At 70.5% G+C, this 57,671-nt stretch carries 50 protein-coding genes, 2 tRNA genes and 1 pseudogene (2 of these 53 cut by a window edge); 36 read left to right on the top strand and 17 right to left on the bottom strand.

Annotated features, from left to right (window positions below):
* The 4 genes from G412_RS0101065 to nudC form a co-directional block, all read left to right on the top strand.
* Positions 1-685, top strand: partial view of an NADH:flavin oxidoreductase/NADH oxidase gene (locus G412_RS0101065; RefSeq protein ID WP_028810442.1) — the 3' portion only. 410 nt of this gene lie to the left of the window's left edge; the window shows 685 of its 1,095 coding nt (coding positions 411-1,095); its start codon lies off the left edge, out of view; it ends in the stop codon at positions 683-685.
* Positions 686-803: 118 nt separating this feature from the next.
* Entirely contained in the window at positions 804-1,421 is a 618-nt protein-coding gene (locus G412_RS37575; RefSeq protein ID WP_078606744.1) for a methylglyoxal synthase, read from the top strand.
* 3 nt (positions 1,422-1,424) lie between these two features.
* On the top strand, positions 1,425-2,135 hold the full coding sequence (locus tag G412_RS0101055; RefSeq protein ID WP_028810441.1) for a type 1 glutamine amidotransferase domain-containing protein: 711 nt from the start codon (positions 1,425-1,427) through the stop codon (positions 2,133-2,135).
* Complete coding sequence (gene nudC / locus G412_RS0101050; protein ID WP_028810440.1) at positions 2,135-3,064, top strand: NAD(+) diphosphatase; 930 nt, start codon at positions 2,135-2,137, stop codon at positions 3,062-3,064. Before G412_RS0101055 ends, nudC begins: the two co-directional genes overlap by 1 nt.
* A 74-nt stretch (positions 3,065-3,138) precedes the next feature.
* Here the strand turns inward: nudC and G412_RS32790 are convergent, their stop codons facing one another.
* Positions 3,139-3,999, bottom strand: coding sequence for a helix-turn-helix transcriptional regulator (locus G412_RS32790; RefSeq protein ID WP_078606706.1), 861 nt, complete (start codon positions 3,997-3,999; stop codon positions 3,139-3,141).
* Positions 4,000-4,105: 106 nt separating this feature from the next.
* On the opposite strand from G412_RS32790, the pseudogene G412_RS40670 reads away from it, so the two are divergent.
* A pseudogene (locus G412_RS40670) lies at positions 4,106-4,577 on the top strand (transposase family protein); the annotation flags it as partial.
* Between the two features lie 258 nt (positions 4,578-4,835).
* On the opposite strand, the gene G412_RS0101040 reads toward G412_RS40670, so the two are convergent.
* Positions 4,836-4,909 (bottom strand) — tRNA-Pro (locus G412_RS0101040).
* A gap of 126 nt (positions 4,910-5,035) precedes the next feature.
* Entirely contained in the window at positions 5,036-5,986 is a 951-nt protein-coding gene (locus G412_RS0101035; RefSeq protein ID WP_028810439.1) for a metallophosphoesterase, read from the bottom strand.
* 76 nt (positions 5,987-6,062) lie between these two features.
* Between G412_RS0101035 and G412_RS0101030 the strand changes: the two genes are divergently transcribed.
* Positions 6,063-6,527 (top strand): GatB/YqeY domain-containing protein, encoded by a 465-nt coding sequence (locus tag G412_RS0101030; RefSeq protein ID WP_028810438.1) that lies wholly within the window; start codon positions 6,063-6,065, stop codon positions 6,525-6,527.
* Between the two features lie 86 nt (positions 6,528-6,613).
* Here the strand turns inward: G412_RS0101030 and G412_RS0101025 are convergent, their stop codons facing one another.
* Entirely contained in the window at positions 6,614-8,890 is a 2,277-nt protein-coding gene (locus G412_RS0101025; protein ID WP_028810437.1) for a transglycosylase domain-containing protein, read from the bottom strand.
* A 407-nt stretch (positions 8,891-9,297) separates the two neighbouring features.
* On the opposite strand from G412_RS0101025, the gene G412_RS0101020 reads away from it, so the two are divergent.
* Complete coding sequence (locus tag G412_RS0101020) at positions 9,298-9,639, top strand: WhiB family transcriptional regulator (RefSeq protein WP_028810436.1); 342 nt, start codon at positions 9,298-9,300, stop codon at positions 9,637-9,639.
* On the opposite strand, the gene bagB is transcribed toward G412_RS0101020, so the two are convergent.
* Together bagB and bagA are read right to left on the bottom strand one after the other, a co-directional pair.
* Positions 9,636-10,976, bottom strand: coding sequence for an ATPase BagB (gene bagB, locus G412_RS32785; RefSeq protein ID WP_051338033.1), 1,341 nt, complete (start codon positions 10,974-10,976; stop codon positions 9,636-9,638). The two genes, G412_RS0101020 and bagB, sit on opposite strands and share 4 nt — an antisense overlap.
* Positions 10,973-11,962, bottom strand: coding sequence for an ATPase BagA (gene bagA, locus G412_RS0101010; protein ID WP_028810435.1), 990 nt, complete (start codon positions 11,960-11,962; stop codon positions 10,973-10,975). The genes bagB and bagA overlap by 4 nt, the downstream gene beginning before the upstream one ends.
* A gap of 70 nt (positions 11,963-12,032) precedes the next feature.
* Between bagA and sp36 the strand changes: the two genes are divergently transcribed.
* The 4 genes from sp36 (at position 12,033) to G412_RS0100990 (ending at position 14,558) form a co-directional block, all read left to right on the top strand.
* Positions 12,033-12,194, top strand: a complete 162-nt coding sequence (sp36, locus tag G412_RS38880) for a Sp36 family protein (RefSeq protein WP_019355547.1) — start codon at positions 12,033-12,035, stop codon at positions 12,192-12,194.
* Positions 12,191-12,661 carry a RidA family protein gene (locus tag G412_RS0101000; protein ID WP_028810434.1) on the top strand — a complete coding sequence of 157 codons (471 nt, stop codon included), beginning with the start codon at positions 12,191-12,193 and terminating at the stop codon, positions 12,659-12,661. The genes sp36 and G412_RS0101000 overlap by 4 nt, the downstream gene beginning before the upstream one ends.
* 110 nt (positions 12,662-12,771) lie before the next feature.
* Positions 12,772-13,731: an NUDIX hydrolase gene (locus G412_RS32780; protein WP_157839041.1), complete on the top strand. Its 960-nt coding sequence runs from the start codon at positions 12,772-12,774 to the stop codon at positions 13,729-13,731.
* Positions 13,728-14,558 (top strand): MBL fold metallo-hydrolase, encoded by an 831-nt coding sequence (locus G412_RS0100990; RefSeq protein ID WP_028810433.1) that lies wholly within the window; start codon positions 13,728-13,730, stop codon positions 14,556-14,558. Before G412_RS32780 ends, G412_RS0100990 begins: the two co-directional genes overlap by 4 nt.
* An 84-nt stretch (positions 14,559-14,642) precedes the next feature.
* On the opposite strand, the gene G412_RS0100985 is transcribed toward G412_RS0100990, so the two are convergent.
* Positions 14,643-15,317 (bottom strand): Crp/Fnr family transcriptional regulator, encoded by a 675-nt coding sequence (locus G412_RS0100985; protein ID WP_014046869.1) that lies wholly within the window; start codon positions 15,315-15,317, stop codon positions 14,643-14,645.
* Between the two features lie 395 nt (positions 15,318-15,712).
* Between G412_RS0100985 and nth the strand changes: the two genes are divergently transcribed.
* The 4 genes from nth to G412_RS0100965 all read left to right on the top strand — a co-directional run bounded on the left by nth (position 15,713) and on the right by G412_RS0100965 (position 19,961).
* Positions 15,713-16,546 carry an endonuclease III gene (nth, locus tag G412_RS0100980; protein ID WP_244282824.1) on the top strand — a complete coding sequence of 278 codons (834 nt, stop codon included), beginning with the start codon at positions 15,713-15,715 and terminating at the stop codon, positions 16,544-16,546.
* A 64-nt stretch (positions 16,547-16,610) separates the two neighbouring features.
* Entirely contained in the window at positions 16,611-17,351 is a 741-nt protein-coding gene (locus tag G412_RS0100975) for an NUDIX hydrolase (RefSeq protein WP_028810431.1), read from the top strand.
* Between the two features lie 12 nt (positions 17,352-17,363).
* Positions 17,364-18,563: a MarP family serine protease gene (locus G412_RS0100970; protein ID WP_028810430.1), complete on the top strand. Its 1,200-nt coding sequence runs from the start codon at positions 17,364-17,366 to the stop codon at positions 18,561-18,563.
* Positions 18,564-18,596: 33 nt separating this feature from the next.
* Positions 18,597-19,961, top strand: a complete 1,365-nt coding sequence (locus G412_RS0100965) for a 6-phospho-beta-glucosidase (RefSeq protein WP_028810429.1) — start codon at positions 18,597-18,599, stop codon at positions 19,959-19,961.
* A gap of 10 nt (positions 19,962-19,971) precedes the next feature.
* Here the strand turns inward: G412_RS0100965 and G412_RS40665 are convergent, their stop codons facing one another.
* The 6 genes from G412_RS40665 to G412_RS32775 form a co-directional block, all read right to left on the bottom strand.
* The gene (locus G412_RS40665; protein ID WP_078606705.1) at positions 19,972-20,160 is read right to left on the bottom strand and encodes a hypothetical protein; all 189 of its coding nucleotides are present in this window, start codon (positions 20,158-20,160) and stop codon (positions 19,972-19,974) included.
* 117 nt (positions 20,161-20,277) lie between these two features.
* Entirely contained in the window at positions 20,278-21,264 is a 987-nt protein-coding gene (locus G412_RS0100960; RefSeq protein WP_028810428.1) for an alpha/beta fold hydrolase, read from the bottom strand.
* Positions 21,261-21,725: a phage holin family protein gene (locus G412_RS0100955; RefSeq protein ID WP_028810427.1), complete on the bottom strand. Its 465-nt coding sequence runs from the start codon at positions 21,723-21,725 to the stop codon at positions 21,261-21,263. The genes G412_RS0100960 and G412_RS0100955 overlap by 4 nt, the downstream gene beginning before the upstream one ends.
* A 45-nt stretch (positions 21,726-21,770) precedes the next feature.
* Positions 21,771-23,210 carry a Na+/H+ antiporter NhaA gene (nhaA, locus tag G412_RS0100950; RefSeq protein WP_051338032.1) on the bottom strand — a complete coding sequence of 480 codons (1,440 nt, stop codon included), beginning with the start codon at positions 23,208-23,210 and terminating at the stop codon, positions 21,771-21,773.
* A 215-nt stretch (positions 23,211-23,425) separates the two neighbouring features.
* Entirely contained in the window at positions 23,426-25,417 is a 1,992-nt protein-coding gene (acs, locus tag G412_RS0100945; RefSeq protein ID WP_037647388.1) for an acetate--CoA ligase, read from the bottom strand.
* 225 nt (positions 25,418-25,642) lie between these two features.
* The gene (locus G412_RS32775; RefSeq protein ID WP_051338031.1) at positions 25,643-28,219 is read right to left on the bottom strand and encodes a SulP family inorganic anion transporter; all 2,577 of its coding nucleotides are present in this window, start codon (positions 28,217-28,219) and stop codon (positions 25,643-25,645) included.
* A gap of 278 nt (positions 28,220-28,497) precedes the next feature.
* Here G412_RS32775 and G412_RS0100935 point away from each other — a divergent pair, with 278 nt between their 5' ends.
* A complete protein-coding gene (locus tag G412_RS0100935) occupies positions 28,498-29,847 on the top strand; it encodes a polysaccharide deacetylase family protein (RefSeq protein ID WP_028810424.1) in 1,350 nt (449 codons plus the stop codon).
* Here G412_RS0100935 and G412_RS0100930 read toward each other — a convergent pair.
* Positions 29,825-30,826 (bottom strand): ATP-binding protein, encoded by a 1,002-nt coding sequence (locus G412_RS0100930; RefSeq protein ID WP_037647384.1) that lies wholly within the window; start codon positions 30,824-30,826, stop codon positions 29,825-29,827. The genes G412_RS0100935 and G412_RS0100930 overlap by 23 nt on opposite strands.
* 96 nt (positions 30,827-30,922) lie before the next feature.
* Between G412_RS0100930 and G412_RS0100925 the strand changes: the two genes are divergently transcribed.
* Complete coding sequence (locus G412_RS0100925) at positions 30,923-31,747, top strand: Fic family protein (RefSeq protein ID WP_028810422.1); 825 nt, start codon at positions 30,923-30,925, stop codon at positions 31,745-31,747.
* A gap of 347 nt (positions 31,748-32,094) precedes the next feature.
* On the opposite strand, the gene G412_RS32770 is transcribed toward G412_RS0100925, so the two are convergent.
* The gene (locus tag G412_RS32770; protein WP_037647250.1) at positions 32,095-32,970 is read right to left on the bottom strand and encodes an HAD family hydrolase; all 876 of its coding nucleotides are present in this window, start codon (positions 32,968-32,970) and stop codon (positions 32,095-32,097) included.
* Positions 32,971-33,400: 430 nt separating this feature from the next.
* Between G412_RS32770 and ssd the strand changes: the two genes are divergently transcribed.
* The 7 genes from ssd to G412_RS37560 are packed head-to-tail and all read left to right on the top strand — an operon-like array spanning position 33,401 to position 38,395.
* The gene (ssd, locus tag G412_RS0100915) at positions 33,401-34,522 is read left to right on the top strand and encodes a septum site-determining protein Ssd (RefSeq protein WP_028810421.1); all 1,122 of its coding nucleotides are present in this window, start codon (positions 33,401-33,403) and stop codon (positions 34,520-34,522) included.
* Entirely contained in the window at positions 34,519-35,667 is a 1,149-nt protein-coding gene (locus G412_RS0100910; RefSeq protein ID WP_028810420.1) for a TadA family conjugal transfer-associated ATPase, read from the top strand. The genes ssd and G412_RS0100910 overlap by 4 nt, the downstream gene beginning before the upstream one ends.
* On the top strand, positions 35,664-36,527 hold the full coding sequence (locus G412_RS0100905; protein WP_244282814.1) for a type II secretion system F family protein: 864 nt from the start codon (positions 35,664-35,666) through the stop codon (positions 36,525-36,527). Before G412_RS0100910 ends, G412_RS0100905 begins: the two co-directional genes overlap by 4 nt.
* Positions 36,524-37,303 (top strand): type II secretion system F family protein, encoded by a 780-nt coding sequence (locus G412_RS0100900; RefSeq protein ID WP_028810418.1) that lies wholly within the window; start codon positions 36,524-36,526, stop codon positions 37,301-37,303. Before G412_RS0100905 ends, G412_RS0100900 begins: the two co-directional genes overlap by 4 nt.
* Positions 37,304-37,333: 30 nt before the next feature.
* Positions 37,334-37,537, top strand: coding sequence for a DUF4244 domain-containing protein (locus tag G412_RS38875; RefSeq protein WP_028810417.1), 204 nt, complete (start codon positions 37,334-37,336; stop codon positions 37,535-37,537).
* The gene (locus G412_RS0100890) at positions 37,524-37,895 is read left to right on the top strand and encodes a TadE family type IV pilus minor pilin (protein ID WP_028810416.1); all 372 of its coding nucleotides are present in this window, start codon (positions 37,524-37,526) and stop codon (positions 37,893-37,895) included. Before G412_RS38875 ends, G412_RS0100890 begins: the two co-directional genes overlap by 14 nt.
* Entirely contained in the window at positions 37,892-38,395 is a 504-nt protein-coding gene (locus G412_RS37560; protein WP_341860512.1) for an Rv3654c family TadE-like protein, read from the top strand. Before G412_RS0100890 ends, G412_RS37560 begins: the two co-directional genes overlap by 4 nt.
* Here the strand turns inward: G412_RS37560 and G412_RS0100885 are convergent.
* Positions 38,334-40,898: a DEAD/DEAH box helicase gene (locus tag G412_RS0100885; RefSeq protein WP_028810415.1), complete on the bottom strand. Its 2,565-nt coding sequence runs from the start codon at positions 40,896-40,898 to the stop codon at positions 38,334-38,336. The genes G412_RS37560 and G412_RS0100885 overlap by 62 nt on opposite strands.
* Positions 40,899-40,979: 81 nt before the next feature.
* Between G412_RS0100885 and G412_RS0100880 the strand changes: the two genes are divergently transcribed.
* The 12 genes from G412_RS0100880 (at position 40,980) to G412_RS0100820 (ending at position 57,499) form a co-directional block, all read left to right on the top strand.
* Positions 40,980-41,333: an STAS domain-containing protein gene (locus tag G412_RS0100880; RefSeq protein ID WP_028810414.1), complete on the top strand. Its 354-nt coding sequence runs from the start codon at positions 40,980-40,982 to the stop codon at positions 41,331-41,333.
* A 95-nt stretch (positions 41,334-41,428) separates the two neighbouring features.
* On the top strand, positions 41,429-41,920 hold the full coding sequence (locus tag G412_RS0100875; RefSeq protein WP_028810413.1) for an ATP-binding protein: 492 nt from the start codon (positions 41,429-41,431) through the stop codon (positions 41,918-41,920).
* Positions 41,921-42,182: 262 nt separating this feature from the next.
* Complete coding sequence (locus G412_RS0100870; protein WP_028810412.1) at positions 42,183-44,600, top strand: sodium-translocating pyrophosphatase; 2,418 nt, start codon at positions 42,183-42,185, stop codon at positions 44,598-44,600.
* A 208-nt stretch (positions 44,601-44,808) separates the two neighbouring features.
* Complete coding sequence (locus G412_RS32765; RefSeq protein ID WP_037647381.1) at positions 44,809-45,390, top strand: hypothetical protein; 582 nt, start codon at positions 44,809-44,811, stop codon at positions 45,388-45,390.
* A 124-nt stretch (positions 45,391-45,514) separates the two neighbouring features.
* A complete protein-coding gene (locus G412_RS0100860; protein ID WP_028810411.1) occupies positions 45,515-47,047 on the top strand; it encodes a DUF7059 domain-containing protein in 1,533 nt (510 codons plus the stop codon).
* A gap of 207 nt (positions 47,048-47,254) precedes the next feature.
* A complete protein-coding gene (locus tag G412_RS0100855) occupies positions 47,255-47,452 on the top strand; it encodes a hypothetical protein (protein ID WP_028810410.1) in 198 nt (65 codons plus the stop codon).
* Positions 47,453-47,664: 212 nt separating this feature from the next.
* On the top strand, positions 47,665-50,547 hold the full coding sequence (topA, locus tag G412_RS0100850; RefSeq protein ID WP_028810409.1) for a type I DNA topoisomerase: 2,883 nt from the start codon (positions 47,665-47,667) through the stop codon (positions 50,545-50,547).
* 16 nt (positions 50,548-50,563) lie between these two features.
* Complete coding sequence (locus G412_RS0100845; protein WP_028810408.1) at positions 50,564-50,827, top strand: type II toxin-antitoxin system RelE family toxin; 264 nt, start codon at positions 50,564-50,566, stop codon at positions 50,825-50,827.
* Between the two features lie 74 nt (positions 50,828-50,901).
* Positions 50,902-54,195: a dTMP kinase gene (gene tmk / locus G412_RS32760; RefSeq protein WP_051338030.1), complete on the top strand. Its 3,294-nt coding sequence runs from the start codon at positions 50,902-50,904 to the stop codon at positions 54,193-54,195.
* 260 nt (positions 54,196-54,455) lie between these two features.
* A complete protein-coding gene (locus G412_RS0100830) occupies positions 54,456-55,670 on the top strand; it encodes a DNA polymerase III subunit delta' (protein WP_028810407.1) in 1,215 nt (404 codons plus the stop codon).
* A gap of 109 nt (positions 55,671-55,779) precedes the next feature.
* A complete protein-coding gene (locus tag G412_RS0100825; protein ID WP_028810406.1) occupies positions 55,780-57,315 on the top strand; it encodes an alpha/beta hydrolase in 1,536 nt (511 codons plus the stop codon).
* Between the two features lie 110 nt (positions 57,316-57,425).
* A tRNA-Thr gene (locus G412_RS0100820) sits at positions 57,426-57,499 on the top strand.
* A 47-nt stretch (positions 57,500-57,546) separates the two neighbouring features.
* Here G412_RS0100820 and G412_RS0100815 read toward each other — a convergent pair.
* On the bottom strand, positions 57,547-57,671 hold the 3' portion of the coding sequence (locus G412_RS0100815; protein ID WP_028810405.1) for a tyrosine-type recombinase/integrase. The gene runs 1,267 nt beyond the window's last position; the window shows 125 of its 1,392 coding nt (coding positions 1,268-1,392); its start codon lies beyond the right edge, outside the window; its stop codon occupies positions 57,547-57,549.

Below are 57,671 nucleotides of genomic sequence, written 5' to 3'. Positions count from 1 at the left end.
CACGGTACCGTTCGGCGACTATCCGACGCCGACCGAGCTGACGGTTCGTGAGATCGGTGGAATTGTCAAGGACTTCGCAGGCGCCGCCAGGCGGGCGCTGCGGGCTGGTTTCCAGGCCGTCGAGGTACACGGGGCACACGGCTTCCTGATCAACTCGTTCCTCTCTCCGTACAGCAACAAGCGGACGGACGCTTACGGCGGTTCCTTCGAGAACCGCATCCGGCTGGCTCTGGAGATCGTGGACGCGGTGGGCGAGGTCTGGCCGGATGACCTCCCAATGTTCTTCCGCACGTCGGCCACAGACTGGCTGAGCGAGGACACCCGGGACGACCGTGAGGGCTGGACCGGAGAGGACACCGTGCGGCTGGCGAGGAAGCTGATGGAGCACGGCATCGACCTGCTCGACGTGTCCAGCGGGGGCATCGCCCCAGACGCCCGGATCCCGGTGGGCCCCGGCTACCAGGTCCCGTTGGCGGAGCAGGTGCGCGACAAGACCTCAATGCCGGTCGGCGCGGTCGGCAAGATCACCGAGCCGTGGCAGGCCGAGGAGATCCTGGAGCAGGGCAGGGCCGACGTCGTGCTGCTCGGCCGCGAACTGCTGCGCAACCCGTACTGGCCGCAGTACGCCGCGGCCAAGCTCGGCGGCGAGCCGCACTGGCCCAACCCGTACGGCTACGCGGTGTAGGCGGTGGGCGCCGCAGCAGACGGAGTACCGATGACCACGGCGATTACTCGTCGGGGCTGTGACGACAACGGACACGGTCGCGGCGCACAGCGCCGACTTCACAACGGGGGTAAGTGACATGCGCATCGCACTGATAGCCCATGACGGCATGAAGACGGTGATGGTCGACTGGGTCGGCCGTCAGTACCGCGAACTCGCCCAGCACGAGCTGGTGGCGACCGAGTCCACCGGCGCCTTGCTGGCAGAGCGGTTCGGGCTGGCCGTCCAACAGGTGGCCAGCGGTCCGCTCGGCGGGGACCAACAGATCGGCGCCATGATCGTCGATCAACGGGTGGACCTGATGATCTTCTTCTGGGACCCGATGGGGCTACACCCGCACAGCCCCGATGTGCAGGCGCTCATGCGGCTGGCGGTCCTGCAGGACATCCCGATGGCACTGAACCCGGCCAGCGCGGACCGCGTCCTGCGGTCACCGGACGCGAACGGCCGACCGGAGGGCTCCGTTGCCACTGCCGGTCGCCGGCGGACGCCGTCGGTGCGGTCCGATGCCATCCGTCGGCGGACGCCGGCGGGGAGCCCCGCTGCCTCCTCGCGGTCCTCGGCTGCACCGACGACCTCGCGGCGGTCCCCGGCCTCCCGGTGGGCCGACACGTCCTCGCCTCCTTCGGCTCCACGGCGTGGCCCATGGGGCGCACAGCGCTCCGGCCGCACCCCCACCGTCCCCTCCGAGAGGTAGGCCATGTCCACGTCTTCTTCCACTCCCGCTTCCGCGAAGGTCCTTCTCGCGCTCACCAGCCATGGTGAGCTGGGAGACACGGGCCGCAGCACCGGGTTCTACGTGCCTGAGGCGGCGCACCCCTACGAGGTGTTCACGAAGGCCGGGTACCAGGTCGGCTTCGTCTCCGTGCGCGGCGGTTCGCCGCCGTTGGACGGTGTCGCACCCGATGATGAGGACTCGGCCCGGTTCCTTGCCGATCCGGCGGTGGCCGCGAAGCTCGCCGACACGCCCACTGCGGACCGGCTCGATCCTGCGGACTACGCCGCTGTGTACTTCGTCGGCGGACACGGGACCATGTGGGACTTCCCGGATGCCACCGAGCTGACCGCCTTCGCGGCAGCGGTGTACGAGCGGGGCGGTGTGGTGGCGGCGGTCTGCCACGGCCTGTCGGCGCTGGTGAACCTGCGGCTGTCCGACGGGACGTATCTGGTCGACGGCAAGGAGGTCGCGGTCTTCACCAACGACGAGGAGGAGTCCATGGAGCTGGCCGAGGTGGTTCCGTTCCTCCTGCAGACGCGGCTGACGGAGCGTGGGGCCAAGGTCCGCACCGGTCCGATGTGGGCCGAGCACACCGTGGCGGACAGCCGCCTGGTGACCGGTCAGAACCCTGCCTCCGCGGCACGGGTGGCTGAACTCACGGTGGGGGTACTTGCTTCGGGGACCGAGTCCTAGTGCGGACCGCAGCCGCCGAAATGCCGGAGTCGGCCCTGTCCCGGGCCGCGGTGGACCGCGCCGGGGAGCACCGGACGGACGAGACCTGGCTGAGTGCGGCCTGGCTCCGGGAGAGTACCCGGGCGGTACTGGTGGCTCAGGACCGCACCCTGGTGGCCGCAGATGGAACCGGGCAGGTCGGGATCGTCCTGCTGCCGGCCTCGTCGGCACCCGACGGGATGCGGTACTTCCTCGGCTCGGACACCGCGGGGGTGGACTACTTCGCCGTCTCGGTGCCCGACCTGCAGCCCTACCGGACCCCCGGAGCACGCGAGTCCGGGCTCCGCGAGATCGGGACGCTTCTGACGGCCCGAGACGTCGGGCTGCTGGTCCACGCCGTGGCTCTGGACGCCTGGCACCGGACCCACCCCTTCTGCCCTCGTTGCGCGAATCCCACCGAAGTCGCCTTCGGCGGGCATATGAGGCGCTGTCTCTCCTGCCGGACGGAGCACTTCCCGCGTACGGATCCGGCGGTGATCATGCTGGTCACCGATACCGAGGACCGCTGCCTGCTGGCCCGGAACACGGCGTGGGAGGTGGGCCGTTGGTCCGTGCTGGCGGGGTTCGTGGACCCCGGTGAGTCACTGGAGCAGGCAGTCCGCCGAGAGGTGCTGGAGGAGGTGGGCGTCCGGGCGGACTCGGTCGAGTACACCGGCAGCCAGGCGTGGCCGTTCCCCGCCAGTCTGATGCTCGGCTTCTTCGCGCGGACCACGAATCCAGGGATCACGGTAGACGGCAAGGAGATCGCCCAGGCGCGCTGGTTCTCCCGGGCCCAGCTGCGGGAGGCGATGGTCGAGGGAGTGGTGGCGTTGCCGTCCGGTGTGTCGATCGCCCGCACGATGATCGAACGCTGGTACGGAGAACCACTCCCGGAGACCCCCTCCTGGTGAATCCGGAAGGTGCTGCCCCGTCGACCGGCGTTGCCCCGGCCGTCGCCTGGGGCAACGCCAGTCGATGCCGTCTGCTACCCGGATCCCTCCGGCGGCTGCACTGGGATGAGCGAGACCAGCCGCAGCTCCCCGTTGCTCAGCGGGGAGGTCATGACGATCTCGATGGTCGTCGGCGTCTCCTGGCCCGCCAGGAGCACACCGCGCCGGTTCCCGTGGGCATGCTCGACGACCCGGTGCTCGCGCCACAGCCGGCGTGCACATGCGCTGCTTCCGAGGATCTCCTCGACAACCGTGCTCAGGCGGGTGTTCTCGGGGTGGCGGGCCTGCGCCATCCGCATCTGGGCCAGCATCGGGCCGGCCCAGTCCTGCTCCCAGTTGTGAAGGCGGATCCGTCTGTCGGCGTCGTGGGCGAACACCTCCTTGACGATGTTCTGACCGGCGACCCCGCAGGGGAACCATTCGCTGAAGGCTCGGTTCTGGTAAATGACGTCCCATGCAGTGTCGGATGCGTAGGCGGGCCACGGCTGGAGTTCAAGCAGTTGTCGGACTCCGTCGGTGATGCCGCTGTCCTGGCAATTCGCCGGGCTCGTCGGCTCCCAGCCGACCGCGTGAAGGAACAGCAGCTTTCTTTCGGCCTCGTCGAGTCTCAGAGCACAGGAGACCCGGTTCAGAAAGTCCTCCGAATACTGCGCCGCTCCGCCCCGCTCGAACTTCCCGTACCAGACGCTACTGACACCGGTCAGCTGAGCCATATCCTCCTGGCTGACCAGCTTTGATCTCCCCTGACGGCTCTGCCTCAATTCCGGGATCTGATCCCGTGTGAGGCGTCTGCGCCAGCCCTTCACCAGTGTGGAGAGATGGTCCAGCGAGCTCGGTTCATTTGTCACAGATATTTCCCCGTTGGCCTTGCTTGAACAGTCAAGGGTAACAATCATCAAGTTCTCGGTGATTCACTGGAATGTTTCAGCCTGGTCACTGATCGGGAGACGGCGGTAGTGCCCGCAGCGCACAAGGTTCCCGTGCCGTGGAGAAGGTGTTTGCCGCCGCTGCAAACTCCCGCCGCACCAGCCGTGCCCTGGTCGGACTTTTGTGCCTGCGCCGGCACGACACCCTCGCCCAGATCGATGCTGGCTTGGCATCGCCGTCGGCACCGCCCACGCCTACACGGCTGCGGTGGTGGAGCTCACCCACTGCCCGGCCGCGCCCAGGACGTCACCGCGACCCGCACCCACCACGTCCCCTGGATCTGCGAGCGTCAGGGCATCCCCGTCCTCGCCGACCGCGCCTACCTGGACGCTGGTCCATGGGTGATTACGCCGGCCGAACGCCCGCCCGACGGCACCTTGTCGTGGACTCAACGCACAGTCAGCCGCGCAATCTCGGCAGCGCGGACTCCGGTAGAGCGGGGTGCGGCCCGCCTAAGTCTTGGTGCCTCTTCCGCGGAGTTCGGTGCAGACCGAATCGAGGGTCGTCTATCACCGCGGCCGTACTCACCCCGGAGTGGCAACACTGACAGGGAGGGGCTCAAGATCATCCCGTGCCCCTGTTGGGCTCATCTCGGCACCCCGCAGATGGCAGCCGATGAGCCCAGACTCGAATTTGCGGGCGCGCAGCAGTGTGGCGCCAGGGTCTGGCGCACCTCGCACGGTCGTCGCCCCGGCCGGGAGAAGCCAACCAAGATCTTCTCCCACATTTCTCCCAAACGATCCTCGGCGCAAGTCAGGGGCCTGACCCGCAATGCGGATCAGGCCCCTGACCTGGTACTTCACTGTCGGGGTGGCGGGATTTGAACCCACGACCTCTTCGTCCCGAACGAAGCGCGCTGCCAAGCTGCGCTACACCCCGATTGTCGCGCGCGTCGCGGCGACATCGATTACTTTAGCGGACTCACGGCCGGAGGCGAAATCCGGTTTTCGCGGGCCCGCAGGTCGGCGGGGTCGGCGGGGTCGGCGGGGCGGGCGCGGGGCGCCGTCAGCGGTCGCGGGGCACCAGGGTCAGCAGCGTCGCCTCTGGTGGGCAGGCGAAGCGGACCGGGGTGTAGCGGTTGGTGCCGCAGCCTGCTGAGACGTGGAGGTACGAGCGGCGGCCGTCCGCGGAGTGGGTGGACAGGCCCTTGGCCCGGTCCGTGTCGATGTCGCAGTTGGTGACCAGCGCCCCGTAGAAGGGGACGCACAGCTGGCCGCCGTGCGTGTGGCCGGCCAGGACCAGCGGGTAGCCGTCCGAGGTGAAGGCGTCGAGCGTACGCAGGTACGGGGCGTGGACGACGCCGATGGAGAAGTCGGCCGAGGGGTCCGGGCCGCCCGTGACCTCGGCGTACCTGTCCCGCTTGATGTGCGGGTCGTCGAGGCCGGTGAAGGCGATCTCCATGCCGTCGAGTCCGCCGAGCTTGAGCCGGCCCCGGGTGTTGGTGAGGTTCACCCAGCCCGCCGCGTCGAAGCCGTCACGCAGCCGCTCCCACGGGTTGTGTACGACGCCGACGGCCGGCGGGTTGCCGTTCAGGCCGTGCTTGCCCTGCGCCTTCTCCAGGAGGTAGCGGGCGGGGTTGCGGAGCTTGGGGCCGTAGTAGTCGTTCGAGCCGAAGACGTACACGCCCGGGAACTCCATCAGCGGGCCGAGCGCGTCCAGCACCTCCGGCACACCGTCCGGGTCGGAGAGGTTGTCGCCCGTGTTGACGACGAAGTCGGGGCGCAGGCCGGCCAGCGACTGCAGCCAGCGCTGCTTCTTGCGCTGCCCGCAGACCATGTGGATGTCCGAGACCTGGAGTACGCGCAGGGGGCGTGCCCCCTGTGGCAGTACGGGCACGCTCACGCGCCGGAGCCGGAAGGACCGCGCCTCGAAGCCGGCGGCATAGGCGAGGCCGGCCACGCCAACAGCCGTGATTCCTGCGGTGACTTTCAGGGGTACCCCGTAACGTGCGCGCATGCGCCCATCGTCGCAGACAGCGACGGCGCACGAAATCGGCGGGCGTCCGTGGGTGCGTACCTGCCACACTTGCCCCATGACCACGCTCAAGTCCAAGCTCAAGGAAGACCTCACCGCCGCCATCAGGGCGCGTGACGAGCTGACCTCGTCCACGCTCCGGCTGACCCTCACCGCGATCACCAAGGAGGAGGTCGGCGGCACGACGGCGCGCGAGCTCTCCGACGACGAGGTGCAGAAGGTGATCGCCAAGGAGGCGAAGAAGCGCCGCGAGGCGGCGGAGGCCTTCGCTCAGGGCGGCCGGACCGAGTCGGCCGAGCGGGAGAAGGCGGAGGGCGCGATTCTCGACGCGTACCTGCCGCAGCAGCTGAGCGACGACGAGCTGAACGCGATCGTCGGGCAGGCCGTCGAAGAGGCGAAGGCCGCGGGCGCCGAGGGACCGCGCGCGATGGGCGCCGTCATGAAGATCGTCAACCCGAAGGTGGCGGGCCGCGCCGAGGGCGGCCGCGTGGCCGCCACGGTGAAGAAGCTCCTGGCGGGCTGAGGGGTACGTACGCCGTAGACGGCTGAGGGGCGCCCGGTGGGAAAACCACCGGGCGCCCCTCAGCCGTAACAGAGCGGGCAACGCGCCTACGGCCCGTTCCTTCCGCGGCCACCGCCGTTGCCGTTGCCGTTCCCGTTGCCGCCGCCGATCAGGTCCGGCGGGATGGAGATGTCCGGCCACGGGTCGGCGCCGCCGTCGCCACCGCCTCCGCCGTCGCCGGGCTTGCCGTCGTCGTGGGCGCCGCCCCCGTCGCTGTCCCCGTCTGCGTCGCGCTTGTCGCGGTCGCGCTTGCCCTTGTCCTTGTTGTGCTCCGGGATGTGCACGGTGTTGAAGCCGGGCGCCGGCTTGCCGTCCAGCGCGCCACTCATCGCGTCCTTCCAGATGGGACCCGGGACCTCACCGCCGAAGACCTTGTCGTGGTAGACGCCGCCGATGGTGATGTCCACCATCGGGATCTGCTTGGCGCCGGCCGCGCCGACCCAGACGGCGCCGGCCAGGTTCGGCGTGTACCCGACGAACCAGGCGTTGTGGCGGCCGTCCGTCGTACCCGTCTTGCCCGCGTTGTCGCGGCTCGTGAGCCCCGCCCGTTGACCCGTACCGGAGTCGACCACGCCCTTGAGCAGCGTGTTGATCGTGTCGGCGGTCTTCTCGGACATCGCCCGCGAGCAGCTCGACTTGGGCACCGGCAGGCTCTTGCCCTGCGCGGTGGTGACCGACTCGATGAAGACCGGCGAGCAGTACGTGCCGCGGTTGGCGAAGGTCGCGTACGCGTTCGCCATCGTCAGCGGCGACATGCCCTCCGTACCCAGCGAGATCGCGGGCACTTCCTTCAGCTTCTGTCCGTCGGCCTGGATCACGCCGAGCTTGCCGGCCATCCGCGTCACCGGGCAGATGCCGATATCGGAGATCATCTGGACGAAGTAGGTGTTGACCGACTTCGCCATGGCCTCCTTCAGGGCGTACGGCCCGACCTCCTGCTCGTTCTCGTTCTCGACCGTGTCGCCCATGTTGACCCAGGGCTTTCCGCACGTCTGCACGGGGCTCGGGTACGGCATGTCGTACGGCGCCGAGTACGTCTTCGTCGCCGGAATGCCCTGCTCTATGGCCGCGGCCGCCACGAACGGCTTGAAGGTCGAACCGGTCGGGAAGCCGTACGCCGATCCGCCCATCTTCTTGTCGGCGGAGAAGTTGATCGTCGTCTCGTCGCTCTTGAAGCCGTACGGCCTGGACTGGCCCATCGCGAGGACCTTGCCGGTGCCGGGCTCGACCAGCGTCACCGCCGTGGCGACCTTGTCGGACTGGTAGACGTGGTCCTTGATCGACGCCTGCACGGACTCCTGTGCCTGCGGGTCCAGCGTCGTACGGATCTTCAGGCCGCCCCGGTTCCAGACCTTGGCCCGCTCCTCCTTCGTCTTCCCGAAGACGGGGTCGGACAGGAAGACCTCGCGCACGTAGTCGCAGAAGAAGCCCGCACCGGTGACGGCCGTGATGCAGCCGTTCTTCGGACTGCTGACGTTCAGCTTGATCGGGGTGGCCTTCGCCCGGTTCGCCTCCGCCTGCGACACGTCGCGGACGTCGGCCATGCGCTGGAGCACGATGTTGCGCCGCTTGGTCGCCTCTTCGGCGTCGTTGACGGGGTCGTAGCGGCTCGGCGACTGCACGATGCCGGCCAGCAGCGCGGCCTCCTCCAGCTCGAGGTCCTTGGCGGACTTGCTGAAGTAGCGCTTGGAGGCGGACTCGATGCCGTACGCCTGCTGCCCGAAGAAAGTGATGTTGAGGTAGTTCTCCAGGATCTTCTTCTTGCCCAGCTCCTCCTCGACCTGGATCGCGTACTTCAGTTCGCGGACCTTGCGGCCGAGCGTCTGCTGGGTGGCCTGGGCGACCTTGGCGGGGTCGTCGCCGGCCTCCTCGACGAAGACGTTCTTGACGTACTGCTGCGTGAGGGTCGACGCGCCTTGCGTCACGCCGCCCGTCTGGGCGTTGCGGTTGACCGCGCGCAGCACACCCTTGAGGTCGATCGCCCCGTGGTCGTAGAAGCGCGCGTCCTCGATCGCGACGATCGCCTTCTGCATGTACGGGGAGATGTCCTTCAGCTCCACGACGGTGCGGTCACGCGAGTAGACCGTGGCGATGGGATCGCTCTGCGCGTCGAGGATGGTGGTGCGCTGGCTGAGCGGCGGCGTCTTGAGGTTCGCGGGGATCTCGTCGAATCCCTCGACCGTTCCCTTGGCCGCGAGGCCCAGCGCTCCGGCTGCCGGCAGTGCGATGCCCGCCAGCACAGCTCCGGAGAGCGCGGCGACACCGAGGAATTTGGCGGCCTGCTGGGCCTTGGTGAGACCCCCGCCCGAGCGCGTCTTTGGCATGGGGGCAGCCTACGTTCTCATTCGCCGGACACGCGTATATGCCTTGGCCTAAGCTGCTCTCAACTGTCACAGCAGGGCCGTTTCGCATCAAGTCCTCCGACACCCCCCGCGTCAAATCCCCCCGCCTTGAAGATCTGGCAGAGGCATGTCCGAATGCGCCTCATGCGTCACCGGGTTTCCGTTGTGACCTGGCCGAACTGCCCTGCTTTGCCGGGTTGGTTACGTATGCCCCTGCCTCACTCCGTCGGGTGATCTGTCGCTTACGCATAGTCCGTTCGGGCCATTCAAGATTGGGCCCGAAGGGGGTGTTGCGCTGTGCCCACCTTCCGTAACGTCCTCAACTGGCAGCGGTGAATATGCCGCTGCCGCCGTGGGGGAGCCTCGATTCGGGAGAGGACGGCGCCGGTATGGGCTGGGTAACCGACTGGAGTGCGCAGGCAGCCTGTCGCACTACCGATCCGGATGAACTGTTCGTACAAGGAGCAGCGCAGAACAGGGCGAAGGCGGTGTGCACCGGATGTCCGGTGCGGACCGAGTGCCTGGCCGACGCGCTGGACAACCGCGTCGAGTTCGGCGTGTGGGGCGGCATGACGGAGCGGGAGCGGCGCGCACTTCTGCGCCGGCGCCCCACCGTCACCTCCTGGCGCAGGCTCCTTGAGACCGCCCGTACTGAGTACGAGCGCAGCACGGGCATTTTGCCCGAGGACGACGAGACCGGGGCGTACATCGAGTACGCCGCTGTGGGCTAGCCGACGGGCTGGTCCGACCGGGCGAACTCATCGGGCGTGGCGCCGGGCTCGACGGCGTCACTCGCGGCGAGCCGGTCAGCGATGGCCCGAAGCCCTGCGAGGTCGTGCACATCGCCCGGCAGGGCGGCGACTTCGGCCACCGCCACCTCGGGGTGGAGTGCGGTGAAGCGGTCGCGCGTTCGCTGTTCACGCGCGAGTACGTGCATGCGTTCGGCGTGCAGGCGCAGCAGGCCCGCGGTCAACTGCTCGACGGAGTGAGCGGCGCGGGTGCCGCTCTCGCCCTCTGATGTGTCGTCCGGTGCGGGGTCACTTTCGGGAGAGGTGGCCGAGGAGTCACGAACTCCAGCATGCCCGGCCCCCTGATCCACAATGCCGGCCTCGTCAAGATTTTCTGCGGCGGCAAGGGCCCGCTCGGCCGAGAGTTGAGGGGCGCCACTGCCGTGGACCCGGTTGAGTACGAGCCCGGCGAACGGCATCTCCTCCGCCGCCAGCCGCTCGACGAAGTACGCGGCCTCGCGCAGGGCGTCCCGCTCCGGTGCGGCGACCACCAGGAACGCCGTACCGGGCGCCTGGAGCAGCCGGTACGTCGCGTCCGCCCGCGTGCGGAAGCCGCCGAACATGGTGTCCATCGCGGCTACGAACGTCTGTACGTCCCGCAGCAGCTGGCCTCCCATCAGCTTGCTCAGGGTGCCCGTCATCATCGACATACCGACATTGAGGAACTTCATCCCGGCCCGGCCGCCCACCTTCGCGGGCGCCATCAGTACCCGGATGAACTTGCCGTCCAGGAAGGACCCGAGCCGCTTCGGCGCGTCGAGGAAGTCCAGCGCGGACCGGCTCGGCGGGGTGTCGACGACGATCAGGTCCCACTCGTCGCGGGCCCGAAGCTGGCCCAGCTTCTCCATCGCCATGTACTCCTGCGTGCCCGCGAAACCGGCCGACAGGGACTGGTAGAAGGGGTTCTCCAGGATCGCGCGGGCCCGCTCGCCGTCCGCGTGCGCCTCCACGATCTCGTCGAAGGTCCGCTTCATGTCGAGCATCATCGCGGACAGCTCACCGCCGGCCGACTCGTCTATGCCCTTCACCCGGCGCGGGGTGTTGTCGAGTTCGTCGATCCCCATGGACTGCGCCAGCCTGCGGGCCGGGTCGATGGTCAGGACGACGACCTTGCGGCCGCGCTCGGCCGCCCGTACACCCAGGGCCGCCGCGGTCGTCGTCTTGCCGACACCGCCCGCTCCGCAGCACACGATGATGCGAGTGGCCGGGTCGTCGAGCAGTGGGTCGATGTCCAGGGTGGGTGTCGCGTCCATGCTGCTGTCCGTGGCACTCACGCTCATGCAGTCCCCCCAGGGGCGATACGGGTCCTCAGTTCCTTCGCCAGCCGGTAGAGCCCCGCGAGGTCCATGCCCTCGCCGAGCAGCGGCAGTTCGTACGTCGCCAGGTCCAGCCGGGCCAGTACGGCGCGCTGCTCGCGCTCCAGCTCGACGCGCTCCGCGTGCTCCGCGGCCTGTTCGAGGAGCGGGTCCACGAGGCGCTCGGCGAGGCCGCCGCGGCGCGCGCCGCCCAGACCGGCCAGGGAGAGCGCCTTGGCGACGGCGGCGCGCCGCTCGCCGGCCGCGGTGCGCAGGGCGTCCTCGTCGAGGAGGTGCGGGCGGACCATGTTCACGATGACGTTGCCGACGGGCAGCTCGGCGGCGTGCAGCTCGGCGATGCCGTCGGCGGTCTCCTGGACCGGCATCTCCTCCAGGAGTGTCACCAAGTGGACGGCCGTCTCGGGCGACTTGAGTACGCGCATGACGGCCTGGGCCTGGTTGTGTATCGGGCCGAACCTGGCCAGGCCCGCCACCTCGTCGTTCACGTTCAAAAAGCGCGTGATCCGGCCGGTGGGCGGCGCGTCCATCACGACGTAGTCGTACGCGTAACGGTTCTGCTTGTCCCGCCGGCGGACCGCCTCGCACGCCTTGCCGGTCAGCAGCACGTCTCTGAGACCCGGCGCGATGGTGGTCGCGAAGTCGATCGCGCCGAGCTTCTTGAGCGCCCGTCCGGCTCCTCCGAGCTTGTAGAACATCTGGAGGTAGTCGAGAAGGGCGCGTTCGGCGTCTATCGCGAGGGCGTACACCTCCCCGCCGCCCGGTGCGACAGCGATCTTCCGCTCCTCGTACGGAAGTGCTTCCGTCTCGAAGAGCTGCGCGATCCCCTGCCTGCCCTCGACCTCCACGAGGAGGGCGCGTTTGCCCTCCGTCGCGAGGGCGAGCGCGAGTGCTGCGGCCACCGTGGTCTTTCCGGTACCGCCCTTGCCGCTGACGACCTGGAGCCTGCTCACGTCTTTGAGCCTAACCAGTCGATGCCCGGGCTACGCAGGAGGTGTCTGTGGCAGGCACTACAGTCGCCGTATGACCAAGTGGGAATACTCGACCGTGCCCCTTCTCGTGCACGCGACCAAGCAGATTCTGGACACCTGGGGCGAGGACGGCTGGGAGCTCGTCCAGGTCGTCCCCGGACCGAACAACCCCGAGCAGTTGGTGGCCTACCTGAAGCGGGAGAAGCAAGCATGACCGGTGTGGTCGAGGCGAAGCTCGCCGAGCTCGGCCTGACGCTTCCGGAGGTCGTACCTCCGATCGCCGCGTACCAGCCGGCCGTGCAGTCGGGTGTGTACGTCTACACCGCGGGCCAGCTCCCGATGGTGGAGGGCAAGCTTCCGTGCACCGGCAAGGTCGGTGCGGAGGTCACGCCGGAAGAGGCGAAGAATTTGGCGCGTACGTGTGCGCTGAACGCCCTGGCCGCCGTCAAGTCAGTCACCGGCGACCTGGACCGCATCGCGCGTGTCGTGAAGGTTGTCGGCTTCGTCGCCTCCGCCTCCGACTTCACCGGCCAGCCGGCCGTGATCAACGGCGCGAGCGAGCTGCTGGGCGCGGTGCTCGGTGACAAGGGCGTGCACGCGCGCAGCGCGGTGGGCGTGACGGTGCTGCCGCTCGACGCGCCGGTCGAAATCGAGATCCAGGTCGAGCTGACGTCTGCCTGATGTCTGCCTGATGTCTGCCGACGTCTGCCTGATGTCTGGCTGACGGCCGGTGTTCCGCCGGGGCAGCCGGTCCCCTCGAACATCCAACCGGGAGCGGATAGCCTCCGGCCATGTCCAATGGTCAGTGGTACCCGCCCGAGTGGCCGGACCGGATCCGCGCCCTCGCGCGTGGTGAACTCACGGTGGCGTCCCCCAAGCGGGCCGCCACCGTCATGCTCCTGCGGGACACGGCCGGCGGTCCCGCCGTGCACATGCTGCGCAGACGCGCCTCCATGGCCTTCGCCGGAGGCGCGTACGCGTATCCGGGCGGCGGAGTGGACCCGCGCGACGACGACCACCAGGTGGGGTGGGCGGGACCGTCCCTCGGCGACTGGGCCCGGCGCCTGGGTGTGGATCCCGCGTCGGCGCAGGCCATCGTGTGCGCGGCGGTGCGCGAGACGTACGAGGAGGCCGGCGTGCTGCTCGCGGGCCCGACGGCCGGCACCGTGGTCGGTGACACCACGGGGGACGACTGGGAGGCGGACCGGCGGGCGCTGGTGGCGCGGGAGCTGTCCTTCGCGGACTTTCTCCAGCGGCGGTCGCTGGTGCTGCGCTCCGACCTGCTGGGCGCGTGGGCGCGCTGGATCACTCCCGAGTTCGAGCCGAAGCGGTACGACACGTGGTTCTTCGTCGCCGCGCTGCCGAACGGCCAGCGGACCCGTAACGCCTCGACGGAGGCGGACCGTACGGTGTGGATCAGTCCGGCGGAGGCCGTCGCGGGATACGACAAGGGCGAGCTGCTGATGATGCCGCCGACGATTTCGACGCTGCGCACGCTCCAGCCGTACGCCACGGCCGCCGAGGCGCTCGCAGGTGCGGCGGACCAGGACATGACGCCGGTACTCGCGCAGGCGCGCCTGGAAGGCGACGAGCTGGTACTGAGCTGGCCGGGCCACGATGAGTTCACGAAGCGCATCGAGGGCACAAAGCGGACAGAGAGCCCGGACGGCACGGAGATCAGGGACGGCGCAGGCAGCGCAGGCAGCGCAGGCAGCACCGAGAGCACAGAGAGCACCGGAGGCACCGCATGACCGACGCAGCCGCGCTTCCCGGGCAGCCCCGTGGTGGCGTGCTGTCCGGGCCCGCCACCGCGCGCGCCGTCAACGTCCTCGCCCCGAACGCCTCCGCGATGACGCTCGACGGCACCAACACCTGGATCGTCTCCGAGCCCGGCTCGGAGCTGGCGGTCGTCGTCGACCCGGGGCCGCTCGACGACGTACACCTGCGGACGGTGATCGCCACCGCGGAGAAGGCGGGCAAACGGGTCGCGCTGACCCTCCTCACCCACGGGCACCCCGACCACGCGGAGGGCGCGGCGCGCTTCGCCGAGCTGACACGTACGTCCGTACGGGCCCTGGACCCCGCGCTGCGGCTCGGGGACGAGGGGCTCGCGGCGGGGGACGTCATCACCACCGGGGGCCTGGAGCTGCGCGTGGTGCCGACACCGGGGCACACCGCCGACTCGCTCTGCTTCCACCTGCCCGCCGACCAGGCCGTACTGACGGGCGACACCGTCCTCGGCCGCGGTACGACGGTCGTGGCGCACCCGGACGGGCGGCTCGGCGACTACCTCGACTCGCTGCGGCGGCTGCGTTCGCTGACGGTCGACGACGGGGTGCGCACCGTGCTGCCGGGGCACGGGCCGGTACTCGAAGACGCGCAGGGCGCGGTCGAGTACTACCTGGCCCACCGGGCGAACCGGCTCGCGCAGGTCGAGACGGCCGTCGAGAACGGGTACGCCACCGCGTCGGAGGTCGTCGCCCACGTGTACGCCGACGTGGACCGCTCCCTGTGGCCGGCGGCCGAGCTCTCGGTGCGGGCACAGCTGGAGTACCTGCGGGAGCACGGCCTGATCTAGTACGAGAGTGCTGCGGGCCGGATCGGGAACGCGGAAGGGCCGCCCCCACCAGGGGCGGCCCTTCCGGTGTCGTACAGGCTCGTACTAGCGCGAGCGCTTCGCGAGGCGCTCCACGTCCAGCAGGATCACGGCTCGCGCCTCCAGGCGCAGCCAGCCGCGGCCCGCGAAGTCCGCGAGGGCCTTGTTGACCGTCTCGCGGGACGCGCCGACCAGCTGGGCCAGCTCTTCCTGCGTGAGGTCGTGCACGACGTGAATGCCCTCCTCCGACTGCACGCCGAAGCGGCGCGACAGGTCGAGGAGCGCGCGGGCGACACGGCCCGGCACGTCGGAGAAGACCAGGTCGGACATCTGGTCGTTGGTCTTGCGCAGGCGGCGGGCGACGGCGCGGAGGAGGGCCGTGGCCACCTCCGGGCGAGCGTTCAGCCAGGGCTGGAGGTCGCCGTGGCCGAGGCCGAGCAGCTTGACCTCCGTCAGCGCGGTCGCGGTGGCGGTGCGCGGGCCCGGGTCGAAGAGCGACAGCTCCCCGATGAGCTCGCCGGGGCCGAGCACGGCCAGCATGTTCTCGCGGCCGTCGGGGGAGGTGCGGTGCAGCTTCACCTTGCCCTCGGTGACCACGTACAGGCGGTCGCCGGGGTCGCCCTCGTGGAAGAGGGCGTCGCCGCGAGCGAGCGTCACCTCACTCATCGAGGCGCGGAGCTCCGCGGCCTGCTCGTCATCGAGCGCCGCGAAGAGCGGGGCGCGCCGCAGAACGTCGTCCACGAGTTCTCTCCTTGTCGACCTGCTCATCACGGGAACCGTGGTCACCATGATGCCGGACGGTAAAACAGTGCGATCAATCACAAGTTTGACGTACCGGCGTGCCCGACCGTGCGGCAGGGGGCCGATTGGTGTGGCGATTGGCTGTGACCGGGGCGGATGTCGGTGCCGGGCTTTAGGCTGGCCGGGTGTCCAAAACGCCGGTGAGAGTGCAGCCCGAGGGGGCCGGACAGGTGACTGAAGGCCGTAATTCCGCTGTGGGCGAACAGGTCCCGGCTCAGGTCAAGAATGCCGCAAAAGAGGTAATAGTGCCCAAGCCTGCGAAGGTGAAGGTGAAGGTGAAGGCGAAGGCGAAGGCGAAGGCGGAGGAGGCGGTGACGGTGGAGGAGGACGCGACGGTGGAGGCGAACGCCGCCAAGCCCGCCAAGCCTGCGAAGTCCGCCAAGCCCACCAAGCCTGCCAAGCCGGAATCGCGCCTGGCCATGGTCCGCCGCGCCCGCCGCATGAACCGCGAGCTCGACGAGGTCTATCCGTACGCCCATCCCGAGCTCGACTTCGAGAACCCCTTCGAGCTGCTGGTCGCCACGGTCCTCTCCGCCCAGACCACCGACCTGCGGGTCAACCAGACCACCCCGGCCCTCTTCGCCAAGTACCCGACGCCCGAGGACATGGCCGCCGCGGACCCCGAGGAGCTGGAGCAGATGATCCGGCCGACGGGCTTCTTCCGCGCCAAGGCCCGGTCCCTGATCGGGCTGTCCGCCGCCCTCAGGGACAACTTCGGCGGCGAGGTACCGGGCCGTCTGCAGGACCTCGTGACGCTGCCGGGCGTCGGCCGTAAAACCGCCAACGTGGTCCTCGGCAATGCTTTCGGCGTCGCAGGACTCACTGTCGACACGCACTTCGGCCGGCTCGTGCGGCGCTGGAAGTGGACCGAGAACGAGGACCCGGAGAAGATCGAGGCGGACATCGCCGCGATCTTCCCCAAGACCGAGTGGACGATGCTCTCGCACCGGATCATCTTCCACGGCCGCCGCGTCTGCCACTCCCGCAAGCCGGCCTGCGGCGCCTGCCCGATCGCCCATCTGTGCCCGTCCTACGGCGAGGGCGAGACGGACCCGGAGAAGGCGAAGAAGCTCCTCAAGTACGAGATGGGCGGCTATCCGGGACAGCGGCTGAAGCCCCCGCCCGGCTATCCGGGAGAGCCCGCGCCGCCGCTGGGAGCCGCCGGGTGACGGCCGCGTGTGACAGCGCGGAACGAACGGGCCCGGTTCGGGCGTTGTGACGACGGGGGTGCCTATGACGCGTGGGAGCGAGACATACGACGGCGGGGCGGCCACGGCCGCCGGGACCGCCGAGGCGGCCGGTCCGGCCGAAGTCGCCGTGACGAGCCGTGGGCTGCCCGCCTGGCTCGACCCGGTGGCCGAGGTCGCCCGGTCCGTACGCCCCGAGCAGCTCAGCCGCTTTCTGCCGCCGGAGAGCGGCGCCGGGCGCCAGTCGGCCGTATTGATCCTCTTCGGCGAGGGCGAGAAAGGTCCCGAGCTGCTGCTCATGGAGCGGGCCGGAAGCCTCCGTTCGCACGCGGGGCAGCTGAGCTTCCCCGGCGGCGCCCTCGACCCTGCTGACGGCGATCCGGAAACCACGGGCCCGCTGCGCGCCGCGCTCCGCGAGGCCGAGGAGGAGACCGGACTTGACCCCTCCGGCGTTCAGATCTTCGGCGTACTGCCCCGCCTCTACATCCCCGTCAGCAACTTCGTCGTCACGCCCGTCCTCGGCTGGTGGCGTGAGCCGAGCCCCGTCGGCGTCGTCGACTCCGCCGAGACGGCGAGCGTCTTCACGATCCCCGTGGTGGATCTCACGGACCCGGCCAATCGTGTGACGAGCGTGCATCCGCGCGGCCACAGCGGCCCCGCGTTCCTCGCCGGACCCGCTCTGGTCTGGGGTTTCACGGCGGGTGTGATCGACAAGATTCTTCACTACGCAGGCTGGGAGCGGCCCTGGGACCGCTCGCGGCAGGTCCCGCTCGACTGGCACGCGTGACAGGGTGGCCATGTGAACGTCCTGGACATCTTGTTGCTGGTCGCGGCGGTGTGGTTCGCGATCGTCGGGTACCGACAGGGATTCGTCGTCGGCATTCTGTCGGTGATCGGCTTTCTGGGCGGTGGCCTGGTCGCGGTCTATCTGCTGCCGTTCCTGTGGGACCAGCTGACCGACGGATCGGAAGTCAGTTCGACAGCCGCCGTCGTCGCGGTCATCGTTGTGATCGTGTTCGCCTCGGTGGGCCAGGCCTTCACCACCCACCTCGGCAACAAGCTCCGCAGATACATCACCTGGTCGCCCGCCCGCGTCCTGGACGCCTCGGGCGGCGCGCTGGTCAACGTCGTCGCGATGCTCCTCGTCGCCTGGCTGATCGGCTCCGCGCTCGCGGGCACCACGCTGCCCACCCTGGGCAAGGAGGTCCGTAACTCCAAGGTGCTCCTCGGCGTCTCGCGGGTGATGCCCGAGCAGGCGAGCATGTGGTTCACGGACTTCAGCTCCGTCCTCGCGCAGAACGGCTTCCCGCAGGTCTTCAGCCCCTTCTCCAACGAGCCGATCACCGAGGTCCAGGCCCCGGACCCGGCGCTCGCCGGCAGCCCCGTCGCCGCCCGCGCCAAGAAGTCCATCGTCAAGGTCGTCGGTACGGCGCAGAGCTGCGGCAAGGTCCTCGAAGGCACCGGCTTCGTCTTCGACAACCGCCGCGTCATGACCAACGCGCATGTCGTCGGCGGGGTGGACGAGCCGACCGTCCAGATCGGCGGCGAGGGCCGCCGGTACGACGCCACCGTGGTGCTCTACGACTGGGAGCGCGACATCGCCGTACTGGACGTCCCCAACCTCGACGCGCCGGCGCTGCAGTTCACGGACGCCGACGCCCGCAGCGGTGACGGCGCGATCATCGCGGGCTTCCCGGAGAACGGCGCGTACGACGTCCGGTCCGCCCGCGTCCGCGGCCGGATCAACGCCAACGGCCCGGACATCTACCACCGCGGCACCGTCCAGCGCGACGTCTACTCGCTCTTCGCGACCGTCCGTCAGGGCAACTCGGGCGGGCCACTGCTGACGCCCGACGGCAAGGTCTACGGCGTCGTCTTCGCCAAGTCCCTCGACGACGCCGACACGGGGTACGCCCTGACGGCCGACGAGGTCCGCGAGGACCTCCGCCTCGGCCGCGCCGCCAACCAGCAGGTCGACAGCGAGAGCTGCGCGCTGTGAGAGGCGCGCTCTGAGAGGCCGGTTCACCACGACATGCGTCTGACGATCCTCGGCGGCGGCGGTTTCCGCGTCCCTCTCGTGTACGGCGCGCTCCTGCGCGACCACGCCGAGGGCCGCGTCACCCACGTCACCCTCCACGACCTGGACCGGGCCCGGCTGACCGCGATCGCCCGCGTCCTGGCCGACCAGGCCGACGGGGTCCCGGACGCCCCGTCCGTGACCGTGACCACCGACCTCGACGAGGCCCTGCGCGGCGCCGGCTTCGTCTTCTCCGCCATCCGCGTCGGCGGCCTGGAGGGCAGGGCCGCAGACGAGCGCGTCGCACTCGCCGAGGGCGTCCTGGGCCAGGAGACGGTCGGCGCGGGCGGCATCGCGTACGGACTGCGTACGGTCCCGGTCGCCGTCGACATCGCGCGACGCGTGGCGCGGCTCGCCCCCGACGCGTGGGTCATCAACTTCACCAACCCCGCCGGCCTCGTCACCGAGGCCATGTCCCGCCACCTCGGCGACCGCGTCATCGGTATCTGCGACTCGCCCGTGGGCCTCGGCCGCCGCGTCGCCCGCGTGCTCGGCGTCACCGACCCGGCGGCGGCGCGGCTCGACTACGTCGGCCTCAACCACCTCGGCTGGCTGCGCGGGGTGTACGCCGACGACCGGCCCGGCGGCGAGAACTTGCTCCCCGCCCTGTTCGACGACGAGCGCGCGCTGACGTCCTTCGAGGAGGGCAGGCTCTTCGGGGCCGAGTGGCTGCGCTCGCTCGGCTCGATCCCCAACGAGTACCTGCACTACTACTACTTCAACCGCGAGACGGTCACCGCCTACCGCGAGGCGAAGCAGACCCGCGGCGCCTTCCTCCGCGACCAGCAGGCACGCTTCTACGACCGTATGACGGACCGCACGCCGGTGTCGGGCGCCCTGGCCGCGTGGGACCGTACCCGCGCCGAGCGCGAAGCCACGTACATGGCGGAGAACCGGGAGGCGGCGGGCGCGGGTGAGCGCGCCGCCGACGACCTGGAGTCGGGTGGTTACGAGTACGTCGCGCTCGCCCTGATGCGGGCGATCGCCCGCGACGAGCACGCCACGCTCATCCTCAACGTCCGCAACGGGGACACCTTGTCGCTGCTCGACGAGGCAGCCGTCGTCGAAGTCCCGTGCCTGGTCGGCGCGACCGGCGCCCGGCCCGTCGCCGTATCACCGCTGACCGGCCACGAGGCGGGCCTGGTGGCCGCGGTCAAGGCGGTCGAGCGGTGCGTACTGGAAGCGGGCGAGAGCGGGTCGGCGCGGGCCGCGGTGAAGGCGTTCGCGCTGCATCCGCTCGTCGACTCGGTCGGGGTGGCGCGGAGGCTGCTCGACGGCTACCGCAGCGCGCACCCCGGACTCGGGTACCTCAGGTCGTAAGCCGGCAGCTTCAGTCGCGGGGGTGACGCAGCCGCGCCGAGACCCAGCGGGCCCGGCGGCGGAGGATGCGTGGAATCCCGATCGCGCGGGAGGGCGGGCCGTGGCCCTGATCCCGGGGACCGCCCCCTTCGTGGGTGCTCAGCGCTGTGGCCGAGCGGCGATTGCGTGCTGCGTCACCGTAGTCGTGCGTCCAGCCCATACCCCGACGTTTGCCCGTGCCCCAAGGTCCGTAATCGCGTTGGGGACAGCCAATTGGCCTATGCGCGAGGCAATTGGCTGTTCGTAGGACAAGCGTTCCGATCGGACCGGCGTGCGCTCAGCGATCGGGCTCGGGATCCTTCAGCCAGTTGACCAGCTCGGCCGAGAAAGCCGCCGGGTCCTCCTCGTGCGGGAAGTGGCCGAGACCGTCGAACAGCCGCCACCGGTACGGCGCTTCGACGTACTGGCCGGAGCCCGCCGCGCTGCGCGTACGCATCACCGGGTCCAGGGAGCCGTGCAGATGCAGCGTCGGCACCCGTACAGGCCGCTTCATGCGCCGGTTGAACTGCAGGCCGTCGGGCCGCGCCATCGACCGCACCATCCACCGGTACGGCTCGATGGAGCAGTGCGCCGTCGACGGGATCGACATCGCCCGCCGGTACACGTCGACCGCCTCGTCGTCCGGCAGCCGCGGACCGGACCAGTCGCGGATCAGCCGGCCCACCAGCGCCGCGTCGTCGGCGACCAGCTGACGCTCGGGCAGCCACGGCCGCTGGAAACCCCAGACGTACGAACCGGCCCGCGTCTGCGACACGTCGGAGAGCATCGCCGAGCGCCAGCGACGCGGATGCGGCATCGAGGAGACCGCGAGCCGGCGCACCAGCTTGGGCCGCATCACGGCCGCCGTCCACGCCAGGTACCCGCCCAGGTCGTGTCCGACGAGCGCCGCGTCCGGCTCACCGAGCGAGCGCACGACGCCGGTGATGTCGAGTGCGAGGTTCGCCGGGTCGTATCCCCGCGGCGTACGGTCGCTGCCGCCGACCCCCCGCAGGTCCATCGCGACGGCCCGGAACCCGGCGTCGGCGAGCGCGGTCATCTGATGCCGCCACGTCCACCAGAACTGCGGGAAACCGTGCAGCAGCAGCACGAGCGGCCCGTCCCCGACTTCCGCGATGTGGAAGCGCGCGCCGTTGGCCGCGACCTCGCGGTGGGTCCACGGGCCGTCGGGACGTACGACGGAAGTGGGAGCGGCGGCTGGAGCGGGGGCCGGAGCGGGGACTGGAGCCGGTGCTGTCGCGCCGGAGCCGGAATCTGGGGCGGTCATGTGGACGAGCGTGCCACAGCCACTGCCTTGTCACCGACCTGACGCGGATGAGGCTTGACGCCCTGGAGTACGGCTGCTGTCTGCTTGGCCGAGGCGATGCTCTTCTCCGGCGGCTTGACCTTCTTGAACTTCGAGACGGCGATGAGCGCCAGCAGCCCCGCCAACAGCAGAAACGCTCCGCCGACGATCAGGAAGGACCAGGCGAGCCCGAGCCCCAGGTTGTGGATGCCGTACGCCGCGGCGAAGCTCAGCACCGGCAGGGAAAAGAGCGCGAACACCCCCGCGACACCGATCGCCGTGCCACCCATGCCGACGCGCTTGGCGTCCTGCCGCAGCTCGGCCTTGGCCAGCGCGATCTCGTCGTGCATGAGTGCGGACATCTCGGCGGTCGCCGATGCGACCAACTGGCCGAGGCTGCGGTCGACGCTGTCAGCCGTCGCTGTGCGGGCGGGGTCGCTCATCGCTCTCTCCCTCTTCTGCCTTCTACGTCTTGATCTGATGTCGAATCATGCCGGACTGTCGTCCTGGCCGCTGGATGCCCCCGCGAGTTCGGCCAGCCTGCGGTGCTCGGCGGCCTTCTCCTCGTAGATCGCGGCCATCCGCAGGTGGTACTCGGGCTGGTCGAGCTCATAGATGTCCGGAATGCCGTCGTTGTCATCGTCGCGCTCCTCGGCCTCGACCATCGCGCGGTACTTGCGTACCCGAAGCTTGAGCAGAATCCCGGAAAGTACGGCGGCGATCAGCGATCCGATGAGTACGGACGCCTTGACCTGGTCGGTCAGCCCGGCGTCCCCGGCGAAGGCCAGTTCGCCGATGAGCAGCGAGACGGTGAAGCCGATCCCGGCCAGCGAGGCGACGGCGAAGACGTCGGGCCAGGCGAGGTCGTCGTTGAGCTCCGCCCTGGTGAAGCGGGCCGCGAGCCAGGTGCCGCCGAAGATGCCGACGGCCTTGCCGACCACCAGGCCGAGGACGACACCAAGGGTTTCGGGCCGGGTGAACACGTCGCCGACCGCCTTGCCGGAGACGGTGACACCGGCGGAGAAGAGCGCGAACAGCGGCACGGCGATGCCCGCCGAAATGGGCCGTACGAGGTGCTCGATGCGCTCGCCGGGGGAGTGCGCCTCGCCGTTCTTGTCGCGGGTGCAGCGCAGCATGAGGCCCATCGCGACGCCGGCGATGGTGGCGTGGACGCCGCTGTTGTACATCAGGCCCCAGATCACCAGGGCGAGCGGTACGTACACGTACCAGCCGCGCACGCGCCCCCGTACCAGCAGCCAGAAGGCGGCCAGAGCCACGGCCGCGCCGCCGAGCGCGAGGAAGTTGAGGTCGCTGGTGAAGAAGACGGCGATGATCAGGATCGCGAACAGGTCGTCGACGACGGCCAGGGTGAGCAGGAAGGCGCGCAGCGCGGACGGCAGCGAGGTGCCGATCACCGCGAGGACGGCGAGCGCGAAGGCGATGTCGGTGGCGGTCGGCACGGCCCAACCGTCCAGGGACCCGTCCCCGGTCACGTTGACCAGGACGTACACGAGCGCGGGCGCCACCATGCCGCTGAGGGCGGCGATGACGGGGAGCGCCGCGGCCTTGGGGTCGCGAAGTTCACCGGCGACCAGTTCGCGCTTGAGCTCGATGCCCGCGACGAAGAAGAAGACGGCGAGGAGGCCGTCGGCGGCCCAGTGCTGGACGGAGAGGTCGAGGCCGAGGGAGGCGGGTCCGATGTGGAAGCCGCGTACGGACTCGTAGCTGTCGCTGAGGCCGGTGTTCGCCCAGATCAGCGCGGCGACCGCGGCGATGAGAAGCAGTACGCCGCCGACCGTTTCGGTGCGCAGCGCGTCCGCGACGAAGGTGCGCTCGGGGAGCGAGAGCCGTCCGAGGAACTTGCGGGTGCTGGAGGCGGTCGGCGGTGTGGGCCGGTTGGGCGGGGCGGTCGGCTTGGGCGCGGCCACGGGTGGAACCTCCGGTCGGTGGGCAGCATGGAGCACATTGCCGACCAGACTTCCCGGCACACCTCTGGAGTTTTGACGCGTTCCTGACGCGGGCCACCACTCTACCGGGGCGTACAAGGGCGAAATCCGGCGATCGTCACTTTACGAGCAGAACGGGCACCCGGCGCGGGGAGCCGGGTGCCCGTTCTGGACGCTCACTGACGTGCTGGGGCCCGTCAGTCCTCGCTGGACGCGCTCGGAAGCTTCGTCTGGATCAGGTCCATCACCGAGGAGTCGGTGAGTGTGGTGACGTCGCCCAGCTCCCGGTTCTCGGCGACGTCCCGCAGCAGTCGCCGCATGATCTTGCCGGAACGGGTCTTGGGCAGCTCGGCCACCGGGAGGATCCGCTTGGGCTTGGCGATCGGGCCGAGGGTGGCGCCGACGTGGTTGCGGAGTTCGGCCACGAGGGTGTCCGTCTCGGACGCCGTACCGCGCAGGATCACGAACGCGACGATGGCCTGGCCGGTCGTCTCGTCGGCCGCGCCGACGACCGCCGCCTCGGCGACGGACGGGTGCGAGACGAGCGCCGACTCGACCTCGGTGGTGGAGATGTTGTGACCGGAGATCAGCATCACGTCGTCGACCCGGCCGAGCAGCCAGATGTCGCCGTCGTCGTCCTTCTTGGCGCCGTCACCCGCGAAGTAGAGGGGGGTGCGGGGGGTGTTTCCCTCCGGAGAACTCAGTCCGGGGAAGCGGGACCAGTAGGTGTCGATGAAGCGCTGGTCGTCGCCCCAGATCGTACGGAGCATGGACGGCCACGGCTCGGTGAGGACGAGGTAGCCGCCGCCTCCGTCGGGCACCTCGTTCGCCTCGTCGTCGACGACGGTCGCGCTGATGCCGGGCAGGGCGCGCTGGGCGGATCCGGGCTTGGTCGCGGTGACGCCGGGCAGCGGCGAGATCATCATCGCGCCGGTCTCGGTCTGCCACCAGGTGTCGACGATCGGGGTCTTGCCGGCGCCGATGTTCTCGCGGTACCAGATCCATGCCTCGGGGTTGATCGGCTCGCCGACCGAGCCGAGGATGCGCAGCGACGACAGGTCGAACTTGGCGGGGATGTCGTCGCCCCACTTCATGAACGTGCGGATCGCGGTCGGCGCGGTGTAGAGGATCGTGACGCCGTACTTCTGCACGATCTCCCAAAAGCGCCCCTGGTGCGGGGTGTCGGGCGTGCCCTCGTACATGACCTGGGTCGCGCCGTTGGCCAGCGGCCCGTACACGATGTACGAATGCCCGGTCACCCAGCCGATGTCGGCCGTGCACCAGTAGACGTCGGTCTCCGGCTTGAGGTCGAAGACGGCGTGGTGGGTGTAGGCGGCCTGGGTGAGGTAGCCGCCGGAGGTGTGCAGGATGCCCTTCGGCTTACCCGTCGTACCGGATGTGTAGAGGATGAAGAGCGGGTGCTCCGCATCGAAGGCATCGGGGGTGTGCTCGGCGGACTGCCGGCCGACGATCTCGTGCCACCACACGTCGCGGCTGTCGTCCCAGGCGGTGTCCTGGCCCGTGCGGCGTACGACCAGAACGTGCTCCACCTGGGGGCACTTGGCGACGGCCTCGTCGATGGCGGGCTTGAGGGCGGTGGGCTTGGTGCGCCGGTAACCGCCGTCCGCGGTGATGACGAGCTTGGCGTCGGCGTCCTGGATGCGGGAGGCGACGGCGTCGGCGGAGAAGCCGCCGAAGACGACCGAGTGCGCGGCGCCGATGCGGGCGCAGGCCAGCATCGCCACGGCGGCCTCGGGAATCATCGGCAGGTAGACGGCGACCCGGTCGCCCTTGCGTACGCCCAGCTCCGTAAGGGCGTTGGCGGCGCGTGAGACCTCGTCCTTGAGTTCGGCGTAGGTGATGGCGCGGCTGTCGCCGGGCTCGCCCTCGAAGTGGATGGCGACGCGGTCGCCGTGGCCGGCCTCGACGTGGCGGTCCACGCAGTTGTACGCGACGTTGAGCCTGCCGTCGGCGAACCACTTCGCGAACGGCGGATTCGACCAGTCGAGTGTCTCGGTGGGCTCGGTGGCCCAGGTGAGCCGCCGGGCCTGCTCGGCCCAGAAGCCCAGCCTGTCTGCCTCGGCCTGTTCGTACGCCTCCGCCGTGACATTGGCGTTCGCGGCCAGCTCGGCAGGCGGCGAGAAGCGGCGCTCCTCCTTCATGAGGTTGGCCAGGCTTTCGTTGCTCACGACATCTCCCATTCCCAGGGCGTCCGATGTGTCCCGTGCCCTAGCTCATCAGTCCCGTGCCCGGGTGACAAGAGCGTTCCGGGAATTGGTTTAGACCTGTGAGCTGGGGTGGGTCGCATCCGGGTCGGTGTTGGTGGCGGCGTACGGCCCCACCCCGCAGGGCGGTGCGGGGAGGGGCCATACGGTCTCACGGACGCGGAGCGCGGTCGGTTCAGGCACGTCGGTTCAGGCGCGCGACTCTTCGAGGGAGCCTTCCACGTCCGAGTCCACGTCCGAGCCCTCGGCCGGGCCTTCGACCGGGCCGACCCGTTCGAAGACCTCGTCGGTCTCACCGATCCGGACACCGTCCTGGAGCAGGTACGCCTGGGCCTCGCCGACATGGAAGTACATGCCGTGCAGTTCGAGCGTGCCCTCGTCGAGCCGACGGCGCACCGCCTCGTGCGTACGCAGGTGCTCCAACTGCTGGACCACATTGGTCAGGCAGAGCTGCTCGACCGCGTCGGCGGGCAGCCTCCCCGAGATCCTCGCCCACGAGTGCTTCTTGCTCCGCATGCGCTCCAGGCTGGGCACACCGTGCCGCAGCCAGCGCCGCAGCGGCGTTTGGGCTGCGTTCGGCGGCGTGTCGACCGGCGTATCGAGCAGGGCCTGCATCGCACCACAGCCGGAATGCCCGCAGATGGTGATGGACTGCACCTTCAGGACGTCCACGGCGTACTCGATGGCGGCTCCGACCGAGTCGTCCGTGCTCTCCTCTCCCGGCGGCGGCACCAGGTTGCCCACATTGCGTACGGTGAAGAGGTCGCCCGGGCCACTGGACGTGATCATGCTCGTGACCAGCCGGGAGTCGGCGCAGGTGATGAAGAGCTGCGACGGTGTCTGCCCCTCGCGGGCGAGCCTGGCCAGTTCCTCGCGCACCAGCGGCGCCGTATTGCGCTGGAACGCGCTGAGGCCGGTCGCGAGTTGGCCCGCACTGCCGCCCGCCCGCCCCGGTGCGACCGACGCCGGGGCGGCGGCGTGGTTGTCGCAGTGGTGGTTGCGCCAGGGGGTCCATGGCCTGCAGCAGGTGTGGGCCGGGTGCGCGTTGCGTGGGGCGCCGACGCAGTCGCGGGAGTCGGCGGGATCAGCGGATCCGGTGGTACCGGCGGGGTCGTGGGAGCCGACGGAACCGGCGGCATCGGGGGAGTCGGCAGCAACGGGGGAGTCGGGGGAGTCGGTGGAATCGCCCCCGGATGCCGGATCGGCGAACCGGTTGCCCGAGCGGCCGGTGATCTCCACCCGGGCGCCTTGCGCGGCATGCGCGTCCCGCCAGTCCTGGAGCGTTTCGTAGGCCGCGTGGTCCATGAAAGACCCGTCCAGCTCGACCACCGCGTCGGCCCCGTGCGGCACCTGGTTCAGCGCCCGGCTCAGCCGGGGCACCGCAAGGAAGGTCAACTGGCCGCGCACCTGGACGTGATGGGCCCCGTCCGCCGTCGTCTCCACGGTGATACGGGTCTTGGCCAGCCGGTGCAGCGCGACCGCCACCGCCACCGCGACCCCGATCGCCACGCCTTCCAGTACGCCGGCGAACACGACGGCGGCCATGGTCACGGCGTACACCAGCATTTCGCGGTGGCGCGTCACGGTCCTGACGTGGGTGATGTTCACCAACTGGATGCCGATGAACATCACCAGCGCGGCGAGCGCGGCGAGCGGAATCAGGTCGAGCACGGGTACGAGGAGGAGCGCCGCGACCACGATCCACAGGCCGTGCAGCATCGTGGAGTGCCGGCTGACCGCGCCCGCCGACACATTGGCTGCGCTGCGGACGGCGACGCCGGTGATGGGAAGCCCGCCCAGTGCACCGGAGGTGATGTTCGCCGCGCCCTGCCCGGCCAGCTCACGGTCGAGGTTCGCTCGCGCGATCCTGATCTGCGGCTTTTTGCGGGCGGCGACCAGCTTGTCGACGGCGACCGCGGACAGCAGCGACTCGACGCTTGCGACCAGAGTGACCGTCAGGACGGCGGCGAGAATGCCGAGCACTGGGCCTTCGGGCAGCTCGGGCAGGGCGTGACTGCGCCAGGACGGCAGGTCCACGCGCGGCAGACTCAGGCCCGCGAACGTCGCCACGGCGGTGGCCGCGGCCACCGCGGCCAGGGCGGCCGGAACCCTTCGTACGATCCGGCCCGCACGCCCCGGGATGCGAGGCCAGAGCATCAGGACGGCGAGGGTCAGACCGCTCACGGAGAGCGCGGCCGGGTGCAGGTCCGCCAACTGGGCGGGCAGCACCCGGACGTTGTCGATTGCGGAGCTTTCCGGACTGCCGCCCAGGACGATGTGGAGCTGGGCGAGCGCGATGGTGGCGCCGATGCCGGCGAGCATCCCGTGCACGATGGCCGGGCTGACGGCGAGAGCGGAACGGGCCACGCGCACGGCAGACAGCCCCAGTTGGGCCGTTCCGGCCAGCACGGTGATCGCGCAGGTGGTGCGCCAGCCGTACTGCTGGATCAGATCGGCGGTGACGACCGTAAGACCCGCGGCCGGCCCGCTGACTTGAAGCGGAGCTCCGCCGAACCGGCCGACGACGAGGCCGCCGACGGCGGCTGCGACGAGGCCCGCCTGGAGCGGTGCGCCGGTGGCCAGGGCGATGCCCAGGGAGAGCGGCAGCGCGATCAGGAAGACGGAGATGGAGGCGGACAGATCCGCTCCCACGATACGGAAACGGCGGCGGCCGCCGCCGGGCGGGGGGCTGTGCGGACGCCGGAATCGGGATGCGCCGGCGGCGCGCGAAGAGTGGTCGGTGCGGGTGGGGACGCAAGCAGACATGGTTCCCGTCTCCTCCGGGGCAGCGCGGTCGCGGAACGTGGGACGCGGCCGTGGGTCACGGCGTGCAGCGGCGGGATTTTCAACTCTCGGTAAATGAATAGTAATGCAGAGTAAAGAACGAAAGGGGTGAATAGGTTCAAATGGCCCAAGCTTTCACCCGTTTCGGTGAATAAAGAATATGAATGGCTTGTCATATCCGTCCCTTCGTCAGGGTGTGCGAGGTTTGTGCCGCCATGTCTGCATATCAGCAGATAATCTGACGAAAGAGGGTGGGCGGAATGATGGCCGCCACGAAGAGGATCGTCTTCGGCGTCGCCGCCGTGACCTTGGCCGGCGCTCTCGCCGCCTGCTCGGGGCAGGCCGGCCCTGGTACCCCCGGCGCCAAGGAAGGCGCCCACGGAGCGAAGAAGCAGGTGCCCAAAGCGGGGCCCAAGGCCGCGGTACGGCTGATCGGTGACGGCTCGACGGCGTACACCGGAAAGCAACCGCACTTGCTCACGCCGCAACGGCTGAAGCCCGGTCAACAGCCGCCGCAGTTCGTGGTGTTCTCCTGGGACGGGGCCGGTGAGGACAGCCAGCGGCTCTTCTCCCACTTCCGCAAGGTCGGCAGGGATTACGACGCGACGATGACGTACTTCCTCAGCGCCGTGTACCTGCTGCCGGAGGACAAGCGGCACCTCTACGACCCGCCCCGGCACTCCACCGGCCGCTCCGACATCGGCTTCAACGACATCGAGGGAATCAGCGACACCGTCGAGCAGCTACGCGGCGCCTGGCTGGAGGGCAACGAGATCGGCACGCACTTCAACGGCCACTTCTGCGGCAAGGACGGTGGCGTCGGCACTTGGTCCCCGGAGGAGTGGAAGAGCGAGATCGCCCAGGCCAAGGCGTTCGTGAAGCGCTGGAAGACCAACTCGGGCCTGGCGAACGCCGGGCCTCTGCCCTTCGACTACGACAAGGAGCTCGTCGGCGCCCGGACGCCCTGTCTGGAGGGGCAGAAGAACATGATGCTGGCGGCAAAGGAACTGGGCTTCCGCTACGACTCCAGCGGTGTCGGCAAGCAGGTGTGGCCGAAGAAGACCGAGGGCATGTGGGACATGCCGCTCCAGTTGGTCCCGGTGCCCGGACGGGCCTTCGAAACGCTCTCGATGGACTACAACTTCATGATCAACCAGTCGAGAACGGTCAACGGTGATCCGGCCCAGCACGAGTTCTGGGGCAACCAGATGCGCGACGGCCTGCTGCAGGCCTTCGACCGCTCGTACAACGGAAACCGCGCCCCGCTGATCATCGGCAATCACTTCGAGTCCTGGAACGGTGGCACGTACATGCGCGCCATCGAGGAGACGATCAAGACGGTATGCGTGAAGCGGGACGTGCGCTGTGTCTCCTTCAAGCAGGTGGCGGACTGGCTGGACGTACAGGACCCGGAGGTACTCGCGAAGATGCGCACGCTGGAGGTGGGGGAGGCCCCGAAGGAGGGCTGGGCGTCATTCCTGGCCACCCAGCCCGCGACCGCCCCGAGCGCCGGGCGCGCGGACGCCGCCAGCCCGGACGCCGCCCACGCCGACGCCATTCGTGCGAGCGCCGGGGCGGTCTCCCCGATCAAGCCGGCTGAGCGGCACTAGCCTCCGCGAAACGCTCCCCCAGTACGAAGGCGGGGTCGACCTGGGCAGCCAGGTCGGCGCCCGTCTTCGCGTTGCCCCAGCTCTCCGCGTTCTTCAGGTGGAAGTGCACCATCTGGCGCGTGTAGCGCTCCCAGTCGCGCTCTGCGTACGAGTCCTCCGCGGTGTTCTGCAGGGTCTGGAGGGCGAGGCGGTTGTCGGCCTCAAGGAGCTCGAAACGGGACGGGCGGCCCTTCTCCATCGCACGGACCCAGTCCGACGCCCGGAAGGTGACCAGCAGATCGTCGCCCACCTGCTCACGCAGGAAGTCGATGTCGTCCTGGCCCTGCACCTTGTTGCCGACGACCTTGAGCGATACGCCGTAGTCCCGCGCGTACTCCTTGTACTGGCGGTACACGGACACACCCTTGCGGGTCGGTTCGGCCACCAGGAAGGTCATGTCGAAGCGGGTGAACATGCCGGAGGCGAAGGAGTCGGAGCCGGCCGTCATGTCGACGACGACGTACTCCTCCGGGCCGTCCACGAGATGGTTGAGGCACAGCTCGACCGCGCCGACCTTGGAGTGGTAGCAGGCGACGCCCAGGTCGGATTCGGTGAACGGCCCCGTGGCCATCAGCCGGATCTCACCGTCGTCGAGCCGTACGGTACGGGCGCACGCGTCGTACACCGGGTTGTCCTCACGGACCCGCAGCAGGCGTGAACCCTCCCCCGGCGGCGTTGTCTTGATCATCTTTTCGGCGGAGGCGATACGCGGGTTGGTGCCGCGCAGGTAGTCCTTGATGAGGGGCAGGTGCGCACCCATCGCCGGCAGCGCGGCGGCCTCGGCCTCGTCGAGACCGAGCGCGGCGCCCAGGTGCTGGTTGATGTCGGCGTCCACGGCGACGACCGGGGCCTCGTTGGCGGTGAGGTGACGGATGAAGAGCGAGGACAGCGTCGTCTTGCCGCTGCCGCCCTTCCCTACGAAAGCGATCTTCATGTTCACCAAGGGTAATCGCATGATTGCGTGGTGTGCGCACGGTGAGTGAAGAAGACCACTCCAAGGTGGGGTGTGTGCTATGGGTGCGTAGGCTCCTTACTTATGAGTACGACTGCTGATCCACTCGCGGCGCTCGGCGCGCTGCCCGGCGTGCCCGAGGCCGTGGACTCCGTGCGCAAGGCCGTCGACCGGGTCTACGGACACCGCGTCATGCGGCGCCGCAGCAACGAGATCACCGCGGAGGCGGCGCTGCGCGGCGCGCGCGGCTCGGCGGCGCTCTCGGGTGCGGACTGGGCGCTGGAGGAGGTGCGTCGGCGTACCGACTTCAGCATCGACGAGGAGTCCCGGACGGTCGGCGCGGCGCTGCGGCTGACCGCCGAGGCCGGACAGCTGCTGTCCATCTGGCGCCAGTCGCCGCTGCGGGTACTGGCCCGGCTGCATCTGGTGGCGGCGAGCGGCGCGGGCGTGTCCGACGAACTGGTGGGCCGGCCGCGGCTCGCGGGCGAGCCCGTTGACGAACCCCTGGTCGAGCTTCCGCTGCCGGGCGCCGACGAGGTGGCGGGCCGGCTCGAAGGGCTCTCGCAACTCATCATCGCGGGCGGTTCCGCGCCGGCGCTGGTGACGGCGGCCGTGGTGCACGGCGAGCTGATGGCGCTGCGCCCCTTCGGCTCGCACAACGGCCTGGTGGCGCGCACCGCCGAGCGGATCGTGCTGATCGGCAGCGGCCTCGACCCGAAGTCGGTCTGTCCGGCGGAGGTCGGGCACGGGGAACTGGGGCGAGCGGCGTACGCAGCGGCCCTGGACGGTTATGCCTCAGGAACGCCGGAGGGGATGGCGGCCTGGATCACCCACTGCGGCCGCGCGGTGGAGCTGGGCGCCAGGGAGTCGACGGCCGTGTGCGAGGCGCTTCAGCGCGGAGCCGCCTGAAGAACCCGTTTCAGGAGCCCGCCTCGAGGACTGCCGAGGTTTCGCGGCCGGCAAAGGGTTGCGGCGGTACCGGTGAGCGGTACCGCCGCTGGCATGTCCGCCGAGTTACCATGCGTCCTCGAATTTATGCCCATCAGGTCGGGAACTTTGCCCGTCACCTGGTGCGGCTGGCCCGTAATCGACGGGTCGACGTCGCGTGGGTGCTCAGCTTCCATGCTCGGTCCGTGGGGCCTTACTGCGTTGTGGGTCATCCTCTCGGATGTCCCTGGTCTCGCGGGCCGTTAACTCCTTTGTACTCCCGAAGTCCGGGAAGCGAAAGCCCTGGACGTGCCTCTTTGCAATGTGGTTCAAATACGGGCAAAGCTTTCGTGTCCTCGGCGGGCTCGACGGGCGGGTCTGCGGCTGACGTACCAGACCAGGCCCGCGGTCGCCGCTGCCGCTCCGACCGCGGCGGCGGCCACGAGCGCGGGGCGGGGCGGCATGGAAAAGGCGGGCAGCCGCTGCTTGAGGCGGACCGGCCGGTTGAAGACGAGGATGGGCCATTCGCGGGCGACCGCTTCGCGGCGCAGCGCCCGGTCCGGATTGACCGCGTAGGGGTGGCCGACCGATTCGAGCATGGGCACGTCGGTGGCCGAATCGCTGTACGCGTAACAGCGCGCCAGGTCGTATCCCTCGGATGCCGCGAGCTCCTTGATCGCCTCGGCCTTGGTGGGGCCGTACGCGTAGTACTCCACCTCGCCCGTGAAGCAGCCGTCGTCGCCGATGACCATCCGGGTCGCCACGACGCGGTCGGCTCCCAGGAGCTCACCGATCGGCTCGACCACCTCCGCGCCGGAAGTGGAGACGATCACGACATCGCGGCCGGCGGTGTGGTGCTCTTCGATGAGGGAGGCCGCCTCGTCGTAAATGATCGGATCGATCAGGTCGTGCAGGGTCTCGGCGACGATCTCCTTGACCAGCTGTACGTTCCAGCCCTTGCAGAGCGCGGAGAGGTACTCCCGCATGCGCTCCATCTGATCGTGGTCCGCGCCACCGGCGAGGAAGACGAACTGGGTGTAGGCGGTGCGCAGAGCGGCTCTGCGGCTGATCAGCCCGCCTTGATAGAAGGACTTGCTGAAGGTCAGCGTGCTCGACTTCGCAATCACGGTCTTGTCGAGGTCGAAGAAGGCGGCTGTTCGCGGCAAGGAGCGGTTTTCCACGAGGCGAGCATAGGCGCCCACCATTCGGCGTACGCTGTGGCGCGTGGGTTTGCCTGAGAAGGCTCTCGGGTACACCATGGAAGTCACGGATCGTTCGCGACCGTGCTACCCCGGTCCGACTCCTCCCCCCCCGAGTCGGCCGTGGAGACGACCCCCGTTCTCCCCCCCGACGGGGGTCGTCGCATGTCCGGACGCGTTTTTGCCCTCCGGAACTGATCATTTCTCCCCCTCTTGGCCCGTGGCCGCAGTTGCCTTCCACTGGAGAGACGCGTCACGGTGCGTAGTCGTTCCGCCGCTCTCCGGAAGTCACTGGTATAGGTGAGCGGGATATTCACAACCGATGAGTTGTCCTCAGTTTTCAGCAAGATCCACACGATTTCCCAGATCCCCCCACGGTGATTCCGTCCGCGAAGTTCGTGGACAGAAGGAATCGCAGTGAGAGGGGGCGGAGATCGTGACCGGATCCGTCACACCCGACCGACCGCAGGCCGCAGAAGCCCGGCAGGGCGGACCGCTGATCGTCACCGAGGATGTCGACCTGCTCGACGATCTGCTCCGGCTGTGCGCTGCGGCCGGCGCCGAGCCGGAAGTTCACCACGCGGTGCCCGAGCGCAGGGGCAGCTGGGAGACCGCGCCACTGATCCTCGTCGGCGACGACGCCGCCGAACGGGTGCGCGGGGCGGTCCGCGGACGCGGGGGAGCCCGCCGGCCCGGAGTGATGCTCGTGGGCAAGGACCAGGACGACCCCGGCGTGTGGCGCCGCGCCGTGGAAATCGGCGCCGACCATGTGCTGCGGCTGCCCGACGCGGAGAGCTGGCTCGTCGAGCGCATCGCCGATGTGGCGGAAGGCGTGGGGCGGCAGGCCATGACCGTGGGGGTTCTCGGCGGGCGGGGCGGGGCAGGGGCTTCGACTCTGGCCTGCGCGCTGGCCGTGGCCGCGGCCCGGACGGGGCTGCGCACCATGCTCATCGACGGCGATCCGCTGGGCGGCGGCCTCGACGTACTGCTCGGCGGAGAAGCCGCGGAAGGCATGCGGTGGCCGGACTTCGCCGAATCCAGAGGGCGCGTCGGCAGCGGCGCGCTCGAAGAGTCGCTGCCCGAGCTGCACGCGCTGCGGGTCCTGAGCTGGGATCGCGGCGACCGTGTGGTGATCCCGCCGGAAGCGATGCGCGCGGTGCTGGCCGCCGCGCGAAGGCGGGGCGGAGTCGTGGTCGTGGACCTGCCGCGCCGGGTCGACGAGGCCGTGGCAGAGGCGCTGGCCCAGCTCGACCTCGGACTGCTGGTGGTCCCCGCGGAGCTGCGGGCCGTAGCGGCGGCGAGCCGGGTGGCGTCCACCGCCGGCATGGTGCTGCGCGATCTGCGGGCGGTGGTGCGCGGGCCGTACACCGCGGGACTGGACGACGAGTCGGTGGCGCGGCTGCTCGGGCTTCCCCTGGCCGGCGAGCTGCCGGTGGAAGCGGGGCTGCTGGAGGCGCAGGCCGGCGGAATGCCGCCGGGCGGCAGTGCCCGCGGACCCCTGGCCCGGTTCTGTACGGCGTTCTGGGAGCAGGCACTCGCCGGGGGCGGTGTCTCATGAGCGTGGAAATGCTGGACGCCGTAAGGCGGCGGCTCGCGGAGAGCGGGGCGGAGCCGACACCGGCGCGGGTGGCTGCCGCGCTGCGGGCCCAGGGGCGGCTGCTGGGGGACGCGGAGGTGCTGGGGGCGGCCGAGGAGCTGCGCTGCGAGCTGGTGGGGACGGGAACGCTGGAACCGCTGCTCGCCGACCCCTCGGTGACGGATGTGCTGGTGTCCGCGCCCGACCGGGTGTGGGTGGACCGGGGCGGTGGCCTTGAACTCACCGGGCTCTCCTTCACCGACGCGGCCGCCGTGCGCAGGCTCGCGCAGCGGCTCGCGGCGGCGGCCGGGCGGCGGCTGGACGACGCGAGGCCGTGGGTGGACGCCCGGCTGCCGGACGGGACGCGGATGCACGCGGTCCTGCCGCCGGTGGCCGTCGGCTCCACGTGCCTGTCGCTGCGGGTGGTGCGGCCCAAGGCGTTCTCGCTGGCCGAACTGGTCGCCGCGGGGACAGTGCCGCCCGGCGGCGAGGCGGTGCTGCGCGCGCTCATCGAAGCCCGGCTCTCGTATCTGATCAGCGGCGGCACGGGCACGGGAAAGACCACGCTCCTCTCGACGCTTCTGGGGCTGGTCGGGGAGCGGGAGCGGATCGTACTGGCCGAGGACTCGGCCGAGCTGAGGCCCGATCACCCGCACGTCGTACGCCTGGAGTCGCGGCCCGCGAACCAGGAGGGCGCGGGCCAGGTCACGCTGCAGGACCTGGTGCGCCAGGCGCTGCGGATGCGGCCCGACCGGCTGGTCGTCGGCGAGGTGCGCGGGGCCGAGGTGACCGAACTCCTGGCCGCGCTGAACACCGGGCACGAGGGCGGGTGCGGCACCGTGCACGCCAACGCGGCGGCGGATGTCCCGGCGCGGCTGGAGGCGCTCGGTGCGGCAGCGGGGCTAGACCGGGCGGCGCTGCACAGCCAGTTGGCGGCGGCCCTGGCGGTGGTGGTGCATCTGGCGCGGGGCCGGGGTGGGCTGCGGCGGGTCGCCGAGGTCCATGTGCTGGAGCGGGACGCGGCGGGGCTGGTGGTGACCGTGCCGGCGCTGCGGTGGGGTGCGGAGGCATTCTCGTACGAACGCGGCTGGCCCCGGTTGCGTGCGCTGATCGGGGGTGCGCTGTGACCGGCGCCGGCGTGGGGCCGGTGTACGCGGCGGCGGTGTGCGCGGGGGCGGCGGCCTGGCTGCTGGCCGGGCGCGACCGGGATCTGCGGCGGGCGCGGCTAATGCTCGCGGGCGGAGCGGTGGACCCCGGGGGCCCGGCCGCGCTCTGGGAGCGGGTGGCGACGCCGGTGCGGGGGCGGCTGCGGCGGGAGTGGCTCTGTGTGCCGGTGGCGGTGCTCGTGGCCGTACTGGGCGAGTCGGTGCTGCCGCTGGTCGCGGGAGTCATGGCGGTGCCGCTGGTCGGGCGCCGGCTGCGGGCCGGGGAGCTGCGCCGGGAGAGGAAGCGGCGGGCGGACGACGTCATCGCGCTGTGCGGCGCGGTGGCGGGCGAGTTACGGGCCGGGAGGCAGCCGGGGCAGGCACTGTTCGCCGCGGCTTCGGGAACCGGTGGCCTGGGCGCGGCGGAGGCCGACGTGATGGCGGCGGCGCGGTTCGGCGGGGACGTACCGGATGCGCTGCGCAGGGCGGCGCGGGAGCCGGGGGCGGACGGGCTCGTGGGGATGGCCGCGTGCTGGCGGGTGGCGGTGGACGGCGGCGCCGGCCTCGCGGCGGGGCTGGACCGGCTGGAGGCCGCGTTACGGGCCGAGCGGGATCAGCGGGAGAACCTCCGGGCCCAGTTGGCGGGCGCCTGGGCGACGGTGGCGCTCCTGGCGCTGCTTCCGGTGGCGGGGCTGCTGATCGGCGGCGCGCTGGGAGCCCGGCCGCTGCGGGTGCTGCTGCACACCCCGGCGGGGCTCGGGTGCCTGCTGGTCGGCGGGTTGTTGGAGGGCGCGGGCCTCTTCTGGGCCCGGCGCATCGTACGACGGGGGGAGGGCTCATGAGCGGCGATGTCGTCCACAGGCTGGGGATGGTGCTGTCGCTGGCGGCCACCGCGGTGTGGTTCGCGCTCGCGCTGGCCGGGCGGCGGCGGGAGCGGTTGCTGCGCAGGCGGCTGACGACGCTGCTGGCGGTGGAGGCGGCGGGGGCGGGGCTCGGACGGCGGCGGTGGCGGCCCGAGTACGGGGTGCGGGTGCTGCGCTGGGCGCCGCCGATGGGAGCCGCTGCCACCGGCTATGTGCTGATCGGCGGGCTGACCGGCTGTGCGGTTGGTGCGGTCGCGGCGTACGGGACCGTGCGGTGGCAGCGGAGGCGCGCGACGGGTGAAGAGGTCCCGGTCGACGCCCGCCAGCTGCCGCTCGCCGCCGATCTTCTGGCGGCCTGCGTCTCGGCCGGCGCCGGGCCGCGCGAGGCGGCGGAGGCGGTCGGGGATTCGCTCGGCGGCCCGGTGGGCGAGCGGCTGGCGCGGACCGCCGCCGAACTGCGGCTCGGAGGCGAACCGGCAGACGCGTGGGGGCGGCTGGGAGCGATACCGGGCGCCGCGGGGCTGGCCCACTGCCTGGAACGGGCGGGCGCCACCGGGGCTCCGGCGGCCGAACCCGTTTCCCGGCTGGCCGAGGGGCTCAGGGCCGAACGGGCGCGGGAGGCCTCGGCACGGGCCCAGCGAGCGGGCGTGCTGATGGTCGGGCCGGTCGGACTGTGCTTCCTTCCCGCCTTCCTGGTGGTCGGAGTGGCGCCCGTGGTGATCGGACTGGCGAGCGGACTGATGAACGGCAATTGATCCGGAAAGCAACCGACCTTGGGGGTCGACATGTGGGTGTGGATGCGGGTGCGGGCACACAAGCTGGTGAGCAGGGCGACCGGCGGGGACGCGGGGATGACGACGTCCGAGTACGCGATGGGGACGATCGCGGCCTGCGCCTTCGCGGCGGTGCTCTACAAGGTGGTCACGAGCGACATGGTCTCGTCGGCTCTGCAAGCGGTCGTGGGGAGGGCGCTCAATGTGCCGTTCTGAGGCCGCGGGACGGGCGGACCGGGGTTATGTCACGGCGGAGGCGGCCGTCGTGGTGCCGACGCTGGTGCTCTTCGCGATGACGCTGGTCTGGGCACTGATGGCGACCGCCGCGCAGATCCAGTGCGTCGACGCGGCGAGAGCGGGCGCCAGGGCCGCCGCGCGGCAGGAACCGGAGGGCACGTCGGTCGCGGTGGCCCGGCAGGCGGCGCCGCGTGGGGCGCGCGTCACGATCGGCCGGGAGGGAGACCTGGTCCGCGTGACGGTGGAGGCCCCCACCCCCGGCCTCGGCTCTCTGGCGCTGACGCTACGGGCGGAGGCGGTCGCGCTGGCCGAGGAGAGCGTGGGGGTGGCGGCGTGAAGAGGAGGTGGGGCCGGCGGGATGTCCGTGACGGCCTGGATATCCGGGACGGCCGGGGCGGCTCTGGTCGTCGGTCCGGGTGGGGAGTGGGGGGTGGGAGGAGTGACCAGGGGGCGGCGACGGTGTTGGCTGTTGCGGTCGTGGCTGTGCTCGGGGTGGTGTTCGCGGGGGTGCTGGCGATGGGCCAGGCGGTCGTGGCGCGGCATCGGGCCGGGGGCGCCGCGGATCTGGCGGCGCTCGCGGCGGCGGGGCAGTGGATGCGAGGGGAGGCCGCCGCCTGTGGCTGGGCGGCCGAGGTGGCCGCGGCTCAGGAGGTGCGCCTGGTGAGGTGTTCCGTGTCCGGTGAGATCTCCGACGTCACGGCGGAGGCCGGTACAGGGCCCTACAGCGCGACTGTGAGGGCCCGGGCGGGGCCGGCCGGACTTCCCGGTGCGGGATTCACTCCGAGGGGCTCTCAGGGCCTTCAGGGGGCTTCGGTGCATCTGGTGCATCCGGGGTAGCTGGGGTAGCCGGGTGGTCAGGGTGGTGGTCAGGGTCCTCGAGGTCGGTCGGGGCTCCCCTGAGGAGGACTGTCAGGAGGCGGACGGCGGCTCGTTTATTGAGGGGGTCGTTGCCGTTGCCGCACTTGGGGGACTGGACGCAGGAGGGGCAGCCGGCCTCGCACTCGCAGGAGGCGATGGCCTCGCGGGTGGCGGTCAGCCACTGACGGGCGGTGTGGAAGGCCCGCTCGGCGAAGCCCGCGCCGCCCGGATGGCCGTCGTACACGAACACCGTCGGCAGCAGGGTGTCCGGGTGGAGCGGGACCGAGACCCCGCCGATGTCCCAGCGGTCGCAGGTGGCGAAGAGCGGGAGCATCCCGATGGACGCGTGCTCGGCGGCGTGCAGGGCGCCGCCCAGCTGCTCCGGGTTGACGCGGGCGGCGTCGAGCTGGTCCTCCGTGACCGTCCACCACACGGCGCGGGTCCGCAGCGTACGGGGAGGGAGGTCGAGTTTGGTCTCGCCGAGCACTTCGCCGGTGATGAGTTTGCGACGGAGGAAGGAGACGACCTGGTTGGTGACTTCGACGGAGCCGAAGCAGAGGCGGCCTTCCCCCCAGGGGATCTCGGTGTCCGTTTCCAGGACGGAGATGGCGGTGGTGTCCCGGGCGGTGGTGGAGTACGGCGGGTTCGCCTCCTCGACCAGGGCGACAGCGCCGTGCGGGTCGTCCAGGTCCAGGTGCCGCACCAGGTACGTACGGCCCTGGTGGAGGTGGACCGCGCCGTCGTGGACGGAGGCGTGGGCGGCCGACGCGTCGACGGTGCCGAGCAGCCGGCCGGTGTCCGCCTCGACGATCTGCACGGGGCGACCGCCCTCGCCCCGGATGTCGGTGAGGTCGGCGGCCCGCTCGCGGCGGGTCCAGTACCAGGACCTGCCCCGGCGGCGGAGCAGGTTGGCCGCCTCCAGCTGCGGCATCAGGTCGGCGGCGGCCGGGCCGAAGAGCTCCATGTCGGTGTCGGTGAGCGGGGCCTCGGCGGCGGCGGCGCACAGGTGCGGGGCCAGGACGTACGGATTGGCGGGGTCGAGGACGGTCGACTCCACCGGCTGGCGGAACAGGGCGTCGGGATGGTGGACGAGGTACGTGTCCAGCGGGTCGTCGCGGGCCACGAGGACCGCCAGGGCGCCCTCACCCGAGCGGCCGGCCCGGCCCGCCTGCTGCCAGAGGGAGGCGCGGGTGCCGGGGTATCCGGCGATGACGACGGCGTCCAGGCCCGACACGTCGACGCCCAGTTCGAGTGCGGTGGTCGCGGCGAGGCCGAGGAGCCGGCCGGAGTGCAGGGCGCGTTCCAGGGCGCGGCGTTCCTCGGGGAGGTAACCGCCGCGGTAGGCGGCGACACGCTGGGGAAGCGAGCGGTCCACGGCGGCCAGGCGTTCCTGGGCGATGAGGGCGATCAGCTCGGCGCCACGCCGGGAGCGTACGAAGGCGACCGAGCGCACTCCCTGCACGGTCAGGTCGGTGAGGAGGTCGGCGGTCTCGGCGGTGGCGGTGCGGCGTACGGGGGCGCCCTTCTCGCCGTGCAGCTCGGTCAGCGGCGGCTCCCAGAGGGCGAACACCAGTTCACCGCGCGGGGAGGCGTCGTCCGCCACCTCGTGGACAGGGACGCCGGTCAGGCGGCCCGCGGAGACGGCGGGTTCCGCGGAGGTGGCGGAGGCGAGCAGGAAGACCGGGTTCGCGCCGTAGCGGGCGCACAGGCGGCGAAGACGGCGGATCACCTGGGCGACGTGCGAGCCGAAGACACCGCGGTAGGTGTGGCACTCGTCGATGACGACGAAGCGCAGGGCGCGCAGGAAGGAGGCCCAGCGGGGGTGGGAGGGAAGTATCCCCAGGTGCAGCATGTCCGGATTGGTGAGGACGTAGTTGGCGTACTGACGTACCCATTCGCGTTCTTCGACCGGCGTGTCGCCGTCGTAGACCGCCGGCCTGACGGCGTTGCCCAGCGGCGCGGCGAGGGCCTTCACCGCCCGGCGCTGGTCGGCCGCGAGGGCCTTGGTGGGGGCCAGGTACAGGGCCGTCGCGCCACGCCCGCTCGGCGCCTCGGAGCCGTCGAGGAGCGTGGTGAGGACGGGGGCCAGATAGGCGAGCGACTTCCCGGACGCGGTGCCGGTGGCGATGACGACGGATTCGCCGTCCAGGGCGTGCTCCGCGGCCTGCGCCTGGTGGGTCCACGGGTGCTCGATCCCGGCTGCCTGAATCGCCGCGATCACTTCGGCACGGATGCGGTCGGGCCACACTGCATGAGAACCCGCACGTGGGGGCAAGTGCTCCGTATGAGTGATGCGCGAGGACCGGCTCCCACCCGCGGTGAGCCGGTCGAGGACCGTACTGGGAGAAGGGCGCGCGCCCGCGTTCTCCCTGGGTCTGCTGGGACGGTGATTCTTGGCCATCGGCACCGAGTGTGTCACTGGCGTGACGGACAATGGTTCCAAGGCATCGTGCATGCCTGCAGGTAAGTGATTGAATGCCATCGCGGCTGGCGTTCCGTCCTCTGGCTCCGCCGGGGAGACCTCAGGGGGGCGGCCGCTCGATAGCAAGGTGCTGGAGGATCCGTGGACCTGTCCCTGTCGACTCGCAACGTGTCTGGACCTGGTGGCGACCGTACGGTCGTCGAGGTCGGTGGCGAGATTGATGTGTATACCGCGCCCAAGCTGCGCGAGCAGTTGGTCGAGTTGGTGAACGACGGCAGCTACCACCTGGTTGTCGACATGGAAGGCGTGGACTTCCTCGACTCCACCGGGCTCGGCGTGCTCGTGGGCGGACTCAAGCGTGTGCGGGCCCATGAGGGCTCGCTGCGACTGGTCTGCAACCAGGAGCGCATTTTGAAGATCTTCCGAATCACCGGGCTGACCAAGGTGTTCCCCATTCACACCTCGGTCGACGAAGCCGTCAACGCCACCGACTGACGGCTTCCGGAGAGACCGGAAGAAGGAACAGGGGCACCGGGCCGCAGGCCTGGGGCCCCTGAGAAGCACGCCCGTACGTCCGAGGGGGACCGCAGATGGCCACCGTTGAACTCCGCTTCAGCGCCCAGCCCGAGCACGTCAGGACGGCCCGCCTGGTGGCGGCCGCCGTGGCGCGCCGGGCCGGGGTGGACGAGGCGGTGCTGGACGAAGTCCGACTCGCGGTCGGCGAAGCGTGCAGCCGTGCGGTGGGACTGCACCGCAGCAATGGCATCTCGGCTCCGGTCCGGGTCGCACTGACCGAGGAGGAGAAGTCGTTCTCCATCGAGGTCGGGGACGAGGTGCCTGGTTCGGGAGGCGGTGCGGCCGGATCGGTTCCCGGGGTGCGCAGCACCACGGGGCCCGGGGCGGAGGCCGGGGATGCCGGCGTCGGCTCCGGGGCCGACTCCGACGCCGATTCGGACGGTGAGGACGAGATGGGGCTGGCGGTCATCAGTGGACTCGTCGACGATGTCGAAGTCGTCACCGGCGCGTCCGGTGGCACCATCCGCATGAGCTGGCCGACGGCGTCGGCGACCGTCGTCCCCTGATGTTCTGCCGGTCCCAGCGGACCGGATCTTTACGTGAGGCCCTGCTGAGCAGGGCCTTTCGTATTTCTCTAGATCTTTTTCAGAGATCGTTCCTGAATCGCCAATGTGTTTGCCCCATTACCAATTTTGAGGGGATTGCGGGAACGCGATCATTTGCTGAGTGGCAAGCGAAGGTCAATTCGGTTTGCGGCGCTCTGTTTTGATCAGGTTCCGCTCCCTACAATCCGTCCACATCTTGAGCTCTGAGCGTCAAGGAGGACGAATGGCGGGGCTCTTCACATCGGATCGGCTGGACCACCCCTCTACTCTCGCGGCCGCGGTACTCACCGACGAGAACCGGATCATCGTGATCGTCATCGCCGTAGTGGCACTGGCGGCCCTGGTTGTCGCCCAGCTCCTGGTACGTCAGGTACTGGCAGCCGGCGAAGGCACCGACAAGATGAAAGAGATCGCGGCAGCCGTGCAGGAAGGCGCGAATGCCTATCTCGCCCGGCAGTTGCGCACACTCGGCGTTTTCGCCGTTGTCGTGTTCTTCCTGCTCCTGCTGCTTCCGGCCGACAACTGGTCGCAGCGCGCCGGACGTTCCGCGTTCTTCCTGGTCGGCGCCCTTTTCTCGGCGGCGACCGGTTACATCGGGATGCGGCTGGCCGTACGCAGCAATGTGCGCGTGGCAGCCGCCGCGCGTGAAGCCACCCCGGCCCAGGGTGAGCCGGAAAAGGACCTGACGGCCGTCGCGCACAAAGCGATGAAGATCGCTTTCCGTACGGGCGGCGTGGTCGGCATGTTCACCGTGGGTCTCGGCCTGCTCGGTGCCTCCTGCGTCGTTCTCGTCTACGCGGCCGACGCGCCCAAGGTGCTGGAGGGCTTCGGACTCGGCGCCGCGCTCATCGCGATGTTCATGCGAGTCGGCGGCGGCATCTTCACCAAGGCCGCCGACGTCGGCGCCGACCTGGTCGGCAAGGTCGAACAGGGCATCCCGGAAGACGATCCGCGCAACGCCGCGACCATCGCCGACAACGTGGGCGACAACGTCGGAGACTGCGCGGGCATGGCGGCCGACCTCTTCGAGTCGTACGCCGTGACGCTCGTCGCGGCGCTCATCCTCGGCAAGGCCGCCTTCGGCGACGCCGGACTGGCCTTTCCGCTGATCGTTCCGGCGATCGGCGTGGTCACCGCGATGATCGGCATCTTCGCGGTCGCCCCGCGGCGCGCCGACCGCAGCGGAATGACGGCCATCAACCGCGGCTTCTTCATCTCCGCGGCGATCTCCCTCGTCCTGGTGGCGGTGGCGGTCTTCGTCTACCTGCCGTCCTCGTACGCGGACCTGGACGGCGTAACCGACGCCGTGGTCAAGGGGCATGACGGTGACCCGCGGGTGCTGGCGCTCGTCGCCGTCGCCATCGGCATCGTCCTGGCCGCCCTGATCCAGCAGCTGACGGGGTACTTCACCGAGACGAACCGGCGCCCCGTCAGGGACATCGGCAAATCGTCGATGACCGGCCCGGCCACCGTCGTTCTCGCCGGCATCGCCATCGGCCTGGAGTCCGCCGTCTACACCGCGCTGCTCATCGGCCTCGGCGTGTACGGCGCCTTCCTGCTCGGCGGTACGTCGGTCATGCTCGCCCTCTTCGCGGTCGCCCTGGCCGGCACCGGCCTGCTCACCACCGTCGGTGTCATCGTCGCGATGGACACCTTCGGCCCCGTCTCCGACAACGCCCAGGGCATCGCCGAGATGTCCGGCGACGTCGAGGGCGCGGGGGCGCAGGTCCTCACCGACCTGGACGCCGTCGGCAACACCACCAAGGCCATCACCAAGGGCATCGCCATCGCCACCGCGGTCCTCGCGGCGGCGGCGCTCTTCGGCTCGTACAAGGACGCCATCGCGACGGCCCGCGACGAGGTCGGGGCGAAGGTGAGCGAGCTGGGCCTCCAGATGGACATCTCGCAGCCGAACAACCTCGTCGGCCTGATGCTCGGCGCCGCGGTCGTCTTCCTCTTCTCGGGGCTTGCGATCAACGCGGTGTCCAGGTCGGCGGGCGCGGTGGTCTTCGAGGTGCGGCGGCAGTTCCGCGAGCATCCGGGGATCATGGACTACACGGAGAAACCGGAGTACGGCCGTGTGGTCGACATCTGCACCAAGGACGCGCTGCGGGAGCTGTCCACTCCCGGTCTGCTCGCCGTCCTGACGCCGATCGCGGTCGGCTTCTCGCTCGGCGTCGGCGCGCTCGGCGCGTTCCTCGCGGGCGCCATCGGCACCGGCACGCTGATGGCCGTCTTCCTCGCCAACTCCGGCGGCGCGTGGGACAACGCCAAGAAACTCGTCGAGGACGGCCATCATGGCGGCAAGGGCAGCGAGGCCCATGCCGCGACCGTCATCGGTGACACGGTCGGTGACCCGTTCAAGGACACCGCCGGTCCGGCGATCAACCCGCTGCTGAAGGTGATGAACCTGGTCGCGCTGCTCATCGCCCCCGCGGTGGTGCAGTTCAGTTACGGCGCCGACGCCAACGCCGGGGCGCGCGCGGTGGTGGCGACGCTCGCCATCGTCGTCATCGTCGGCGCGGTGTACGTCTCCAAGCGGCGCGGAATCGCCGTGGGTGACGAAGACAACTCCGGAGGTGTCTCCGGACGGCTGCCCAGGCCGGCGGATCCGGCGGTGGCGTCCAAGGTCGTTTCGTAACACTCGTCATACCTGCTCACAAGGCGGGCGGACGGCGCGTGCTGACGCGGCGTCCGCCCGCCGGCCCTGTTCCGGCGGGCGTTTCGTGAGGCGTCTCTCCCTTGGTGCAAATGGCTTCAATAGCCCATGGACCGGACGTACGGCATGCGGATGTCGCCCACTTGGCGTGTATGTTCCGGGGCCGAGAGCCTTGGAAGGGACCAATCCGGTGAACAAGAAGTTTGCGGCCGCACTGTCCGGCGGTGCGGTACTGGTAATGGCGCTGTCCGGCTGCGGCGGTGACGACAGCGACGACAAGGTCAACGACTGGGCGAAGACGGTCTGCGACCAGGTGCAGCCCCAGTTGAAGAAGATCTCGGACGCCAACACCTCCATCCAGAGGCAGACCGCGGACAACAGCAAGCCCGCCGACGTCCAGCGGACGGACTCGCGGGCCTTCCAGCAGATCTCGGACGCCTACAAGGCGATGGGCACGGCCGTGGACAGGGCGGGCGCCCCGCCGGTCGACGACGGCGAGACCACCCAGAGGGAAGCGGTCAAGGAGCTCAACGATTCCTCGGCGGCGTACGCCGGCCTGAAGAGGCAGGTCGACGGGCTCGACACCAAGGACCAGGCGAAGTTCGCGGACGGCCTCAAGGGCGTCGCGGACGAGCTGAGCAAGATCAGCAGGAGCGGTGACCAGGCGCTCCAGAAGCTCCAGTCCGGCGAGGTCGGCAAGGCGATGGCCAAGCAGCCCGGCTGTCAGAAGCCGGGCGCGAGCAACACCGCCTCGCCCGACGCGAAGGCGTAATCACGACGCGCACGGCCCTGACGCGCCCCAGTTGTGGCTCGTACGGCCCTGCCGCGCGGCCCGGCATCCCGAACAGGGGCCGGGCCGCGCGGCTTTTGTCAGTGCGAGCGGTGACAATGGCCGGGTGAGTACGACCAGCCTCCCCGCGAGCCTCCCCGCGCCCGAAAGCTCCGCCCGCCTGCGCGACGCGCTCCTCGCCGCCGACTTCACCGCCGACGGGCTGCTGGAGCTGCTCGGCGCGCCCGCGTACGCCGCGCTCGCCCGCAGCGAGACCGTGCCCGCGCTGCGGGCCACCCGCGGCGGCAGCCCGCTCGAAACGCTCGTGCGGCTCTTCCTGCTCCAGCAGGCCGTGCCGGCCGGCCGCGCGGCGGCCGCCCTGCCCCTGGAACAGTGCCTGGCCGACGGCTGGCTGGTCCGCGAGGGGGCGGACGGGGCCGGCGGCGCGGGCGGCGGCGTACGGGCCACGGTGGACGTACGGCCCTACGGCGGCGAGGAGGGCCAGGACTGGTTCATCGTCTCCGATCTGGGCCGCGCGGTCGGCGGCGCCGGTGGTGCGGGCACCCGCGAAGAGGGTGTCGTCCTCGGCGTCGGCGGCGCGTCCACCACGCTCGCCGGAATCACCGTCCGTACGCCGGTCTCCAGCGCCCTCGACCTCGGCACCGGGTCCGGCATCCAGGCGCTGCACGCCGCGCAGCACGCCGTGCACGTCACCGCCACCGACCTCAACCCGCGCGCCCTGCACTTCACGCGGCTGACGCTCGGGCTCTCCGGGGCGCCCGAGGCGGACCTGCGTGAGGGCTCGCTCTACGAGCCGGTGGGTGAGGACACGTACGACCTGATCGTTTCCAACCCGCCCTTCGTCATCTCGCCGGGTGCGCGGCTGACGTACCGCGACGGCGGGATGGGCGGGGACGATCTGTGCCGCCTGCTCGTTCAGGGAGCGGGGGACCGGCTGAACGACGGGGGGTACGCGCAGTTCCTCGCCAACTGGCAGCACGTGGAGGGCGAGGAGTGGCAGGAGCGGCTGCGCTCCTGGGTGCCGCGTGGGTGCGATGCGTGGATCGTGCAGCGCGAGGTGCAGGACGTCACGCAGTACGCCGAGCTGTGGCTGCGCGACAGCGGCGACCACCGCGCCGACCCCGCGGAGTACGCCGCGCGCTACGACGCCTGGCTGGACGAGTTCGAGGCCCGCAAGACCAAGGGCGTCGGCTTCGGCTGGATCACGCTGCGCAAGTCCGGCGCCGAGAACCCCTCGATCACCGTCGAGGAGTGGCCGCACCCCGTCGAACAGCCCCTCGGTCCGGTCGTACGGGCCCATTTCGAGCGCCAGGACTACCTGCGGACGCACGACGACGCGGCGCTGCTCGCCGGCCACTTCAGGCTCGCCGACGAGGTCGTGCAGGAGCAGATCGGGCTTCCGGGCGCCGAGGACCCGGAGTACGTGGTGCTCCGCCAGAACCGTGGCATGCGGCGCGCGACGAAGGTCGACACCGTCGGCGCCGGGTTCGCCGGGGTGTCCGACGGGTCGCTCAGCGCGGGACGCATTCTCGACGCCATCGCGCAACTCCTCGGAGAGGACCCGGTGCTGCTGCGTGACCGCACGCCGGAGGCGATCCGGCTGCTGGTCGAGCAGGCCTTCCTGGAGCCGCTGGACTGAGCCGTCGGACCGAGCCGCTGGACTGGGCCGTCGGGCCGAGCTGCTGGACTGGGCCGCTGGACCGAGCTGCTGGACGAGCCGCGCCCCTGCCGCCCGCCCGTCGTTCACCGGACGTTCGTATCGAGGTCGCCGGCCGGTGTTCCGTGGGTGCCAGCCTCACCATCCGGGGAACCAGGGTGACCGACGGTGAGGGTGAGGGGTACGGGGATGGAGAGCGGGCCGGGGATCTTCGCCGGAGCGGCGTTCACGTTGTTCGGGGCCGCGCTGCTGTGGTGGACGGGAGCGTGCGCTCTGCGCCGTGCGCCGGTGGCGTACGGAACGAGCCCCGCGACCTCATTCGCGCTGGCCACTTTGTTCGGTGCGGCTTTCGTCGCTCTCGGAGTGTGGTGTTTCGGCCGGATCTGATCGGAAGAGATCCACACGGCATCTCCACGAGGTCTCCAGAGGGGTCCCGCAGAGGCGGTCGGGCGGTCCGGGCGGCAGGAATGCCGGGAGTCGGGTTACCGTTCGAGTGGCCGTTGCGGGCTTTTGCCGTTTGACACGGGGACGGGTTGTACCGTCACACTCCGCAGCGTCACGTACAGACCACTGAGTGTCGACCGGAGAGAAGAGCCAAGTTGTCCCCGACCAGCGAGACCGCACACGGCGGCCGCCGACTCGTCATCGTCGAGTCGCCCGCCAAGGCGAAGACGATCAAGGGCTACCTCGGCCCTGGTTATGTCGTCGAGGCGAGCGTCGGGCACATCCGCGACCTCCCGAACGGCGCCGCCGAGGTGCCCGACAAGTACACCGGTGAGGTGCGCCGCCTCGGCGTAGACGTACAGAACGACTTCCAGCCGGTCTATGTCGTCAATGCCGACAAGAAGTCGCAGGTCAGGAAGCTCAAGGACCTCCTCGCGGAGTCCGACGAACTCTTCCTCGCCACCGATGAGGACCGCGAGGGCGAAGCCATCGCGTGGCACCTCCTGGAAGTCCTGAAGCCCAAGGTCCCGGTCCACCGGATGGTCTTCCACGAGATCACCAAGGACGCGATCCGCGAGGCCGTGTCCAATCCGCGTGACCTGAACAAGCCCATGGTCGACGCCCAGGAGACGCGCCGCATCCTCGACCGTCTCTACGGCTACGAGGTCTCGCCGGTCCTGTGGAAGAAGGTCATGCCCCGGCTGTCCGCCGGCCGTGTCCAGTCCGTCGCCACCCGGCTTGTCGTAGCCCGGGAACGCGAGCGCATCGCTTTTCGTTCTGCTGAGTACTGGGACCTGACCGGCACGTTCTCCACGGGACGCACCGGTGACGCCTCCGACCCGTCCTCTCTGGTCGCCCGCCTGACGACGGTCGACGGCCGGCGTATCGCCCAGGGCCGCGATTTCAACTCCGTGGGACAACTGAAGAGTGACGTCCTTCACCTCGACGAGGCGAACGCCCGCGCCCTGGCCGCCGCCCTCGCCGACTCGCCGTTCGCCGTCCGCTCGGTCGAGTCGAAGCCGTACCGCCGCTCGCCGTACGCCCCATTCCGTACGACGACCCTCCAGCAGGAGGCATCGCGCAAGCTGGGCTTCGGCGCCAAGTCGACGATGCAGGTCGCGCAGAAGCTGTACGAGAACGGCTTCATCACGTACATGCGTACGGACTCCACGACGCTCTCCGACACCGCGGTGCAGGCGGCCCGTGCCCAGGTCACGCACCTGTACGGCGCCGACTACCTGCCGGACAAGCCGCGCACGTACGCCGCGAAGGTCAAGAACGCGCAGGAGGCGCACGAGGCGATCCGCCCCTCCGGCGACCGCTTCCGTACCCCTGCCGAGACGGGCCTGAGCGGCGACCAGTTCCGGCTGTACGAGCTGATCTGGAAGCGCACCGTCGCCTCCCAGATGAAGGACGCCGTCGGGAACAGCGTGACGGTGAAGATCGGCGGCCGGGCGAGCGACGGCCGCGACGCCGAGTTCTCCGCCTCCGGCAAGACGATCACCTTCCACGGCTTCATGAAGGCGTACGTCGAAGGCGCCGACGACCCGAACGCCGAGCTCGACGACCGTGAGCGCAGGCTGCCGCAGGTCGCCCAGGGCGACGCGCTGTCGTCCGAGGAGATCTCGGTCGACGGGCACGCGACCAAGCCGCCGGCCCGCTACACCGAGGCCTCGCTGGTCAAGGAGCTCGAAGAGCGCGAGATCGGCCGCCCGTCGACGTACGCCTCGATCATCGGCACGATCCTCGACCGCGGGTACGTCTTCAAGAAGGGCACGGCGCTCGTGCCGTCCTTCCTGAGCTTCGCCGTGGTCAACCTGCTGGAGAAGCACTTCGGCCGGCTCGTCGACTACGACTTCACGGCGAAGATGGAGGACGACCTCGACCGCATCGCGCGGGGCGAGGCCCAGGCCGTGCCGTGGCTGCGGCGCTTCTACTTCGGTGAGGGCGGCGACGCCGGCACCACGGGCGTCGCTCCCGGAGGAGCGGCGGACGCGGGGAACGGCGACGGCGACCACCTCGGCGGCCTCAAGGAGCTCGTCACCGACCTCGGTGCGATCGACGCCCGTGAGATCTCCTCGTTCCCGGTCGGCGAAGGCATCGTGCTGCGCGTGGGCCGCTACGGCCCGTACATCGAGCGCGGTGAGAAGGACAACGAGAACCACCAGCGCGCCGACGTGCCGGACGACATGGCGCCGGACGAGCTGACCGTCGAGTACGCCGAGGAGCTGCTGGCCAAGCCGAGCGGCGACTTCGAGCTGGGCACCGACCCGGAGACGGGCCGCCAGATCGTGGCGAAGGACGGCCGGTACGGCCCGTACGTCACGGAGATCCTTCCCGAGGGCACTCCGAAGACCGGCAAGAACGCGGTCAAGCCGCGAACGGCGTCGCTCTTCAAGTCGATGTCGCTGGACACGGTGACGCTTGAGGACGCGCTCAAGCTGATGTCGCTGCCGCGCGTCGTCGGTACCGACGCCGAGGGCGTGGAGATCACCGCGCAGAACGGCCGCTACGGCCCGTACCTCAAGAAGGGCACGGACTCGCGCTCCCTGGAGACCGAGGACCAGCTCTTCTCGATCACGCTCGAAGAGGCACTGGCGATCTACGCCCAGCCCAAGCAGCGGGGCCGCGCGGCCGCCAAGCCGCCGCTCAAGGAGCTGGGCACCGACCCGGTCAGCGAGCGTCCGGTGGTCGTGAAGGACGGGCGCTTCGGTCCGTACGTCACGGACGGCGAGACGAACGCGACGCTGCGGACGGACGACAGCGTGGAGGACATCACCCCGGAGCGGGGTTATGAGCTCCTCGCGGAGAAGCGCGCCAAGGGCCCGGCGAAGAAGAAGACCGCCAAGAAGGCTCCGGCGAAGAAGGCCCCGGCGAAGAAGACCGCGGCCAAGAAGACGACCACGGCGAAGACCGCCGCTGCGAAGAAGACGGCGGCGAAAAAGACAACTGCTGCTGTGAAGACTGCGGTGAAGAAAACCGCTACCAAGACGGCGGCCAAGAAGAGCATGGCCGCCGAGCCGGACAGCGACAACTGAGCAGAGGGGGAGCTCGATGTCGTATCGAGTCACGTACACCGTCGAGGCAAAAGCCACGGCTGAAGCCCTCGCGCCGGCCAGGCGTCAGTTGCTGGAGCGTGGGCTGGCCAAGCTCGCTCTCGACCCGTATCACAAGGCCAGCAGCCATATCGGCACTCACGAGGACGACCGCAGGGCTCAGGTGGCGCCGGGGCTGCTCATCGAGTACGTCGTCGCGCACGGGCTGCTGGTCGTCGTCGTGGTGGAGATTTTTGACGAGGTTCTGCTCAGCGACGAGTGAGATCCCGCCCTTGCGGGCGGGCGTTTGTTCGGGTGGGACTCCAGGGACCGGCGGCGTCCGGATAGGCTGGGCGGATGACGCGAGCCGAGCAGCCAACGGTCGTGAGCCCCACCTCCGACGCACTAGCCGCAGACTCACGCGAGCGAGCCGTACGAGCCCTGCTGCGCCTCCCTCCGCTCCGGCGGTTGTGGAGCGCACAGGTCGTCGGCAACACCGGCGACGCACTCGCCCTTCTCGTGCTGCTGTTGCTGTCGCTTCAGGCGGCGATCTCGGAAGGGTCGTTCGGCGGTGGTTATCGCGGTGCGGCCTTCGCGGTCGCCGCGGTGTTCGGGGCTCGGATCCTTGCCACCTTCATCTTCGGAGCCCTGCTCCTGGGCCCGGTCTCCACACTGACCGCGCCATCGGGTCCGCTCGACCGCCGCTGGACGATGATCGGCGCGGACGGGCTGCGGCTCGGCCTCCTCGTCGTCGCACCGCTGTGGATCGTCTGGACCCCTGACAAGGCCCAGGCCGTACTCCTGAGCACCGTCTTCGTCGCCGGCGTCGCCGAGCGCCTCTGGACGGTCGCCAAGGAGGGCGCCGCCCCCGCGCTGCTGCCCGCGCCGCCGCCGGAGGGCGCGACGGTACGGCCGCTGCCGGACCACCTGGACGCGCTGCGCCGGCTGTCGCTGCGTACGAGCTTCGTCGCCCTGCCCGCGGCCGCCGCAGTGCTGCTGGTGGCGACCCTGGTCGGCAATCTGCTCGGCTCCGGCATCGACTGGTTCACGCAGCACCAGGCCGCCCTCGGGTCGTACGTCGCCGCCGGTCTCTTCGCCGCCTCCGTATCCACGCTGTACTTCCTGCAACTGCCCGACGCACAGACGCCCCGCGCGCGCTCCCCCCTGGAGGGCCTGCGCCGGCCCAAGACCGGCACGGGCGTCGACAAGGGGCGCACCGGCGCGATCCGGCTCATCGTCGTGGCCTGCGCCGCCGTCGCCGGAGCGATCGCCGCCGCGGCGGCCGTCGCCGTACTGCACGCGAAGGACCTCGGCGGCGGCCCCGTCACCTTCGCCCTGCTCTTCCTCGCCCTGACCGGCGGCGCTGTCGTCGGCATCCGCAGCGCGCAGAAGGTGCTGCCCACGCTGTCGCGGCGCCGCCTGCTGTCGCTCGCGATCGCCGTCACCGGCATCGCGCTGCTCGCCATGGGCATGGTGCCCGACACGGCGACCGTCATCATGATCACGCTGCTTGCCGGCTTCTGCGCCGGAGTCGCCGCGAACACCGGGCACACGCTGCTCGACCAGGAGACCGAGGACTTCCGGCGGGCACGCACCACGGAACACCTCCACGCCGTCGTACGGGTCTACATCGCCCTGGGCGCGGTCGTGGCCCCGGTGCTCGCCGCCGCGATCGGCCCGCACCGGCTGGCCAGCGGCAGCTTCGTCTTCGCCCACGGCGGCGCGGGCTTCACGCTCATGCTCGTCGGCGCGCTGCTGCTGCCGGTCGCCGCGCTCGTACTGGCCAAGGCGGACGACCGGCAGGGCGTCCCGCTGCGCCGCGACCTGCGCGAGGCGCTGCGGGGTGGCGAGCCGGACCAGGCGCCCGCCGCGAACGGGTTCTTCATCGCCATCGAGGGCGGCGACGGGGCGGGCAAGTCCACCCAGGTCGAGGCGCTCGCCGAGTGGATCCGCAACAAGGGCCACGAGGTCGTCGTCACGCGCGAGCCCGGCGCCACACCGATCGGCAAGCGGCTGCGGTCGATCCTGCTGGACGTGTCGAGCGCGGGCCTGTCGAACCGCGCGGAGGCGCTGCTGTACGCCGCCGACCGCGCGGAGCACGTCGATTCCGTCGTACGTCCGGCGCTGGAGCGCGGCGCTGTCGTCATCACGGACCGGTACGTCGACTCGTCCGTGGCCTACCAGGGCGCGGGCCGCGATCTGTCGCCGACCGAGATCGCCCGTATCTCGCGCTGGGCGACGGACGGGCTCGTACCGCATCTGACGGTTCTGCTGGACGTCTCGCCGCAGACCGCGCGCGAGCGGTTCACGGAGGCGCCGGACCGGCTGGAGTCGGAGCCGCCGGAGTTCCACGCGCGCGTGCGGCACGGTTTCCTGACGCTGGCCGCCGCCGATCCCGGCCGGTATCTGGTGGTGGACGCCGGTCAGGACCCGGAATCGGTCACCACGGTCGTACGCCACCGTCTGGACCGGATGCTGCCTCTCTCCGACGCCGAGGTGAAGGCGCGGGAGGAAGCGCGGAAGGCCGCCGAGGAGGAGGCGCGGCGCAAGGCCGAGGAGGAGGCCGCGCGCAAGGCCGAGGAGGAGCGGCTGGAGCGCGAGCGGCAGGCACAGCTCGCGAAGCTCCGCGCCGAGGAGGAGGAGCGCAAGCGCCGCGAGATCGAAGAGGCGCGGCAGCGCGAGGCCGAACGGCAGGCGGAGGAGGCCCGTCGCCGGGCCGAGGAGGCGCGCCGGCTCGCCGAGGAGGAGCGGCTGCGCCGCGAGGCGGAGGAGAAGGCGCGGGCCGCCGAGCAGGAGCGGCTGCGCCGGCAGGCCGCTGAAGAGGCCAGGCTGCGGGCGGAGGCGGAGGAACGCCGCCGCGAGAAGCAGCGCAGGGCGGAGGAGGCGCTGCTGCGGGCGGAGGAGGCGCGCAGGCTCGCGGAGTCGGCGGCAGCGGCCTCCGCGGCGGCGTCGACGGCGGCGGATGCGGCGGGGCCGGCCCGGTCGTCCGGTGCTGAGCTGACTGACGCTGAGCTGACTGTGCCGACGCCGGTCGTGCGGCCGGACGATGTGACGCAGACGGTGGAGACACCGCGTATCGACATGCGCAAGGAGGAGCCCCCTTCGGCGTCCGCGGGCCGTGCGGCGGACGAGACGGCGGTGTTGCGGCCGGTGCGGGACGCGGGGCCGGTGCGGGACGCGCGGCCGGGCGACGATACGACCGTGCTGCGGCCGGTGCGGGACGCAGGGCCGAAGCCGGCGGACGAGACAGCGGTGCTGCCGCCGGTGCGGGACGTCGCGCCCGCGGAGGAGACGGCGGTGTTGCCGCCCGTACGGGACGAGCCTTCCGACCGGGTGCCGCCGGGCTTCTTCCGGGACGAGCGGGCCGAGGACGGCGACGAGAGCGACGGCGGCAATGACCGTACGCGCGAGCTGCCGTGGCTGGACCCGGAAGCGGCGCATCCGACCGCGGGCCAGAACGCGCGTGCGTCGCGCCGGCGCTCCGACTGGGCGGAGGAGACGCCGCTCGACGATCTGCCGTCGCTGGCGGACGAGCTGCTGGGCGGCCGGGACGGCGACGAGGACGACGATCGCGGTGATCGCGGCGATCGCGGTGATCGCGGTGATCGCGGCGATCGTGGCGATCAGTGGGGGCGGGGCGGGCGCCGTTAGGCGTGCGGGTGGGAGGGGCGGGGCTTTGTTCCCCTGCCCCTCCCTTCCCGAAACCGGGGCTCCGCCCCGGAGCCCGGCCCGCCTGAGCCTCGCGACCAGGCAGCTTTCCGGTAGAGCACCGCACTCGGCGGCTGTCCAGGCGGTCCAGGCGGTCCAGGGGTGGCCTCATGGGCGATGGATGTCAGTGGGGTCGACCACAATGGGATGGTCGGGGTTCAAGAACGCAAGCAACGTAAGCGCACGGCGAAGGCGGTAGCACCATGGCCGTATGGGACGACCTGGTCGGGCAGGCACGGGTACAGGCGCAGCTGGCCGCCGCCGCGCGGGACGCCGACGCGCTCGTGACCGCCGTCGCCGACCGGTCCGGCGCCACCCTCGCCCCTGCCGCGTCGAAGATGACGCACGCCTGGCTCTTCACGGGACCGCCGGGCTCCGGACGGTCCACCGCCGCCCGCGCGTTCGCCGCCGCGCTGCAGTGCGTCAGCCCGGACCGGGCTCTGGGCGGTGCACCGGGCTGCGGGTTCTGTGACGGATGCCATACGTCCCTGGTCGGCACGCACGCCGACGTGGAGATCGTCCGTACCGACCAGCTCTCCATCGGCGTGAAGGACACCCGCGAGCTCGTCCGGCGCGCCCAGCTGTCCCCGGCGGGCGGCCGCTGGCAGATCATCGTCCTGGAGGACGCCGACCGGCTCACCGAAGGCGCCGGCAATGTGCTGCTCAAGGCCATCGAGGAGCCCGCTCCCCGTACGGTCTGGCTCCTGTGCGCGCCGTCCTTGGAAGACGTGCTCCCGACCATCCGCTCCCGCTGCCGCCACCTCACCCTCAGTACGCCGTCCGTCGAGGCCGTCGCAGACGTGCTCGTACGGCGTGACGGAATCGACCCCGACACCGCCGCGACCGCCGCCCGCGCCACCCAGGGCCACATCGGGCGGGCCCGCAGGCTCGCCACCGACGAGCGTGCGCGGGCGCGCCGCGCCGTCGTGCTCAAGCTTCCGCTGCGCGTCGCCGACATCGGCGGTTGCCTCAGGGCGGCCCAGGAGCTGGTCGACGCGGCGGGCGAGGACGCCAAGCAGGTCGCGGAGGAGATCGACGTCAAGGAGACGGACGACCTGAAGGCGGCCCTCGGCGCGGCGTCCGGCGGCCGCATGCCGCGTGGCACGGCGGGCGCGATGAAGGAGCTGGCCGACCGCCAGAAGCGCCGCTCGACCCGTACTCAGCGGGACAGCCTCGACCTCGCCCTGACCGACCTCACCGGCTTCTACCGCGACGTACTCGCGCTCCAGCTCGGCTCGCGGGTCGCCCTCGCCAACGAGGATGTACGAGACTCCCTCGACCGCATCGCGCAGAACTCGACCCCCGAGCGCACCCTGCGCCGGATAGAGGCGATCATCACCTGCCGCCAGGCCCTGGACCGCAATGTCGCGCCGCTGCTCGCGGTGGAGGCCATGACGGTGGCCCTGCGCGCCGGCTGACCCGGCGTAACGCCGCACCGCTGTCCCGCTCACCGGGCCCATGGTTGACCGGATCACTCGTACGAGCCGCTCTCCGCACAATCCGTCATTGCCCCACTACGCTCCGAGGATGGACACCAGGCATCTGATCCGGATCTCTGCCACCGCCCTCGCGACCGCCGGTCTGCTCATCTCCGGCTGCTCGCCGGGAGGTACGCCGCCGAGTGCCTCGGCGTCCGCGCCGGGGCAAACGGTCCCGGCCGCTCTCCAGACGTACTACGCGCAGAAGCTGAGCTGGCGGGCGTGCGGTGCCCCCGGTTTCCAGTGCGCCACGATGAAGGCCCCGCTCGACTACAAGAAGCCGGAGAGGGCCGACATCAAGCTGGCCGTCACCCGGAAGAAGGCCACCGGCCCCGGCAGGCGCCTCGGCTCCCTGCTGGTCAATCCGGGCGGCCCCGGCGGCTCGGCGATCAGCTACGTCCAGGCGTACGCCGCGATCGGATACCCGGCACCGGTCCGCGCCCGGTACGACATGGTGGCCGTCGACCCGCGCGGCGTGGCCCGCAGCGAGCCTGTCGAGTGCCTGACGGGCAAGGAGATGGACGCGTACACGCAGGTCGACCAGACCCCCGACGACCAGGGGGAGACCGGCAGGCTGGTCACGTCCTTCAAGCGATTCGCGGCCGGCTGCGCGAAGCGCTCGGCCGCGATCCTGCCCCACGTCTCCACGGTCGAGGCGGCCCGCGACATGGACATCCTGCGCGCGGTGCTGGGCGACGAGAATCTGCATTACGTCGGGGCGTCGTACGGGACCTTCCTCGGCGCGACGTACGCCGAACTCTTCCCGGCCCGCGCAGGCCGTCTCGTACTCGACGGTGCGATGGACCCGTCCCTCCCGGCCCGCGACATGAACCGTGACCAGACGGCCGGTTTCGAGACCGCCTTCCAGTCGTTCGCCGCGGACTGCGTCAAGCGCCAGGACTGCCCGCTCGGCACCGGTACGCCGGACGCGGCGGGCAAGCGCCTGAAGGGCCTTTTCGACGAGTTCGACGCCGAGCCGGTTCCCACCGGCCAGAGCCGCCCGCTCGGTGAGTCCCTCGCGACCACGGGCGTGATCGCGGCGATGTACGACGAGTCCGCCTGGACGGAGCTGCGCGAGGCCCTCACCCGCGCGATCGGCGGGGACGGGGCGGCTCTGCTCGCGCTGGCCGACACGTACTACGAGCGCGCCGACGACGGCAGCTACCAGAACCTCATGTACGCCAACGCCGCCGTGAACTGCCTGGACCTGCCGCCCGCCTTCACCGGCCCCGACGAGGTCCGCTCCGCGCTCCCCGTCTTCGAGAAGGCGTCCCCGGTCTTCGGCGAGGGCCTCGCCTGGGCCTCCATGAACTGCGGCTACTGGCCGGCGAAGGCCACCGGCACCCCGCACCGCATCGAGGCCAAGGGCGCGGCGCCGATCGTCGTGGTCGGCACGACCCGCGACCCGGCGACCCCGTACAAGTGGGCCCGGTCCCTGGCGGGCCAGCTGGAGTCCGGCACCCTCCTGACGTACGACGGCGACGGCCACACGGCGTACGGCCGCGGCAGCGACTGCATCGACACGGCGATCAACACCTACCTCCTGGAGGGCACGCCTCCGAAGGACGGCAAGAAGTGCTCCTGACCATGCCGCTGACCTGCTCGGATGGGGTCTGCAGGGAGCTGTACGGAGTACCCCTCGAAACTGTGTAGACTTGGGCCCGCTGCTGATCGCACCATGGTGTCGGCAGCGGCGCCGCCTTAGCTCAGTTGGCCAGAGCAACGCACTCGTAATGCGTAGGTCTCGGGTTCGAATCCCGAAGGCGGCTCTGTAGAAGCCCCAGGACTCACTCGCCGTGACCTGGGGCTTTTGCTTTTACTGGACACGGCGCCGCCGTCGAGCGCGGGCCGCGCGAGTGTCGACGGTCTCAGTTCTGGTCTCAATGGGGCCAGGCTCGGGGGGCGCGGGAACGAAGAACTCGCCCATGCGACGCATCGCGT

This window comes from Streptomyces flavidovirens DSM 40150 (genome assembly GCF_000429085.1).
GTDB lineage: Bacteria > Actinomycetota > Actinomycetes > Streptomycetales > Streptomycetaceae > Streptomyces > Streptomyces flavidovirens.
The sequence above is the reverse complement of the archived record's forward strand: the minus strand, read 5'-3'. Positions and strand labels throughout refer to the sequence as shown.

Coding starts and splice junctions, on each gene's coding strand:
- G412_RS32790 (WP_078606706.1), bottom strand. CDS start 3,999: ATGATTGTTACCCTTGACTGTTCAAGCAAGGCCAACGGGGAAATATCT.
- G412_RS0100875 (WP_028810413.1), top strand. CDS start 41,429: ATGGCCACCGTTGAACTCCGCTTCAGCGCCCAGCCCGAGCACGTCAGG.
- G412_RS0100830 (WP_028810407.1), top strand. CDS start 54,456: ATGGCCGTATGGGACGACCTGGTCGGGCAGGCACGGGTACAGGCGCAG.
- G412_RS0100890 (WP_028810416.1), top strand. CDS start 37,524: ATGTGCCGTTCTGAGGCCGCGGGACGGGCGGACCGGGGTTATGTCACG.
- tmk (WP_051338030.1), top strand. CDS start 50,902: ATGACGCGAGCCGAGCAGCCAACGGTCGTGAGCCCCACCTCCGACGCA.
- G412_RS0100845 (WP_028810408.1), top strand. CDS start 50,564: ATGTCGTATCGAGTCACGTACACCGTCGAGGCAAAAGCCACGGCTGAA.
- G412_RS0100885 (WP_028810415.1), bottom strand. CDS start 40,898: ATGGCATTCAATCACTTACCTGCAGGCATGCACGATGCCTTGGAACCA.
- G412_RS32780 (WP_157839041.1), top strand. CDS start 12,772: ATGTCCAATGGTCAGTGGTACCCGCCCGAGTGGCCGGACCGGATCCGC.
- G412_RS0100955 (WP_028810427.1), bottom strand. CDS start 21,725: ATGAGCGACCCCGCCCGCACAGCGACGGCTGACAGCGTCGACCGCAGC.
- G412_RS32770 (WP_037647250.1), bottom strand. CDS start 32,970: ATGGTGGGCGCCTATGCTCGCCTCGTGGAAAACCGCTCCTTGCCGCGA.
- G412_RS38875 (WP_028810417.1), top strand. CDS start 37,334: ATGTGGGTGTGGATGCGGGTGCGGGCACACAAGCTGGTGAGCAGGGCG.
- G412_RS0100935 (WP_028810424.1), top strand. CDS start 28,498: ATGATGGCCGCCACGAAGAGGATCGTCTTCGGCGTCGCCGCCGTGACC.
- G412_RS0101030 (WP_028810438.1), top strand. CDS start 6,063: ATGACCACGCTCAAGTCCAAGCTCAAGGAAGACCTCACCGCCGCCATC.
- G412_RS0100965 (WP_028810429.1), top strand. CDS start 18,597: ATGCGTCTGACGATCCTCGGCGGCGGCGGTTTCCGCGTCCCTCTCGTG.
- G412_RS0100870 (WP_028810412.1), top strand. CDS start 42,183: ATGGCGGGGCTCTTCACATCGGATCGGCTGGACCACCCCTCTACTCTC.
- G412_RS0101035 (WP_028810439.1), bottom strand. CDS start 5,986: ATGCGCGCACGTTACGGGGTACCCCTGAAAGTCACCGCAGGAATCACG.
- G412_RS32775 (WP_051338031.1), bottom strand. CDS start 28,219: ATGTCTGCTTGCGTCCCCACCCGCACCGACCACTCTTCGCGCGCCGCC.
- G412_RS0101055 (WP_028810441.1), top strand. CDS start 1,425: ATGTCCACGTCTTCTTCCACTCCCGCTTCCGCGAAGGTCCTTCTCGCG.
- G412_RS0101000 (WP_028810434.1), top strand. CDS start 12,191: ATGACCGGTGTGGTCGAGGCGAAGCTCGCCGAGCTCGGCCTGACGCTT.
- sp36 (WP_019355547.1), top strand. CDS start 12,033: ATGACCAAGTGGGAATACTCGACCGTGCCCCTTCTCGTGCACGCGACC.
- G412_RS0100855 (WP_028810410.1), top strand. CDS start 47,255: ATGGAGAGCGGGCCGGGGATCTTCGCCGGAGCGGCGTTCACGTTGTTC.
- G412_RS0100990 (WP_028810433.1), top strand. CDS start 13,728: ATGACCGACGCAGCCGCGCTTCCCGGGCAGCCCCGTGGTGGCGTGCTG.
- G412_RS0100960 (WP_028810428.1), bottom strand. CDS start 21,264: ATGACCGCCCCAGATTCCGGCTCCGGCGCGACAGCACCGGCTCCAGTC.
- G412_RS40665 (WP_078606705.1), bottom strand. CDS start 20,160: ATGGGCTGGACGCACGACTACGGTGACGCAGCACGCAATCGCCGCTCG.
- G412_RS0100975 (WP_028810431.1), top strand. CDS start 16,611: ATGACGCGTGGGAGCGAGACATACGACGGCGGGGCGGCCACGGCCGCC.
- G412_RS0100910 (WP_028810420.1), top strand. CDS start 34,519: ATGAGCGTGGAAATGCTGGACGCCGTAAGGCGGCGGCTCGCGGAGAGC.
- bagB (WP_051338033.1), bottom strand. CDS start 10,976: ATGAGCGTGAGTGCCACGGACAGCAGCATGGACGCGACACCCACCCTG.
- G412_RS37575 (WP_078606744.1), top strand. CDS start 804: ATGCGCATCGCACTGATAGCCCATGACGGCATGAAGACGGTGATGGTC.
- G412_RS0101025 (WP_028810437.1), bottom strand. CDS start 8,890: ATGCCAAAGACGCGCTCGGGCGGGGGTCTCACCAAGGCCCAGCAGGCC.
- G412_RS0100900 (WP_028810418.1), top strand. CDS start 36,524: ATGAGCGGCGATGTCGTCCACAGGCTGGGGATGGTGCTGTCGCTGGCG.
- G412_RS0100925 (WP_028810422.1), top strand. CDS start 30,923: ATGAGTACGACTGCTGATCCACTCGCGGCGCTCGGCGCGCTGCCCGGC.
- G412_RS0101020 (WP_028810436.1), top strand. CDS start 9,298: ATGGGCTGGGTAACCGACTGGAGTGCGCAGGCAGCCTGTCGCACTACC.
- G412_RS0100825 (WP_028810406.1), top strand. CDS start 55,780: ATGGACACCAGGCATCTGATCCGGATCTCTGCCACCGCCCTCGCGACC.